The 57671-nt window shown below is 43.9% G+C and carries 59 protein-coding genes (2 of these 59 only partly in view); 27 read left to right on the top strand and 32 right to left on the bottom strand.

What is annotated here, in order from left to right; genetic code table 11:
* Window positions 1–599, top strand: partial view of an SLC13 family permease gene (locus U5K77_02030; GenBank protein ID MDZ7744518.1) — the final stretch only. It extends 1162 nt beyond the left edge of the window; the window shows 599 of its 1761 coding nt (coding positions 1163–1761); the start codon falls outside the window, past its left edge; the stop codon is at window positions 597–599.
* Here the strand turns inward: U5K77_02030 and cysQ are convergent.
* From cysQ to U5K77_02000, 6 genes are all read right to left on the bottom strand, one after another.
* Window positions 596–1366, bottom strand: coding sequence for a 3'(2'),5'-bisphosphate nucleotidase CysQ (gene cysQ / locus U5K77_02025; protein MDZ7744517.1), 771 nt, complete (start codon window positions 1364–1366; stop codon window positions 596–598). The two genes, U5K77_02030 and cysQ, sit on opposite strands and share 4 nt — an antisense overlap.
* A 149-nt stretch (window positions 1367–1515) precedes the next feature.
* Window positions 1516–1776 carry a type II toxin-antitoxin system RelE/ParE family toxin gene (locus U5K77_02020; protein MDZ7744516.1) on the bottom strand — a complete coding sequence of 87 codons (261 nt, stop codon included), beginning with the start codon at window positions 1774–1776 and terminating at the stop codon, window positions 1516–1518.
* Window positions 1763–1993, bottom strand: a complete 231-nt coding sequence (locus U5K77_02015; protein MDZ7744515.1) for a ribbon-helix-helix protein, CopG family — start codon at window positions 1991–1993, stop codon at window positions 1763–1765. The genes U5K77_02020 and U5K77_02015 overlap by 14 nt, the downstream gene beginning before the upstream one ends.
* Before the next feature lie 189 nt (window positions 1994–2182).
* Window positions 2183–2449: a type II toxin-antitoxin system mRNA interferase toxin, RelE/StbE family gene (locus tag U5K77_02010; GenBank protein MDZ7744514.1), complete on the bottom strand. Its 267-nt coding sequence runs from the start codon at window positions 2447–2449 to the stop codon at window positions 2183–2185.
* The gene (locus U5K77_02005) at window positions 2446–2736 is read right to left on the bottom strand and encodes a hypothetical protein (GenBank protein MDZ7744513.1); all 291 of its coding nucleotides are present in this window, start codon (window positions 2734–2736) and stop codon (window positions 2446–2448) included. The genes U5K77_02010 and U5K77_02005 overlap by 4 nt, the downstream gene beginning before the upstream one ends.
* Window positions 2737–3140: 404 nt before the next feature.
* Window positions 3141–4868, bottom strand: a complete 1728-nt coding sequence (locus U5K77_02000) for a bifunctional sulfate adenylyltransferase/adenylylsulfate kinase (protein ID MDZ7744512.1) — start codon at window positions 4866–4868, stop codon at window positions 3141–3143.
* 87 nt (window positions 4869–4955) lie between these two features.
* Here U5K77_02000 and U5K77_01995 point away from each other — a divergent pair, with 87 nt between their 5' ends.
* The gene (locus U5K77_01995; protein ID MDZ7744511.1) at window positions 4956–5897 is read left to right on the top strand and encodes a glycosyltransferase family 2 protein; all 942 of its coding nucleotides are present in this window, start codon (window positions 4956–4958) and stop codon (window positions 5895–5897) included.
* Between the two features lie 17 nt (window positions 5898–5914).
* On the top strand, window positions 5915–6883 hold the full coding sequence (locus U5K77_01990) for a lysylphosphatidylglycerol synthase transmembrane domain-containing protein (GenBank protein ID MDZ7744510.1): 969 nt from the start codon (window positions 5915–5917) through the stop codon (window positions 6881–6883).
* A gap of 3 nt (window positions 6884–6886) precedes the next feature.
* On the opposite strand, the gene U5K77_01985 is transcribed toward U5K77_01990, so the two are convergent.
* Window positions 6887–7642, bottom strand: a complete 756-nt coding sequence (locus tag U5K77_01985) for a hypothetical protein (protein MDZ7744509.1) — start codon at window positions 7640–7642, stop codon at window positions 6887–6889.
* The gene (locus tag U5K77_01980; GenBank protein ID MDZ7744508.1) at window positions 7626–8663 is read right to left on the bottom strand and encodes a sulfotransferase; all 1038 of its coding nucleotides are present in this window, start codon (window positions 8661–8663) and stop codon (window positions 7626–7628) included. The genes U5K77_01985 and U5K77_01980 overlap by 17 nt, the downstream gene beginning before the upstream one ends.
* Window positions 8664–8884: 221 nt before the next feature.
* On the opposite strand from U5K77_01980, the gene U5K77_01975 reads away from it, so the two are divergent.
* On the top strand, window positions 8885–10123 hold the full coding sequence (locus tag U5K77_01975; GenBank protein ID MDZ7744507.1) for a polysaccharide pyruvyl transferase family protein: 1239 nt from the start codon (window positions 8885–8887) through the stop codon (window positions 10121–10123).
* 32 nt (window positions 10124–10155) lie between these two features.
* On the opposite strand, the gene U5K77_01970 is transcribed toward U5K77_01975, so the two are convergent.
* From U5K77_01970 to U5K77_01960, 3 genes are all read right to left on the bottom strand, one after another.
* On the bottom strand, window positions 10156–11241 hold the full coding sequence (locus tag U5K77_01970; protein MDZ7744506.1) for a nitroreductase family protein: 1086 nt from the start codon (window positions 11239–11241) through the stop codon (window positions 10156–10158).
* Between the two features lie 146 nt (window positions 11242–11387).
* Window positions 11388–12527 (bottom strand): glycosyltransferase, encoded by a 1140-nt coding sequence (locus tag U5K77_01965; protein MDZ7744505.1) that lies wholly within the window; start codon window positions 12525–12527, stop codon window positions 11388–11390.
* Window positions 12528–12648: 121 nt separating this feature from the next.
* On the bottom strand, window positions 12649–14133 hold the full coding sequence (locus tag U5K77_01960; protein MDZ7744504.1) for a hypothetical protein: 1485 nt from the start codon (window positions 14131–14133) through the stop codon (window positions 12649–12651).
* Between the two features lie 426 nt (window positions 14134–14559).
* Between U5K77_01960 and U5K77_01955 the strand changes: the two genes are divergently transcribed.
* From U5K77_01955 to U5K77_01940, 4 genes are all read left to right on the top strand, one after another.
* Complete coding sequence (locus tag U5K77_01955) at window positions 14560–15075, top strand: hypothetical protein (GenBank protein MDZ7744503.1); 516 nt, start codon at window positions 14560–14562, stop codon at window positions 15073–15075.
* 5 nt (window positions 15076–15080) lie between these two features.
* Entirely contained in the window at window positions 15081–17171 is a 2091-nt protein-coding gene (locus U5K77_01950; protein MDZ7744502.1) for a hypothetical protein, read from the top strand.
* A gap of 178 nt (window positions 17172–17349) precedes the next feature.
* The gene (locus tag U5K77_01945) at window positions 17350–18519 is read left to right on the top strand and encodes a glycosyltransferase family 1 protein (GenBank protein ID MDZ7744501.1); all 1170 of its coding nucleotides are present in this window, start codon (window positions 17350–17352) and stop codon (window positions 18517–18519) included.
* A complete protein-coding gene (locus U5K77_01940; GenBank protein ID MDZ7744500.1) occupies window positions 18516–19844 on the top strand; it encodes a glycosyltransferase family 1 protein in 1329 nt (442 codons plus the stop codon). The genes U5K77_01945 and U5K77_01940 overlap by 4 nt, the downstream gene beginning before the upstream one ends.
* Here the strand turns inward: U5K77_01940 and U5K77_01935 are convergent.
* The 3 genes from U5K77_01935 to U5K77_01925 are packed head-to-tail and all read right to left on the bottom strand — an operon-like array spanning window position 19841 to window position 22748.
* Complete coding sequence (locus U5K77_01935) at window positions 19841–20734, bottom strand: FkbM family methyltransferase (GenBank protein MDZ7744499.1); 894 nt, start codon at window positions 20732–20734, stop codon at window positions 19841–19843. The two genes, U5K77_01940 and U5K77_01935, sit on opposite strands and share 4 nt — an antisense overlap.
* A 2-nt stretch (window positions 20735–20736) precedes the next feature.
* On the bottom strand, window positions 20737–21942 hold the full coding sequence (locus tag U5K77_01930; protein ID MDZ7744498.1) for an ABC transporter ATP-binding protein: 1206 nt from the start codon (window positions 21940–21942) through the stop codon (window positions 20737–20739).
* Between the two features lie 2 nt (window positions 21943–21944).
* Entirely contained in the window at window positions 21945–22748 is an 804-nt protein-coding gene (locus tag U5K77_01925) for an ABC transporter permease (protein MDZ7744497.1), read from the bottom strand.
* Between the two features lie 92 nt (window positions 22749–22840).
* On the opposite strand from U5K77_01925, the gene U5K77_01920 reads away from it, so the two are divergent.
* Entirely contained in the window at window positions 22841–23767 is a 927-nt protein-coding gene (locus tag U5K77_01920) for an NAD(P)-dependent oxidoreductase (protein ID MDZ7744496.1), read from the top strand.
* Here U5K77_01920 and U5K77_01915 read toward each other — a convergent pair whose 3' ends face one another.
* Window positions 23768–24772: a GDP-mannose 4,6-dehydratase gene (locus U5K77_01915; GenBank protein MDZ7744495.1), complete on the bottom strand. Its 1005-nt coding sequence runs from the start codon at window positions 24770–24772 to the stop codon at window positions 23768–23770.
* 69 nt (window positions 24773–24841) lie between these two features.
* Window positions 24842–26341: an O-antigen ligase family protein gene (locus U5K77_01910; protein ID MDZ7744494.1), complete on the bottom strand. Its 1500-nt coding sequence runs from the start codon at window positions 26339–26341 to the stop codon at window positions 24842–24844.
* A gap of 134 nt (window positions 26342–26475) precedes the next feature.
* Here U5K77_01910 and U5K77_01905 point away from each other — a divergent pair, with 134 nt between their 5' ends.
* From U5K77_01905 to U5K77_01880, 6 genes are all read left to right on the top strand, one after another.
* Window positions 26476–26763 carry a hypothetical protein gene (locus tag U5K77_01905; protein ID MDZ7744493.1) on the top strand — a complete coding sequence of 96 codons (288 nt, stop codon included), beginning with the start codon at window positions 26476–26478 and terminating at the stop codon, window positions 26761–26763.
* Window positions 26753–27013 carry a type II toxin-antitoxin system mRNA interferase toxin, RelE/StbE family gene (locus U5K77_01900; GenBank protein ID MDZ7744492.1) on the top strand — a complete coding sequence of 87 codons (261 nt, stop codon included), beginning with the start codon at window positions 26753–26755 and terminating at the stop codon, window positions 27011–27013. Before U5K77_01905 ends, U5K77_01900 begins: the two co-directional genes overlap by 11 nt.
* 54 nt (window positions 27014–27067) lie before the next feature.
* Window positions 27068–27307: an AbrB/MazE/SpoVT family DNA-binding domain-containing protein gene (locus tag U5K77_01895; protein ID MDZ7744491.1), complete on the top strand. Its 240-nt coding sequence runs from the start codon at window positions 27068–27070 to the stop codon at window positions 27305–27307.
* Entirely contained in the window at window positions 27289–27630 is a 342-nt protein-coding gene (locus U5K77_01890) for a type II toxin-antitoxin system PemK/MazF family toxin (protein ID MDZ7744490.1), read from the top strand. The genes U5K77_01895 and U5K77_01890 overlap by 19 nt, the downstream gene beginning before the upstream one ends.
* Window positions 27623–28720: a glycosyltransferase family 1 protein gene (locus tag U5K77_01885; GenBank protein MDZ7744489.1), complete on the top strand. Its 1098-nt coding sequence runs from the start codon at window positions 27623–27625 to the stop codon at window positions 28718–28720. The genes U5K77_01890 and U5K77_01885 overlap by 8 nt, the downstream gene beginning before the upstream one ends.
* 225 nt (window positions 28721–28945) lie before the next feature.
* Entirely contained in the window at window positions 28946–30037 is a 1092-nt protein-coding gene (locus U5K77_01880) for a Fic family protein (protein ID MDZ7744488.1), read from the top strand.
* 119 nt (window positions 30038–30156) lie between these two features.
* On the opposite strand, the gene U5K77_01875 is transcribed toward U5K77_01880, so the two are convergent.
* The gene (locus tag U5K77_01875; GenBank protein MDZ7744487.1) at window positions 30157–30423 is read right to left on the bottom strand and encodes a hypothetical protein; all 267 of its coding nucleotides are present in this window, start codon (window positions 30421–30423) and stop codon (window positions 30157–30159) included.
* 158 nt (window positions 30424–30581) lie between these two features.
* Between U5K77_01875 and U5K77_01870 the strand changes: the two genes are divergently transcribed.
* The 3 genes from U5K77_01870 (at window position 30582) to U5K77_01860 (ending at window position 34676) form a co-directional block, all read left to right on the top strand.
* Entirely contained in the window at window positions 30582–31196 is a 615-nt protein-coding gene (locus U5K77_01870) for a hypothetical protein (protein MDZ7744486.1), read from the top strand.
* A gap of 67 nt (window positions 31197–31263) precedes the next feature.
* Window positions 31264–33933: an SGNH/GDSL hydrolase family protein gene (locus U5K77_01865; protein ID MDZ7744485.1), complete on the top strand. Its 2670-nt coding sequence runs from the start codon at window positions 31264–31266 to the stop codon at window positions 33931–33933.
* A gap of 146 nt (window positions 33934–34079) precedes the next feature.
* On the top strand, window positions 34080–34676 hold the full coding sequence (locus U5K77_01860; protein ID MDZ7744484.1) for a hypothetical protein: 597 nt from the start codon (window positions 34080–34082) through the stop codon (window positions 34674–34676).
* A gap of 433 nt (window positions 34677–35109) precedes the next feature.
* Here the strand turns inward: U5K77_01860 and U5K77_01855 are convergent, their stop codons facing one another.
* Genes U5K77_01855 through rnpA form a run of 3 tightly spaced genes read right to left on the bottom strand, consistent with a single transcriptional unit; the run spans window position 35110 to window position 36979 of the window.
* Entirely contained in the window at window positions 35110–35631 is a 522-nt protein-coding gene (locus tag U5K77_01855) for a R3H domain-containing nucleic acid-binding protein (protein MDZ7744483.1), read from the bottom strand.
* Window positions 35628–36584, bottom strand: a complete 957-nt coding sequence (locus tag U5K77_01850; protein ID MDZ7744482.1) for a YidC/Oxa1 family membrane protein insertase — start codon at window positions 36582–36584, stop codon at window positions 35628–35630. Before U5K77_01850 ends, U5K77_01855 begins: the two co-directional genes overlap by 4 nt.
* Before the next feature lie 50 nt (window positions 36585–36634).
* Window positions 36635–36979, bottom strand: a complete 345-nt coding sequence (gene rnpA, locus U5K77_01845) for a ribonuclease P protein component (GenBank protein ID MDZ7744481.1) — start codon at window positions 36977–36979, stop codon at window positions 36635–36637.
* 130 nt (window positions 36980–37109) lie between these two features.
* Here rnpA and rpmH point away from each other — a divergent pair, with 130 nt between their 5' ends.
* The 5 genes from rpmH (at window position 37110) to U5K77_01820 (ending at window position 41844) form a co-directional block, all read left to right on the top strand.
* The gene (gene rpmH, locus U5K77_01840) at window positions 37110–37247 is read left to right on the top strand and encodes a 50S ribosomal protein L34 (protein MDZ7744480.1); all 138 of its coding nucleotides are present in this window, start codon (window positions 37110–37112) and stop codon (window positions 37245–37247) included.
* 269 nt (window positions 37248–37516) lie between these two features.
* Entirely contained in the window at window positions 37517–38884 is a 1368-nt protein-coding gene (dnaA, locus tag U5K77_01835) for a chromosomal replication initiator protein DnaA (protein MDZ7744479.1), read from the top strand.
* 360 nt (window positions 38885–39244) lie between these two features.
* Complete coding sequence (dnaN, locus tag U5K77_01830) at window positions 39245–40336, top strand: DNA polymerase III subunit beta (protein ID MDZ7744478.1); 1092 nt, start codon at window positions 39245–39247, stop codon at window positions 40334–40336.
* A 52-nt stretch (window positions 40337–40388) separates the two neighbouring features.
* Complete coding sequence (locus tag U5K77_01825) at window positions 40389–40769, top strand: four helix bundle protein (protein ID MDZ7744477.1); 381 nt, start codon at window positions 40389–40391, stop codon at window positions 40767–40769.
* Window positions 40762–41844, top strand: a complete 1083-nt coding sequence (locus tag U5K77_01820) for a DNA replication/repair protein RecF (protein ID MDZ7744476.1) — start codon at window positions 40762–40764, stop codon at window positions 41842–41844. Before U5K77_01825 ends, U5K77_01820 begins: the two co-directional genes overlap by 8 nt.
* Here the strand turns inward: U5K77_01820 and U5K77_01815 are convergent.
* From U5K77_01815 to U5K77_01790, 6 genes are read right to left on the bottom strand one after another with little or no spacing between them, the layout of a single operon-like run.
* Window positions 41825–42538 carry a copper resistance protein CopC gene (locus tag U5K77_01815; GenBank protein MDZ7744475.1) on the bottom strand — a complete coding sequence of 238 codons (714 nt, stop codon included), beginning with the start codon at window positions 42536–42538 and terminating at the stop codon, window positions 41825–41827. The genes U5K77_01820 and U5K77_01815 overlap by 20 nt on opposite strands.
* Before the next feature lie 2 nt (window positions 42539–42540).
* Window positions 42541–43761 (bottom strand): CHAP domain-containing protein, encoded by a 1221-nt coding sequence (locus U5K77_01810; GenBank protein ID MDZ7744474.1) that lies wholly within the window; start codon window positions 43759–43761, stop codon window positions 42541–42543.
* Window positions 43758–46583: a D-alanyl-D-alanine carboxypeptidase family protein gene (locus U5K77_01805; GenBank protein MDZ7744473.1), complete on the bottom strand. Its 2826-nt coding sequence runs from the start codon at window positions 46581–46583 to the stop codon at window positions 43758–43760. The genes U5K77_01810 and U5K77_01805 overlap by 4 nt, the downstream gene beginning before the upstream one ends.
* Window positions 46584–46595: 12 nt before the next feature.
* Window positions 46596–46820, bottom strand: a complete 225-nt coding sequence (locus U5K77_01800; GenBank protein ID MDZ7744472.1) for a four helix bundle protein — start codon at window positions 46818–46820, stop codon at window positions 46596–46598.
* A 27-nt stretch (window positions 46821–46847) separates the two neighbouring features.
* Window positions 46848–48764 (bottom strand): DUF87 domain-containing protein, encoded by a 1917-nt coding sequence (locus U5K77_01795; protein ID MDZ7744471.1) that lies wholly within the window; start codon window positions 48762–48764, stop codon window positions 46848–46850.
* Window positions 48764–49630 carry a hypothetical protein gene (locus tag U5K77_01790; GenBank protein MDZ7744470.1) on the bottom strand — a complete coding sequence of 289 codons (867 nt, stop codon included), beginning with the start codon at window positions 49628–49630 and terminating at the stop codon, window positions 48764–48766. Before U5K77_01790 ends, U5K77_01795 begins: the two co-directional genes overlap by 1 nt.
* A 147-nt stretch (window positions 49631–49777) precedes the next feature.
* Here U5K77_01790 and U5K77_01785 point away from each other — a divergent pair, with 147 nt between their 5' ends.
* The gene (locus tag U5K77_01785; protein MDZ7744469.1) at window positions 49778–50128 is read left to right on the top strand and encodes a four helix bundle protein; all 351 of its coding nucleotides are present in this window, start codon (window positions 49778–49780) and stop codon (window positions 50126–50128) included.
* 52 nt (window positions 50129–50180) lie between these two features.
* Here the strand turns inward: U5K77_01785 and U5K77_01780 are convergent, their stop codons facing one another.
* The 6 genes from U5K77_01780 to U5K77_01755 all read right to left on the bottom strand — a co-directional run bounded on the left by U5K77_01780 (window position 50181) and on the right by U5K77_01755 (window position 56294).
* Window positions 50181–51302, bottom strand: coding sequence for a PrgI family protein (locus U5K77_01780; protein MDZ7744468.1), 1122 nt, complete (start codon window positions 51300–51302; stop codon window positions 50181–50183).
* 46 nt (window positions 51303–51348) lie between these two features.
* Complete coding sequence (locus U5K77_01775; protein ID MDZ7744467.1) at window positions 51349–51738, bottom strand: PIN domain-containing protein; 390 nt, start codon at window positions 51736–51738, stop codon at window positions 51349–51351.
* Window positions 51725–51991: a hypothetical protein gene (locus tag U5K77_01770; protein ID MDZ7744466.1), complete on the bottom strand. Its 267-nt coding sequence runs from the start codon at window positions 51989–51991 to the stop codon at window positions 51725–51727. The genes U5K77_01775 and U5K77_01770 overlap by 14 nt, the downstream gene beginning before the upstream one ends.
* 197 nt (window positions 51992–52188) lie before the next feature.
* Window positions 52189–52425, bottom strand: a complete 237-nt coding sequence (locus U5K77_01765) for a hypothetical protein (protein MDZ7744465.1) — start codon at window positions 52423–52425, stop codon at window positions 52189–52191.
* A complete protein-coding gene (locus U5K77_01760; GenBank protein ID MDZ7744464.1) occupies window positions 52415–55189 on the bottom strand; it encodes a hypothetical protein in 2775 nt (924 codons plus the stop codon). The genes U5K77_01765 and U5K77_01760 overlap by 11 nt, the downstream gene beginning before the upstream one ends.
* Before the next feature lie 64 nt (window positions 55190–55253).
* Window positions 55254–56294, bottom strand: coding sequence for a hypothetical protein (locus U5K77_01755; GenBank protein MDZ7744463.1), 1041 nt, complete (start codon window positions 56292–56294; stop codon window positions 55254–55256).
* A 154-nt stretch (window positions 56295–56448) separates the two neighbouring features.
* Here U5K77_01755 and U5K77_01750 point away from each other — a divergent pair, with 154 nt between their 5' ends.
* The 3 genes in view from U5K77_01750 to U5K77_01740 are tightly spaced (each overlapping or abutting the next) and all read left to right on the top strand, a layout consistent with a single transcriptional unit that may run on beyond the window.
* Window positions 56449–57138 (top strand): pilin, encoded by a 690-nt coding sequence (locus U5K77_01750; GenBank protein ID MDZ7744462.1) that lies wholly within the window; start codon window positions 56449–56451, stop codon window positions 57136–57138.
* The gene (locus tag U5K77_01745) at window positions 57131–57646 is read left to right on the top strand and encodes a hypothetical protein (GenBank protein ID MDZ7744461.1); all 516 of its coding nucleotides are present in this window, start codon (window positions 57131–57133) and stop codon (window positions 57644–57646) included. Before U5K77_01750 ends, U5K77_01745 begins: the two co-directional genes overlap by 8 nt.
* On the top strand, window positions 57643–57671 hold the start of the coding sequence (locus U5K77_01740; GenBank protein MDZ7744460.1) for a pilin. It continues 265 nt past the right edge of the window; only the first 29 of its 294 coding nucleotides appear in the window; the start codon lies at window positions 57643–57645; its stop codon lies off the right edge, out of view. Before U5K77_01745 ends, U5K77_01740 begins: the two co-directional genes overlap by 4 nt.

Here is a 57671-nt window from a genome sequence, read left to right as displayed (position 1 = left end):
GCAACGACAAAGGTAGCTTCCTAATAACCGTCACCGTCGGGCTAATTATCGGCCTGATTGCTCTTGGCGTGCCGCTATCCATCGCCGTGCTCAGTGGTGCTTTATCTACTATCCTACTGCGACTCAATAGCACCACCCAGGCGCGCAACGCCATAGATTTTGATCTGCTGGTTATGATTGCCGCCGCCATCGGTGTAGCCAAAGGTGTTGATGCCTCGGGGCTGGCTACTGCACTCAGCCAAACAATTATTGATTACATGGGTGTGTTTGGCACAATTGGTCTATTGCTCGGTGTTATTATTGCCACCTCAATTTTGACCGAGCTTATTACTAATGCGGCTGCTGCGTTGTTAGTGTTCCCTATCGCCATAGCTACGGCTGTGCAGAGTTCGGCTGACCCGCGTATGTTCGCCATTGCCATTGCTATTGCTGCCTCACTTTCATTCATAAGTCCGCTCGGTTATCAAACCAACACCATGGTCTACAGTGCCGGAGCCTATAAATTCAGCGATTTTATGCGTCTGGGTATCTGGCTCAATATCATCACTACCATTAGTTTGACCGTGTTGTTGAGCTTTGGTTTTGGGCTAAGCTTTTAGCCTAAGTATCTTTGCCAATCAATACAGTTTTTAGTACTAACCACAAAAAATGGGTTTTTCATATCTTTTGCTGGGTCATACGTCAAATCCTCGCCAGCCAGGTTTTGCACTCTCCCGCCTGCCGCCCGTACAACTGCATCGGCTGCAGCCGTATCCCATAGGTAGGTCGGAGCTAAGCGCGGATATAGCATGGCTGTACCGTCCGCTACGAGGCATAGTTTGAAGGATGATCCCATACTCACAATCTTGTGCTCGCCAATATTCTCAAGTAGCGCATCGACTCGTTCGTCACGGTGCGAACGGCTAGCGACGATTGTTGGCATCGCCTCATCATGGTGCGCGGTAATTTTGGTTTCTTGACCGGCCTCATATTTGAAAGCACCAGCCTCGGAGCCAACGTAAGTCACACCTTTGTCCGGTGCGTATACCACGCCAAGTATCGGCTTTTTATTATGAATAAGCCCGATATTAACGGTAAATTCGCCGTTTTTCTTAATGAATTCCTTGGTACCATCCAACGGATCTACTAACCAGAAGGTGTCTGCACCTTCGCGTTGCTCGTTTTCTTCAGAAATAATCGGGAGTTTAGATATTTTTTCTAGCTCCCGCACAATGATGTCGTTGGCCGCTTTATCGGCAATGGTGAGCGGTGAATCATCTTCTTTTGTTTCTACACCGTGCTCATCAGAGTGATAAACCTCCATAATGGCGTCCCCGGCTTGCTGCGCGATCCCTATAACTTGCTCTAGTAATTTATCCATCATCATCTATTACCTATTACCTATCATCTATTATCTATTACCTATTACCTATTACCTATCATCTATTACCCCTCTAGTCTCTAGTCTCACGTCTCATGTCTCTAGTCTCCAGTCTCATGTCTCATGCGTCTACAATTTTAGTTAATAGGTGCTATTCATTTATATACTTTCTTGCGATCTCTGACTTTAGTTACTTGCACAATCTTTATGCCGTCATCAATGACATACAGTATCCGGTAGTTGCCTGACCTAGCTCGGTATTCCTCTCTGCCAGACAGCTTTTTAGACCAATCTGGTCGGGGGTTTTCGCCAAGTGATTCAATACGGCTCATGATTTTGCGAACGTCGTTCTTAGGAATTTTAGGCAAATCCTTTTTGATAACAACTGGCAGGATCAGAACGTTATATGAGGCCATCTCTCTTAAGCTCACTCAGCGCTTGGTCATAGGTCAAAGGCTTGTCTTTTTTGGCAAGGCGGTTTCTGATGCTGGTGATATCCGACAAATCTTCACTCAGCTGATCACGCAGAGCTTCGTTCATTAGGGCAGAAACCGATTGGCCAGTTTCCACGGCGCGTAACTTTATGCCTTTATACAGGCTCGGATCCAGATAAAGAGTAGTTTTTTTAGTCATGATGCCATTTTACCGTCATGACGGCATGCTGTCAAAATATACGGAAGTAGAATATTAACTATCATCTATTAACTATCATCTATCACCCCTCACCTCTCTAGTCTCAAGTCTCAAGTCTCTAGTCTCTAGTCTCACGTCTCTAGTCTCACCGCCCCCATCTACTACCTCCTAGATACGAAATACTATATTCTATTTATACAATTGTGAGTGAGCCCCTATCATATCGAACATTATTTTCTTATTGTTTATTTCTATGTAAAGCGCTCTGTAATCGGCGGTTATATTTATACTATGTACGCCCCTGAGATTACCTGATAGTATGTGGTGCTTCAAAATAGGATTAAACGGATCTTCATAAAGCAACCTAATGCGCTCTTTTGTCCGTTGTTGGATTTTAAATGGTAACTTTTTGTACTGTTTCTTGAACTTTTTGGAATAACGAATATCTTCGATCATGCATCCAGCCAGTCGAATCCTTCTTCTAGTGTAGTGAACTTGTCAGATATATTCTTTCCTTGTCTGGCTTCTTGCGCCGCTTCAACTAGTTTACGCTCAACTTCTGGCTTAAGTTTAGGAGATGTAGATAAAGTGACCGATCTACTTCTAACAAAGTCGTTAAGGCCGGCCTTAACGACAGTAGTTAGCGGTATGCCCATTTCTTTGGCAATACTTTGAGCCTCTAGCTTTAGCGATTTGCTTAACTTAATGTTTAAGATGGTGTTCTTACTATCATCGGTTTTCATATACCAAAGTATATATAACGGAAGGATTTATGTCAATTGTAGCATTCGCTAGTAGCCCGTAATCAGTCGTCAGTGAACAGGTTGTGGACAGACAACTGACAACAGACCACAGCCCACTGACAACTTCCACCCCCTATCATCTATTAATTCTCACCTATTATCTATCACCCCTCACGTCTCTAGTCTCAAGTCTCACCACCCCGCCTACCACCTACCAACTACCATCTTCCACCTTCCATCACCTATCAACTATCAATTCTCACCTATTATCTATCACCTATTAATTATCATCTATTAACTATCAATTCTCTAGTCTCTAGTCTCTAGTCTCACCCCTCCCAACTCCTATTTCCTATTTCCTATTTCCTATTTCCTATTTCCTATTTCCTATTTCCTATTAATCATTATGCTTCGTCGTGCAACAGACCTTCTTTTTCCAGATGCAATAGCACTTCTTGCGCCAAAGCTTCCGGTGTTGTATCTACCGTATCTAGCACCAAATCCGCGTCGGTCGGTTCTTCGTACGGGTCTGATATCCCGGTGAACTCCTTGATTTTCCCGGCACGCGCCGCAGCGTAGAGTCCTTTGCGGTCACGCTCCTCGCACACTTCCAGCGAGGTCGCAACATGCACCAAAATGAACTTGGCATTGGTTTCTTCTACCATCTGGCGCACCTGTTTTCTGGTTTTGTCATATGGTGCAATCGGGGCACATATAGCTACGCCGCCGTGTTTGGCAATCTCAGAAGCCACATATCCAATTCTTAGCACATTTAGATCCCGATGCTCTTTGCTAAATCCAAGTTCAGATGACAAGTGCTTGCGCACCACATCCCCGTCTAGTAACGACACGGTTTTATCACCCTGTTCTAGCAGTTTAATACGCAAGGCGTTTGCTACGGTTGACTTGCCAGAACCAGAAAGCCCTGTGAAAAACACTGTAAAACCTCGCTGATGCAGCGGCTTGGTGGTTCGCCGTAATTCTTGCTCAACCTCCGGATAGGTGAACCATTCAGGCAACTCCCGGCCAGTAGCCAGCCGCTCACGCTGTTCTGTGCCAGAGATACTGGCAAACTCCGTACCTTCCGGCACTTCATCAATAGCCATGTACATATCTTTGCTCGGTACATACACCATCATCTGGAACGGCACAATCTCTATGCCGAGTTCGTCCTTATATTCCTCGACAAGTTTTTGCGCGTCGTACGGACCGTAAAAGTCCTCGCCTTTAGAGTTCTTGCCCGGTCCGGCGTGGTCACGGCCAACGATAAAGTGGGTTACACCGTAATTTTTGCGGATTATAGCGTGCCAAACTGCCTCGCGCGGGCCACCCATGCGCATTGCCAGCGGCAGTAGAGAAATCATGGCGGTTGACGCCGGATAGCGTTCTTGGAGCTTCTTATAAATACGCACTCGGGTGTAATGATCTATATCACCCGGCTTTGTCATACCGACAACTGGATGAATCAATAGGTTGGCCTCGGTCTGTTTGGCAGCCCGCAGCGTTAACTCAACATGAGCACGGTGCATCGGGTTACGCGTCTGAAAAGCCACCACTTTGGTCCAGCCCATTTTTTCAAAATATGTCCGTAGCTCTTTTGGCGAGTTGCGTAGCTCTTTAAAATCATAATAACTCGGTAGCTCTAGACCTGTCAGCGTACCGCCTACATACATATCGTGTGCTTCATTGTGCATGTGATGTACGGCTGGATGCGCTGTATCATTAGCCCCATACACTTGCTCGGCCTCTTTGGCTTTATCAGGCTGCCACACGTCACCAACCTCTAGTATCGCCAAGATAACGCCTTCTTGATCGCGCAGCGCGACCTTTTCACCCTTTTTGAGGCTTTTGCCAAACTCTTCGCTAACATCCAGTGTTATCGGTATCGGCCACAGCGTACTGTCACTGAGACGCATGTCACTACAAACACTCTCGTAATCTGCCTGGTTCATAAAACCGGTTAACGGAGAGAATGCGCCGTTAATAATCATCTCTGTGTCGCAAATCTGACGCGGTGTTAGATCCCAGCTTTTATAATCTTGGGCTTTGTTCTTTAATTCTGCTGCCTTTTTATCACCTGCAATAAGGTCTATAAGTTTGCCGCCATGCGGCGTGTTTAGCTGTCCGGACATCAACTCCCTTTCTTTTTGATCAACATACCTATATTACGGGTAATACTTCTCTGGTACAATACACTGGAAGCAAAACGGAGAAAAACGGTGAAAGTTTACATTCAGATACCTTGCCTTAATGAGGAACAGACCTTGCCATTGGTCCTCAAAACCATCCCCAAAAAAATCAAGGGCGTTGATAGCGTAGAAGTGTTAATTATTGATGATGGCAGTACTGATAAAACTGTCGAGGTTGCCAAACGTCACGGCGTAAAGCACTTTGTACTGCACAGCAAAAACATGGGTTTGGCTCGCTCGTTTCACGATGGCGTAAACTACGCCCTCGCCCACGGCGCAGATATAGTTGTTAACACCGATGGCGACAACCAGTACCCGCAAGAGGTTATTGGTGATCTAGTGCAGCCGATAATTAATGGCGAGTCAGAGATTGTTATTGGCGACCGCCAAACTAGTAAAATAGAGCACTTTTCCGGGTTTAAAAAGCTGATGCAGCGCATTGGTAGCGCCGTAGTTAACAAAGCTGCGCGCACCAACTTGCCAGATGCAGCTAGCGGCTTCCGTGCTTACTCAAAAGAATCTTTAATGCGTCTAAACATCGTGACTGAGTTTAGTTACTGCATGGAGACCATTATCCAGGCTGGCAACAAGCGCATACCAATAACCAGCATTAAGATTAAGACCAACCCCAAGACTCGTGAATCTAGGTTATTCAAAAACATCTGGCAGCATATGTTTAAGTCCGGCAGTGCCATTGTGCGCAGCTATATTATGTACCGCCCTCATTTGCTGTTTATTTCGCTTGGCACTTTCTTCCTAGTGCTTGGTATTATTCCTTTTGCGCGCTATTTGGTGCTCTACGCCGGTGGTGATAGGGGCGAGCACATTCAGTCGTTGCTGCTTGGCGCTGTACTGATATTTGTTTCGGTACTAGCCTACGCACTCGCCGTAATTGCAGACCTTATTAAAACCAACCGAACGCTGCTCGAAGATACTTTGGAACGATTAAAAACTATCCAGATAGATGATTAGACAAATCCATTCACGCAATGAGTAAAAAATATAAACGCATATTAAGCATCACCACTGTATCCGTATTGTTAGCGGTTTTCTTTTGGTACATAAACACTAACTGGGATAATTTCCAGCAAATTTCTCTAACAAATCCATGGCTATTGCTGCCTGTAATACTATTTATTGCACTAAATATCTACACTATGGGCTACCTAATCGAGCTGGCGATTGAGCCACACGGAGTTAAGCTAAGCAAAAAAGAAATTTTTGGCTTATCAGCATTAACAAGATTCAGCAAGCAGGTAACGCCTGGCTATATCGGGCTAACTGTACGCGCCTTCTATTTAAAAAAGAGTTACGGGGTCTCTTATGCTAAGTTCTCGTCCAGTCTAGTATTAAGTAACATTTTACAGTTCGTCATGTCAGGTCTGCTGGCAATTTTAATATTCACATCGCTACATAGCCAGCCGGGCGCTTACTCTTTGCCGATGTTGTTGATAATTATTGCTGTATCTTTGTTCTTAACAACACTCTACGCGCCGTTATCAAAGCTTATTGGTGGCCTTATACGACTACACAATAAACACTCCTATAAGGTGCTGGAGAGACTTCATGCGGCAGCAGAAGAGTACGACAAAGTAAGGAAACACCCCAAATTTATTTATCGCTCAGCTTTCTGGGCTTTAATCACTCTAGTTACCACTGGTGTTAACCTATTCCTCCTTTATAGAGTCCTGGGATTTGAAATAGGTATAGCTCAGTCGCTGTTTATCGCCGCCTTATCAAGCTGGACTATGATATTTTCAATTACGCCCGCTGGCATAGGCGTGAAAGAAAGTCTTATGGCACTAGGCGCCACATTAATGCAAGTGCCCGTACCAATAACTCTAACTGTTGCAATTCTTAACCGTCTTTTAACTTTCTTGCTAGTAAGTGCTTTATCTGGATATTTCGCTCCTGCACTCCTCAACACATCACTTACAAAAATTAGTCGTTTTAAATAGCCGTTATTCCAATATGTTGCGAAGTGCTGTAAGTTTTTTAAGCGGACCAGTTTTTATGTGACTAGAGTAAGCAACCCTGCCAATCTTGTTAAAACTATAGACGCCTAGACTCCATGCACGTACTTTTTTATTTGGCCACCCTTTTGGCAACTCGTAACCCCACTCCTTCATGAACGGACTAAAAATCTTTATCGCATAGCCCCTACATTCATAGTCATAATATTCTTTAAAATTACCTTCTTTCTTTGTCTTATTGACCACCGGCAAATCTCTTAGTGGTTTAATGTTAAGTTTTTCAAGCACTTCCATGAAATCTTTGTTGATATCTTCAAACCTAATAACGTGATCTACATGTCTTTTATTGATATTAATATTACTGGTGTAGGTGCGCGGGTAGTATTTCTCCAAAAATTGGCAAAAACTTCCTCCTGAAGCAACCAGCTTAAATATTTCTACTTTTCTTTTGGTCACCCAGCCACCTCGGTCAAGTTCTTTTTTATTATTTGTATAGTTGCCTTTATGATTGAATAAAAATTTACTATACACGCTCGTTGCTTCATCGAGCGGATTCCTTAGCCCAGCAAAAACAAAGTATTTTTTCTGCTCAGGTGAAGCAACCTTAAGAAACTCGTGGTAATTTGCATGTTTGTGCAGCACTTCTTCCCCAGAATAATTTTCTCGCAATTCTTTGCTTATAGCTGTTGACCCTGTATGCGGGGTTTCAAGAAAGACATACTTATGTTTATCGCTGATTATCATTTTTGTTCGCTCTGCCTACTTTATTTATAATACTTCTCCACTTGACGAAACGTAAACCGTTCCAGACACCCCACCTTCGCATGTGGTACATGACAGAGCGAACATAATCTTGTGCCATTAAAAACTTCCTATGATTTTTACTTAACGAAGGCTCTTTATTGTTACTGGTTTTTCTTGAATACCCTAGTTGTATTATTGTCGGACTAGCAATCATTTCCATACGTTTAACTATATCTGAACTTACTTCTGTTCTGAATTTTTCAGTATTATTTTTTACAATTGTTTGTGCAGCATTGGTCTTGCTCCCCGCAGTATTATGGTTCTCTAGGGGGTCTTCGAAATATAAAAGACTATTAGAAAACCTAATATTCAAGAAAGTGCATACCTTTTCTACTTCTTTTTCCGGATGATTTACTAATTTTTCGTACTGCACCTCTATATAGTCCGCTCCTATAGCCTGACCTTGTCGTCTCGCTGACTCTACGCTTCTACGCCACCGATCAGCCGATAAATACATATTTGCTCCCCATGCTTTATGCGCCGATAAGGCACGCTCCCGGGGGTCACGAATAATATGGACAAACTTTGCCTCTGGAAAAGCTTTTTTTAAGAGGCAGATGTGCAATAAATTGTTTGGGGTTTTATCGCCCCAAATAGTCGCATCTTTTTTAGATTGATCCTTGCTTGTCTGGCGTATGGTATTTTCAATGACTTCTTGTACATTTTTTGCTTTTAATATACTGTCGATATGCAGCTCATCAAATTCTTTAGTTTCTCTCTTAACTTCATGGTAAAAAATGCCCTCTGTAAGAATATACTTAAGCTTATTTTTATCACGTTTATTAAGCGGAAAACGGTTTTTGGAGAAATTCTCTACCAAATAAGGAATAAAATGGGACTCAGAGCTAGGTATGCATATCTCTGGACTGTTATTAAGAATATTCATGAGAAGCTTTGTCCCGCTCCGTGACATCCCGATAACAAATAGGGGACCATTGAATTTAGGTTTGGCATTTTTCACTAAAAAAAGCTCCTCTTATTTGCAATATCAGACTACGATAGACATTATACAGACAAATCGCTCATCTCTATTATACTAGAACAGACTTGCTACAAAAGAAATGCGCTACTTGAATTACAGTGGCACCTTAATGATTATAAAGCCCGTTACAGGTTACTATTAGGCAAGTCATTAGTGTAGACTATAGTCTGACTGAGTATTTTAATTAAGGGTTTACCGGAATGGAAAATAAGAAGTTTAGTTTTTTATTGACAGGCACCTATTCCTCATACAATAAAGGTGATGCTGCGATGCAACTCGCCACGGCTGGAGCATTAAAAAAGCGATGGCCAAATTGTGAGATTACTATAAGCGCTCCTTTCCCAGAATATGACAAGAATTTATATAGAAACTACAATATAGTCAGATCTCGTCGTCGAAAAATAATAAGCTCTAGTTTTTTATTGTTGCCATTGTCGATTTATTGGGCGCTCTCAAAAGTCGGAATAAATCTGAATTTCTTACTTCTGACCAAAGAATTAAAAGCTATAAAAGAAGCCGATATACTGATTGATCTTAGCGGAGATACCATTACGGAAGATTACGGGCCTCATGTAACCTACTCTCACCTTTTACCAATTATGTCTGCTCATCTACTCGGAACACCGGTCTATATCTGCGCCCAATCTATGGGGCCGTTTAAGTTAACTAGATGGTTGGTAAAGTTAACTTTGCGAGGATGTGCTGGTATTACGGCACGTGAAAGAGTTACTTATGAATATCTAGAAAGCTTGGGACTACCGAAAAACAAATTGTATCTAGAGTCAGACATGGCCTTTCTACTAGAGCCAATACCAAAAATAAAAATAAATAAAGTACTTCAGAAAGAAAAAGTCGATTTATCTAAACCTCTGTTAGGGATTACTGTTAGCGGTATAATTCAAAAAAGATTTAATAAAGTAAATAAAGAATACTTTGATATTAGTTTTGCAAATATTCTTGACGATGTAATAGATAATTTTGGAGTTAACGTTTTATTTGTTAGTCACGTGACGGGGCCTACAGACGAAAAGGATGACCGAATCGTGGCGAATAGCATTCTTGCTAACATGAAAAATAGAAAAAATGCGTTTGCACTCAATGACGACTATGGGCCACAGGAAGTAAAGGGCATAATATCCTTCTGTAAGGTTTTTTTAGGTTCTCGTATGCATTCAAACATAGCAGCATTATCAACCAACGTTCCAACCATCGCGTTGAGCTATAGCCACAAGACTTTGGGTATAATGAGTACTTTGGGTATGCAGGAATATATAATCGATGCAAAATATATTGATAGATTCACAGTTAATGAAAAGTTGAATGACATCTTAGAAAACCACGACTCGATGACAAAAACACTAAAATCGAAAAATGAAAAGATAAAGAAAAGCTCTTTGGAAAATGTAAACAAAATAAACAATATTCTAAAAAACAACTAGCGGAAAGCCTGTTTATCGCAGTTTCTTCGGCTTCAATTATCTATCTTATTGTATGACCTAAGAATATCTAGAGGTTTCTTTTGGGAGAAAGCTATCATGCCTTCTGGCTCTGCATACCCTACCCCCATTAGAAATATCGGTCTTTCGTAAACCTTAAGCCCTAAAAGTTTTTGCATTTTACGTTCCATAAACTCGTATGCCGGCCAGTGTATAGCCAATGAATTGAGACCCAGTGTTTCTAGGGCAAACATGAATGACATCGCTGCAAGTGAGGCGTCAATATAAATTGCATGTCTATCACTGGCCTCAAAATAGCTGTCCAGTCTTCCGACCAATACTATAATCATCGGTATGTTGTGGGCGTAACCAGCTGTACCGAAAGGGATTCCTGCAATCTTACGTACTAACTCAGGATCGTCATAAATCCTAAACTCATAAGGTATGCGGTTGCATGCTGTAGGAGCTTGTCTTCCAACGATAACCGCCTTGTCAACTAGTTCTCTGGGTACCTTTTTCTTTTTAAACCAACGTACTGACCTACGTTGCAAAGAAAGCTTAAGAAACTCTTCGTAGCCTATTTCTGACTTTTTAATTTCTTTATAATTGTACGGTTTGTTGTTTTGTGTTTTTACTTTGCTTTTCCTTTGCATCCCCTCGAACACGTCATGTGCCTTGCGAACTTGCTTATCACCATCTACCTGTATAACGTTAAAATATTCGTCTAAAACATCGTGAGCCCACTGAGCTTCGCTTTCATCAACTACAATACCCTTTGCTATATCTTGTGCAACAGCTTTATATGATACAACCGTTTCATAAATATAGTCTTTAGCAAAAACTTTTCTTCGGGGCCTCATGAGTAAGCCTTTTTCGATACGATGAATGTTCCTGCGCAACTCAACCCTGCTCGGCCTAGACTTCTTTATATTATTAAAATACGCTTTAGCACCCTTAAGGACAGCATACTGCTCCCTGTTATAAGTAAAAAATGATATCTGGTGATATAGCGTACTTGCCACTCTATTTATTGAAGCAACAGAAAAGAGTGTCCGTTTAAACATTTTATGTGCTGGTCGCACTAGAGGTATTGAGGCTATTAGCTTTATAATTTTTTTCATAGATAAGTGTTAATACTACTTAAACAACACAGTAAGTTATTGTAATACAATTGGAGCAATAAGTCTGCTTTTCACTCTCGGTTAAAAGCACAATATTATTTGCCGTTAGATGCAAAGTTTTACAAGTTCGTGGGTAAGCCATCTTCCTACATTAGTTTTTTGTATAATTTTCGTGTTTCTTTGGCAATTTCATCCCAAGAGAGTTGTTTAGCCAAATCAAGAGAGTCTTTATCCAGCTTTTTTCTTAATTCTGAGTCATTGAGTACACTGACAATCTTTTTTGAAAGATCTTTTTTGCTATTTGGTTCAACGACTGCTGCTTCATCTTTAACCAGTTCACTTAAACCGCCGTTATCAGTTACAAGCATTGCCTTGCCGAATGGTAAAGCCAATGAGCCTGCTCCGCTTTGCGCGTCAAAATGTTTATAGGGCAAGACAACTAGATCAGTGGCAGCAAAGTACATCTCGATATCTTCCTCAGGGATAAAACGTAGATCGGTTTTTACGGTATCTTGTAAATTATTTTTATCGATTATTCTCTGATATTTACTCCATCCTTCCCACGGTTTCCCTGCTATAAGCAAAAGGACTTCAGGGACTTGCTTTTTCACTTCAGCAAGCGCACTCAACAGTACGTCCAATCCTTTGTAGTCGCGGATTATACCAAAAAATAACAGAACTTTTTTGTTATCTGCAATACCAAGTTGTTTCCTTGCCTGTTTTTTGGTTGTGTCCCTTATTGGAACGTCCGGCATCAGTACACCATGGGAGATAACTGTTACTTTACTAGCTGGTATTTTGAAACTTTTGGTTAGCTCTTTTTTATTCTGTTTGGTATGAACTATAAACTTATCACCGAGTGCAAAAATAATCTTATTGGCCAGGTTTTTTATAAATCCTTGTTCGTGAGGTTTTACGTTATGTATGGTGATGATGATTTTTTTTCGTCTTATAAACTTAGCTATAAACAAAATGGTGGCATACACCGGTGCTAATACGTAGCTCCACCACTGGGCGTGAACGACGTCACCTTTTATTGTGAGCCCTGCCCAAACCCAACCGAACGGGTTATACCATGTCAATGTGTTCCTAACTTTGACGCCCTCTAGATAAATAGGTTTTAGGCTGTCGTCTTTTGTGCCACCAGGATACAAAAATTCAGGATACATCCGTTTAAATCCAACGGCCTCAACTTCTGTGTGTTTGTGTAAACCTCCGAGCAATCCCGCGGTATATTTACTCACCCCTTTTGTAGGCGGAAGACTACTTAAAACCGTTATCTTCATTCAACTAGTATATCAGTGTTTACTGTTTTCATTGCGCATCATAAAATCAGGACAGACAATTCCCCAACATGACCTCATCGTAGCTGCGACAACCATCGCAACTGCATCCATTTATTAATGGCTACAGTCTACGAAATGGAGTTCTTTCAAATACAATATTGTGCAAAGCTTTTTTTGTTTTATTATTCACCTGTATTACTAGGCTATTGTTCCAATAATGCTGCTGGTTAAATACAATTAACGTACTTATCAACCCTCCACCTTGCGAAAAGCTCAAAATAATAACAGTCAATAGGACTGTTGATACTGCTCTGTATTTTCTGAGTGCCCTTAAAAACGACTCAGCCACAAACACGAGTAGAATTGGCAATACTGGCAAAAAATATCTCGCATTGACCGCCACAACTCCTGCATTTTTATTGTAAGATGAATAATTGGTAAGAAAGAGTACTGCTAAATAAGTAAGTACAACAATTAGTAATAGTATATTCGCTTTAAACTGCAGGTGGTCTCTTAGATAATAAATAACCATACCTATTCCGGTAAAGGCAAAAGAATAATACAAAAAATGCATGACGATCGTTGGAGTTTGGGCATTTATCACTCGGCTGCTCCCAGTAATCATTATTGGAGCCCAGTTTTTCAACCCATATTCAAATGGACTTTTGGGTTTGAAATCGGCCGGACGATTTTTTTGTAGTGTGATTCTGCTCTTGATCAAATCATTAGCCGAACATCTACGTTCATCAATTATCTGTTTGCAGGCGGGCTTTGGATTGCCATATCTAACGGTATTGTATATCGGCCTCTCCAAAAAAAGACCAAAAGAGATTACGAGCAATAATACACCAACTATCTTCCCGGCGCTTGATAGTTGCTTAAACGAACTTCTCAACAATGAGGGTAATTTTTTACCGTAGCTCGAAAATAGACGCCACAGAGTATATGCCAAAATAGGGATAAATATTGCTAAAAATGTATATTTTATAACACTAAAAAACATACCGGTAGCGAGTAGGCCAATAAGCGAGTTAATCTCTATCCTCTTTGTGTTAATAACCTTTATTGAGAAAAGTAGGCACAGGGCTGTAGCGAAAAATATAAGGTTGTCGTAATTAATGGTCCCCGCTAATGGTGCTGTTGCAGGTGTTAAAACGACAAATAGTAGCCCGACATTTATAGATATAGGACTTATAGATAGCCTGAGAAGCGCTTTCCTCCACAAAAATAACGCCCATGTAAAAAACCCGACCATAATCAAGCGCAATGCAATTACCTGGGCAGCTTGGTTGTTCGTAATTGCTGCAATTAACCGGACCGGCCAACTCATAAGGTAGTAGAATAAATAACTTGGATCTCTAATACCATTACCAATAATATCCCAATGCTCTGGCTGACTATCTATAAAGGGATTTATTAGCTCTTTTTGGAACATTATAGCGTCGATATGTCTTACTTCGTCAAACATCCCAGGAATGATTGAAAGTGCGTACCATACGCCCTGGAATACCGCAATAAATAAAATAAAATAAAATAACTCTTTTTTGCCAAGGATGTCTATTGCTTTGTTTGTGATAACATCAAGTGTTTTTTTCGTTTTCCTCATACGATAACGATAATATCATGAAAGATGTCTAAGCAGATTCAAAAACACATACGATATGTGGTGTTTTATCTAAGCGGTAGACCATCAAACATGAAAGCGCTGCAATTGGTAGCCCGAAATATATACGTAGCTCGCATAAAAAACTCCCAGCAAAAGTAAAAGCATAATAACCAAGCCGAAAGAAGCCAAGAATACTGGCAATATGATAGGTAACGCCTCAACCCAAGACCAAAAATTATCCTGAAATCTAGTTCTTAAAAGTTTTCTATCTCTCATTTGCCACTTATCATAACATGCAGATAGATGCCGTTGTCAGGATTTCTTGATTATTATGTGCTATAATTACAATCCGCTAATTCTTAATTTTAGCTATTGCTTTTTGGAGAATAATATGATATCATACAGATACGTAAAGTAAAACAAAAAATGAAATATTCTACAAAATCGCGCACTAATAAACGCATCGGCTTAATTTTACTAGCCCTGTTGCTTGTTATTCTTTCTGCCGCTTATATATACGCTACTTCATCCAATAATAGCGTCGAACAACCAGGCATTGACGAAACTGATTTACAGGAAGCTGAAAAGCACAAGGAAGAACTAGCAAATCAGCCCAGTGAAGAAAACAACACTACTTCAAATAGTAGTAGCCAGGTAACCCCACAAATTACTTCTTGGGGTCAATCTGGTGAGTACTTCGAGCTTGCGGCACGTGTTCCGAGCATATTTGAAGACGGTGGCACCTGCGAACTCACTCTGAAAAGCGGATCCAAAGAAGTTAAAGCAACGAGTACAGCAACACGCAACGTTTCCGATGTCTCCTGTGGTTTTATAAAAGTACCTCTGTCAAAACTAACACCCGGTAAATGGACAGCAATTGTAGAATACTCGTCAGAAGTAGCTTCAGGTTTGTCAGACACTAAAGAGGTTACGGTAAAATAAAAATTATGAAAACCTTACACAAATACTTATCGATAACACTTTTGACAGTCCTCGTCTTGTCTGGCATATTTACCACCCTGCAAACTACACCAACAAGCGCCTTATCCGGCAGCCAATTCAATCCTGAAAGAATCATGGACGACACGGTGTTTTTCAGAGCCGGCGACTTGACTGTTTCACAAATTCAGACGTTTTTAAATAGTAAAGTACCAGTTTGTGATACAGATGGTGAGAAGTCTCGATCTTATTATTACAACCCAGACACAGGAGAAGTAAACAACCGTGATGGTGAATGGAATGGAGACCAGTGGGTTACGACATCTCGTGCTATCTACGGACAGCGGGTTTATGATGACCTTGGCCCGACCTACGGGTCTCGTGCACCGTACACTTGCCTCAAAGATTACAGGATAAACACACCGTCAAAGCCTGCCGAGTCAGGATTGTGTAAAGCGATCAGCTCCAAAAGCGATCAGCCTGCTGCTCAAATAATCCATGATGTCTCCAAAGCTTGCGGAGTTAGCACCAGAGTGTTGCTTGTACTGCTACAAAAGGAGCAAAGCTTGATTAAAGACACATGGCCATGGGGCATCCAGTATACAAAGGCAACCGGCTATGGTTGCCCAGATACCAAACTGTCCAGCAAGGTTGATAGCAATCAAAACGGTTGCTATGACCAGTATGAAGGATTTTTCAACCAGGTATACTATGCAGGCCGAGTTTACAAACACTATGATAAGGTTGACGGGCCGAATTATCGCGTCGGATTTGTTAACTACGTCCAATACAATCCCAATACTGGTTGTGGTGGCACCGATTTACTTCTGCGCTCACAAGCAACCGCCGGGCTTTATAACTACACGCCTTATCAACCCAACAAAGCCGCACTGGATAATCTTTATGGTACCGGAAATGGTTGTAGCGCTTACGGTAACCGGAACTTCTGGCGCATGTATAATGACTGGTTCGGGTCTACGCACTCCAACATTGATTATGGATGGTCACTCGAGACAAGTGAGGTATACATAAATTCTCAGCGAACAACAAAATTTACAAAAAAAGATATCTCTCTCCTTCCTGGTGAAACCGCCTATATACGAGTCAAAGTTCACAACATAGGCAATAAGAGCTGGACACAATCAAAGACTCATCTAGGAACCTGGAACAAACAAGATAGAAGCAGCATTTTCGCAGATGAAAGCTGGCTTAGCTCTACGCGCGCATCTAAGCTTGCCGAAACCGAAGTCGTACCAGGCACTTTTGGTACTTACGAATTTTCTATAACTGCACCCCAAGAACTCGGGACATACAAAGAATCGTTCAACATGGTTGTTGAGGGCAAGAAGTGGATGAAAGCAAATGGACTTACTTTTACAGTCCATGTTACTAGTGAGCTTAATCCGGCTAATACAAAAAACATTCTGGAGCCTGGCGAACAAATTAACTTTGGCGAACATCTACTTTCTTCTGATAGATATAACGTACTACGTCTTGAGAAGAAGAGCTTAAGACTAATGAGTAGTTTTGAAGAAATCTGGCAAAAGAGCCCCCATAACCAACTAAAAAGGTTGGTTATGCAGGGGGATGGCAATTTAGTGTTGTACAACACCAGCGGAAACCCTGTTTGGCACACTGGAACATATGGCAATGCAGGAGCTTGGTTCGCCGTACAGCATGATGGGAATATGGTTGTGTATAGCGAAGATAATGTGCCCTTATGGGCAAGTAATACTGTACAAAGGCCGCACATGCTTAAACATGTTACCCCTACCCTGCCTGCTTATAAACTTTTCCCCGGCCAAAAATTAGAAACCGCTGACCGTAAACGAAAACTAGTAATACAAAGTGACGGGAACTTGGTGTTATATGACCAAGGCAAGGCGCTATGGGCAACGTACACTGTTGGAGAAAACATTAAATATCTCGCCATGCAGAGCGACGGTAATTTGGTGCTCTACAACACTGATGGAGACCCTGTTTGGTACACAAATACAAACGGCATGGGGTCTTCGAGGTTGGTCTTACAGGAAGATAACAATTTAGTTTTGTACCGGAAAAGTACCGGACGACCAACCTGGCACACCGGTACATATTAACAATGGCTTACACAATCTGGTTGTCTTTAGATACTCAGGGGCAATGCTAGTCTGTGCCGAATTATGAGAATTAGCTATAAAATACTGGCGGTAAAGTAATCAGTCCGGGCTACGTGGACTATGAATAAATAGTAGTTGATGCGTGTACCTCTAATAATTTGATAGAATGTTATGGTACATGATCAAAAAAAGAATATATTTTGAAGGGCTTGGCCTCGTTGAGGGGCATTTTAGCGGTATTGGTCAATATATTCTCGGCACGTTGCGCGGTATAGACGCCATACTAGAGCGAGAGAAGCTTGCTGGTAACCCTGTGCCAGACGTTCGGGTTATTATCCCTTACAATACCCTAGACAAATTCCAGTCATATAAGTTTAAACACATACGTGCCAAACGGTTGCCTATAACATTCAGAACCATGGCTCGGCTATGGCATCACAACCTTATGCCGCCTTTAGACCTTTGGTGCGGCCGTGGCTACTACATATTCACGCGTTTTGTGACGATGCCATTAGTTTTTAGTAAATCTTCGGTAGTTATATATGACCTGTCTTATGAGCATTACCGCCAATACTCCGATGAGCGCAATGCTAACTTCCTCTCCAAAGGTGTTAAGAAGTCTATAAAGCAGGTAGAGAAAGTTTTTGCCATATCAGAAAACGGCAAACAAGAAATTGCTAGTTTTTATAACCTACCTAAAAATGATGTTATCGTGGCTACTCCTGCGGCCGACCAACGCTACTTTTACCGCCGCTCGGAGCAAGAGATAAACAAGGTAAAGCAAAAATACGGTATAAAGAAAAACTATATTCTAGCCCTATCAAACCTAGAGCCGCGCAAAAATTTAGATCTTTTGGTTGATGCCTACTGCAAACTTCCAGAAAAATACCGTAAAGATATCAGTTTGTTGCTTGTTGGTGTGAGTGGCTGGAAGACCGACGCATTGTTTGCCAAAATTGTTGAGCTAGTTAAAGATGGCTACGATATTGTACGACCATCTGAATATGTATCGGACAAAGACAAGCCGGCGATTATTTCTGGAGCTAAAATGCTGGTATATCCGAGCCACTACGAGGGCTTTGGTATGCCACCGCTTGAAGCACTGGCATGCGGAGTACCGGTTATCTCTGCGGATAATTCATCCTTGCCTGAGGTTGTAGGTGATGCTGGTGTTTTGTTAAATTGCACTGATTTAGACGGCTTTGTAAAACACATAAAACACCACCTGGACAACATTGAAGCAGTCTCAGCTAAAACAATAACCGCCGGCCCGGAACAAGCCAGCAACTTCGCCTGGGAAAAGAGTGCCCAACAATACTGGGATTTGATTATGGAGAAAACCAAATGAAGATAGGTATCGACGCCACTGTGCTGCAAGGCCCGCACCGGATGCGCGGCATTGGCTATACGCTTATCAACTTTATAAACCACCTGCCAAAAGAAGCAAAAACTAAGCACCATTTTGTACTGTACTTATATGAACAAGACAAAGATCAAGCGCTCAATTTACTAGAATTAAAAGGCGTAAACCATAGCATTGTTTCGATACCTAACCCACTAGCTAATCCAAGAAGAAACAAGCTAAAACACATCGCCAAACAATTGGGTAGGTTTGTACCGGCTATAATCAAAGCACCCTTTAAAGTTGCCCTACATCAGTTTAGAATTTACAAAGATTATTACCTCGGAGACACGCGTCTAGGTTCATTGCGTGATATTGATAAATTTATCCAGTTTAACCAAGAGCAACATTTGCCACGCCACGCCAAAGGTAAAGTCGCGCTGGTTTTATATGACATGATCCCCTACGTCATGGAGGCAGATTACTTACTGTCTTACTCTACTGCACGTAATAAAGGATGCACCAGAAGAAGCGCGCTTAATCATGCCCTGCACCGCCGGCAATACAAAAGCCGCCTAAAGTTTAATTGCAAACGAGCTGACTATTTATTAGCTATTTCAAAGCATACTAAAAAAGATTTTGTGACCCGCCTATCGGTGCCGGCCAAAAAAATACAAGTTTGTTTGCTAGGGGTAGACGGCAGCAAAACCAAGAAGACAGATAAAGACCCACAGTTACACAGATACACCTATACAAGCTGGGGAACCATACCCCGTAAATTAGACCTGAATGATAAGAAGTTCTTGTTGTTTTTGGGCGGAGCTGACCCCAGAAGAAAACTTGTTGACCTTGTAGCTGCTTTTAATAATTTGCGTGCACAAGGCCATGATATAAAACTTGTACTTGCCGGCGACACTTCCAAAGGCCCTTTTGACATACCGGTTCCAGCTTTGCAGGATTACTTCAGAAACACCTCATATTTAGACGATGTTTACTTCCTTGGGTTCGTAGAAGATTACCAACGTGAATGGCTTTATAAACATGCAGTCGCATTTGTATATCCTAGCGTGTATGAGGGGTTTGGTTTGCCGGTACTTGAAGCCATGCGCCACGGTACGCCAGTCATTACTTATCGCAACACTTCTATTTTAGAGGTAGCTGAAGATGCGGCAATCTATGCAGACGATTTTATGGGTATTACTCGCACAGTTAGAGACTTGGTATCTAACAGCACAGACTCAAGTAAGTTCTCTTTGACTGGAAAGAAACAAGCAAAGAAATTTGGCTGGAATAAGACGGCTGATAGTATTATCCGTGCTATAAAAAACTAGTCTTTGTTAAAATTATTTTTTATTGGCAGTAATTTTTTTACTGTTCTTTTCGCCAGCCGTTTCGACAAGGCGATTACGCTGCGCAACTCTTTTTCTTGTTGATTGATTGTTTCTTGTAGTTGTTTGTTTGCGTGCATTTGATTATCTAGAGTTGCCTGCACTTTCTGTAATTGCGCCGAAAGTTTATCGATTTGTTGCGACCACCCATATGACAGAACTGAAGATGATACAAGAATATCTGGATAGGTTTTTCTGAATAGTTCTATACGGAATTCTGCTTCGTGTGATACAAAATATTCATTTAATCCATCAAATAATACATAAGAGTACCTGTTTTGCTTTAGTAAACTCCGCCAGTCTTTCACTATATGATTGGCTTCAATGCAGAGTACTTCTGGCCTAAATTTATTCCAGTTATTACCAGCAAGTACCTCATACTCAAGACCTTCTACGTCCACCTTTAAAAATGAAATCTTTTTGACACCGTGCTTTTTAAATACATTGCCTAGCGTATCAACTTCTACTTCATAGTCACGATATTTTTTTGTGCCCTCTATTTTGCCTTGCTTGTGCTCTTTTTTAATACTATCCGAAAAGGTAGAGAACCCATCCATGGCATAGCTTCGCAGCTGTAATTTGCCTGGCTTATCAGATATACCAATCTGTAAATTGATGTCTCTAGGTCTTTTTTGTTTCAAAAGTTTATGTTGTTTAGGCTGGGGTTCAATATTAATACCCGTCCAACCCTTGTCGTAAAACAATTTAGTAACCGAATCTTTTACTGGATGATGAGCTCCGACATCAACATAAAACCCATCTTTCTCATCAGGAAAAAATGCTGACAAAATAAGGTCTTCACGGTTTTGACCATAGTAGATTATTGGTTTCATGTTTACTGCACATCCTTTACATGTACTTTAAAACCCGGGTCTATTATATAGGGTATCTTTCTGTTTCTCTTAACTGTGAACTGTACTGCATCGTCCCACCAATCCCCGACTGTAATCTCGTTTGAATAAAGTACCGCTGGATCAATAAGGTAGTCACCGTCGCTTAGTATGTTCGACATTTCCCAGATTATATCCACCGTTTCGCCAGCCTTAAGGGGGTTAACTTTTTTATGTTCAATCTTTGTGTTTGTGCCAGTAATGTACTGGTTAGCCGTATTTTTCAGTCTAATCCCGGCTATGTAGCTCTTCATGTCTTCATTGGCTTGTAAAGTTTGCGTCATGGTAATTTTTTGTTCAGTGATATCCACTGCGACGGATTTTGTAATAATGCCGCCCTCACCCCATCTTTTTGGATTGTCTTCACCAGAATTATCCTCGCGTACGCTAGTTTGCGTCTCAGTGAATTGTCTTGTGTAGGCTTGTGCTACAGTTTCCGCGCTACCTTCTTCTATTAAGACACTGTCTTCTACTAGTACCGCTCTATCACAATATTGACGAATGGCTTCCATATCGTGACTCACAAATATAACGGTACTTTTCACTTTTTTCAGGTGATTAAAATACTCAAAGCACTTACGCTGGAAATCGGCGTCGCCGACTGCTAATACTTCGTCAATTAGCAGAATGTCGGCTTGGGCGCGGATGGCCATAGAAAACGCCAGGCGCACTTGCATGCCGGATGAGTAGTTTTTGAGCTTTTTGTCCATGAACTGTTCTAGCTCGGCAAACTCCACTACTTCATCATAAAATTTGTCTACCTCATCTTCGCTAAAGCCCAATAGCGCACCATTAAGATAGACGTTTTCTTTGCCGGTTAGTTCTGGATTAAACCCTACACCGAGCTCAATAAACGGCACCAACTTACCCTCTACCTGAATATTGCCCTCTGATGGCTGATAAATACCCGCCAACATCTTAAGCAACGTACTCTTGCCACTGCCATTACGCCCGACAATGCCAAAAAACTCGCCTTTTTTGATCTCGAAACTAATATCTTTTAGGGCGTGCTGGATTTTAGCCTCTTCGTCCTCTTTGCGCTGTAATAATCCGGTAAACAGACTCTTGAGTGTGCCAGAACGATTGCTAGCAAACCGAAAGTCCTTAGAGACATTTTGCACCTTGATAACGGCGTCTTTCTTGGTGGCCATACCTACACCTCCTCCGCAAAGTATTTAGATCGCTTGCGGAAATACGTCACAGAAAAAATACATATGACCAAAATAACCGACAATGGTATCAGGCGCACCAGATGCGTACCGTACAACTGACTTAGGGTGGTTGTTTCTGGCGTAATTAACAGGTATCGAGCATCTTGGATTATCTGTGCCACCGGGCTAAGCAACAACAGTTTGGCGGCAATATCCGGGATTAAGCTTAGCGGATAAATGATCGGGGTGGCGTAAAACCCAGCTTGCAACACGACCTCCCAGATGTAGGTAATGTCACGGAACTTCACGAACAGCGCGCTGAGTAAAAAGGCTAGCGCCAGCGCAAACACGAACAACTCGGCCAACACAATTGGCAACAGCAAAGCCTCGATCCTTAAATCTACTCCGGTAAACCACATAAAGGCCGCTAAGACTATCATGTTAATGCCTAGGTTGATCAGCGCCGATAACGAGCCGGACATAATAATTACGTATTTAGGAAAGTTGAGTTTGCGGATCAAGTCGCCCTTGCCGACGATAGCACTGACACTGTTGCTGGTGACCTCCACAAAATAGTTCCACAGCACAATGCCAAACAACAGGTAAACCGGGAAGTTTGGAACAGCTTCGCCAAACCGCAAAAACCGCGCGAACACAATGTACAAAATGACAAATAACGCCAGCGGCCGCAGAAGTGACCAAAGATACCCCAAAAAGGAGCCTTGATAACGCAATTTAAAATCCGTTTTTACCAGCTGCTTGAGCAAAATCAAGGAATATCGATAGCGTTGTTGAAGTCTTTTCACGTTGCGTCTATTTTATAGGTTTTACCTCTGTACCACAAGGACGATAGATTTTATTGCGGCAGGGAGCAGTTGTCGTGTTAGGCTACTTATGTATGCTTAAAATACTTGTCACCGGAGTAAATGGTTTTGTCGGCAAACACCTAGTGCGCGAGCTAAAAGCGCGTGAACTTGAGGTGCTCGGGCTTGGTACAGAAGACGTGCCCTCACCTGAAATTGCCGATCAACTGGACGACTATTTTAGCTGCGATCTGACCGATAAAATCCAGGTGGACGCCCTGCCTCTAGAAAATGTTGATACGATTATAAACTTGGCCGGCCTAGCCAATGTTGGCGCCTCTTTTGGTGCAGAAGAGTTATATAAAAAAGTAAACGTAGAGGTGCTAACTACCTTAGGCGAACGGCTGCTCGATAGCAAAGAAAAAGCCCGGCTGATAGCAGTTAGTACCGGTGCAGTTTATGACCCAAAACAGCAGACCCCGCTAACTGAAGAATCCAAACTTATAACCGAAGGCTCGCCGTACGCACTCAGCAAGATCATGATGGAAGAGGCCGCCCAAGAACTCCAAAAACAGGGGCTGGACTGTATTATCGTACGGCCGTTTAATCACGTTGGCCCTGGCCAAGCACCTGGTTTCTTGCTGCCAGACTTATACCAAAAACTGCTTGATGCAAAAGAGACTGGTAAGCCAGTAACTGTTGGCAATTTGACCACCAAGCGTGACTATACCGATGTGCGCGATGTAGTGCGCGCCTACAGCGACCTGGCCACAGCCGAAACCCTGCAAGACAACTTATTTAACGTCTGCAGCGGCACCAGCCGCACCGGCCAAAGTGTGCTAGATGCGTTGGTGAGCGAGATGGGGCTAAAAGATAAGGTTACAATTGATGTTGATCAGTCACTAATCCGGCCAAACGATCCGGCCGATTTATACGGCAGTTTTGAACGCCTAAGTGACGAAACCGGCTGGGAGCCGGAAATCCCATTTGAACAAACCATCAAAGACATAGTTAACCAGTAATCAGATTTTGTTGTCAGATTGATCAAGCTTCTCTAACTCTAGATCGTGTTTGACCATCAGTTTGACGAGACCTGGAAAGTCGACTTTGCGCTTCCAGCCAAGCTGCTTTTCTGCCTTGGACGGATCACCAAGCAATACGTCAACCTCTGCCGGGCGCATAAACGCCGGGTTTTGTTTGACGTATGGTTTCCAGTCATCAATGCCAATTTCTTTAAACGCTAGGGTCAAAAACTCCTCAATAGAATGCGTTTCACCGGTTGCCAGCACATAATCATCAGGTTTGTCTTGCTGCAACATACGCCACATGCCTTCTGTGTAGTCGCCGGCGTAACCCCAGTCACGCTTAGGCCATAGATCACCAAGCTCTATATGGTCTTGTTTGCCGAGCTTGATACGTGCCACGGCGTTGGTAATTTTGCGGGTCACAAACTCTAGCCCGCGGTGTTCGCCCTCATGATTGAATAAGATTCCGCACGATACGAACATACCGTAACTTTCGCGGTAATTGCGAGCTATCCAGTGACCGTATAGCTTAGCCACGCCGTAAGGGCTGCGCGGATGGAAGATAGCATCCTCGTTATAGCCTTTGTCTGGACGGTTGTATTCTAGGCCGCCAAACATTTCTGAGGTTGATGCCTGATAAAACTTAACGGTTTTTTCGCCGCCGCTAAGACGTATTGCCTCCAGCATGTTGAGCACGCCCTTACCAGTAACCTCTGCAGTTAAAATAGGATCCTTGAACGAATAACCGACATGACTGATGGCAGCCAAGTTATACACCTCATCAGGCTTGGAAGTTTCCATGGCGCGGACTAGTGAGGATAAATCGGTTAGATCAGCTTCTATTAGGGTGACGTAAGGCAAAAGCTGCTCTGTAGCCTCGCGGCGCGGGTTGCGTTGCCCGCGGATAACACCGAACACTTCATAGTTTTTATCGTGCAGCAGTTGGGCTAAATGTGCGCCGTCCTGACCAGTAATACCGGTAATAAGTGCTCGTTTTTTCATGTTGCTGTTTGTCCCTCCTTAACCGTTTGTATAAAACCAAAAATAATCGTCTTTGTAGCTTTTAGTATATCAGTTCTGTCGCTTTGGCTTGTGCTCATTGGCTGCCATCTGCGCCCCGATCAGCAAGCCAGCCGCCAGCCACCACTGCGCAGCAACTGCTTCATTGGTCCATAAATGCATAATCATGCTCATCAAGAAGTAGCCCCAAAACGATGCAAACAAAGCTGCGCCAAGTTTGCTCTCAACCCGTAGTTGCCGCACTACAAACAACAGCGCCGCCCCAAAGACCGCCAGTCCGGCAATGCCGACCTCGTGCAATATCTGTATGTAGTAGTTTTCTGTCAAAAAGCTGCCGGACTCATTCTGGATCGAGACAATACCCGCAGTGCCCGGACCGTAGCCTTGTGGTTTTTGGCCGGCCTGCCGTAACCCCTCTAGTGGCGCATGAATATGCAGTGCGTTGGAGTCCATTTCGGCAGTTGTGCTGTCATCGGCATGAAAGATAATGTTTTGCACCACGTAGGTATCCCTTAGCATGAGTATTCCAAACGCCAGCACGAATATCGCCGCTGTCACAAACGGCCACAACCGCTTAAACCACTGTTTCATAAACCGGCGTTCTGCCACTAAACTGACGATGACCAAGCTGACAAATGCCCCGATCCAAGCCGACCGTGAAAAAGTCAAAAACAACGCGAGACCGTGCAGCATGAAGAGGCCACTGAGGAGCAGCGTGGCGCTGCTCATAGTTGATAGATGATAGTTAATAGATGAGACTGGAGACTTGAGCTTTGAGACTTGAGCTTTGTACTTTTTACTTTTTACTTTTAAACTCTGCAAAAGCAGCGTCCAGAGGAGAGTAAGAGGTAGGATTAAGTACGCCCCGTAGGAGTTGGGGTCGCGCACGGTGCTCATAATCCGCGGCAAGTCCGGTTTGCTATCAATAAAGAATGCCGGCCAAACGCCGCGATCCAAGCTGTAGCCAAAATACGTCATGATGTTAGCGGGCGCAAAATACTGCAACACTCCTAACCCGGCGGTTATGGTGCTGACGATCAGCACCAGCTTGGTGATTTTATTGATAGTGAAACTTTTTGGCGTCAGCAACCAAGCACTCAGGCCGATTATCAAATACCACAGGAGGCGATTGTTATAAACCGTGGCCAACGCCGCAACTTCCGGTGTGGTGTCCTGGTTTATGGCGTAGGTAATAATATGCAGTGCAACGTACGCCACCGACAACCCGGCAGCCCATATAAATACTCGTTGTTTGTACGCGCCGGTCCATAAAACTAAGCCCAGACTAACCACTACCAGGGCAAGCGTTATTACATCTTTGGCAATTTTCCAGGCTTCCAGACCGCCGGTAAATGTGCTCAACCACTGGCTCAAAAAGATATGAAACGGCATGTACACCAGCAGCGCGTAGCTCCCCCAGAGTGGTATGTGTTTCCAGACACTTTGCGCCTGGCTACCTGTTGCCGAGCCAAGCTCGACATGCCGTAGCCCTTTTTGGTCATTACTGCGTTGTTGGCTGCGGTGCTCCCGAACTGTACTTTTTCGTACCATTTAGTCTGCTCCTCGCCAACGCCTTGTACTGCTCCAAAACGACAAAGTTCTGGTTATTTTTAATTTCACACTATAATTGTACCTTAAAACGTTTGGGTGTTTACAAAGTGTATATAATGTGTATACTTTTAGATATGAAAACAGCTGTAATTAACTTCAAAGTAGACCCCAAGCTTAAAGCTCTGGCTCAAAAACGCGCCAAAAAACTTGGCGTGCCCCTGAGTAGCGTCCTCCACACCCAACTGTACAGCTTTGCCCAAGGCAACGCTGTTACCCTGCCTGCTGAACCTATTACGCCACAACTTGAAAAACTGCTCGATGAATCGTTTGAGGATATCGCAAAAGGCAAACTATCCCCTGCGTTTGAAGTGCATGACACTAAAAACATGAAGCGATGGCTGGAAGCAGCCAATGACGATTAGATACACTAGGCGTTTCAAGAAACAGTTTCAGGCACTCAAGAAAAACGAGCAAAAACGTTTCTGGGAGCGACTTGAACTATTTATCCAAAATCCTGATCATGCGCAACTACGCCGTCATGTTTTGAAGGGTAAATATACTGGTTTATACAGCATTAATATAGGCGGTGACATTAGAGCTGTCTATATAGAAATGGATGATGAACTGATACTCTTTAAGCTGATAGGAACGCACAGCAAACTCTACAGATGATTCCACAAACAAAAGGTTGACAAGTAATGCGTATGTAATTACAATGTAATTACTATGCGTACAAAAATTGTTAGAATCGGCAACTCCAAAGGCATTAGAATCCCTAAAGCGATTCTAGAACAGACTAATTTGGGTGATAAGGTTCTGCTAGAAGTTAGCAATAACACCATTGTTATAAAATCAGATATCGGCTTTGAGGGTATGTCGGCTCGCGAAATGGCACTGCTGAGCGAAGCAACTCTCAGTGACTGGAATAACCCGGAAGAGGATGAGGCATGGGCACATTTGCAGTAGGAGACGTTCTGCTTGTTCGTTTCCCTTTCTCGGGCTTGCAAAGCTCAAAGGTTAGGCCAGTCTTAGTTGCTGCACTTTCTGATTTTGATAATGTCATTGTCTGCCAAATTACCAGCAAGCCACCGATAACTGGCGCGTCTGTACAGATTGACGGCAAAACTGATAATAGCGGCTTAAACCGCATCAGCTTTGTGCGACCAGATAAGATTTTTACAGCCGACCCTGGGCTTATTACTAGAAAAATTGGCCGTATCGGTGGATCTACTAAACGAAAGGTCTGCAAAAATATTGTAGACGTATTTGGACCGCTAAAAAATGAGTAAGCATATTGTTATAGATGGACGAATTCGACGTAGCAGCACCGGCCGCTACATAGATAGATTGGTTGAACATCTGCAAAATATAGATAAAACCAACCGTTATACATTCCTCTTGCAGCAAGACGATCCGTGGCAGCCAAAATCTTCCAACTTCAGCGTTGCTAAGACAAAGTACGGACAGTTCTCGCTTAACCCGTTACATGAACTGGGGTTTGCCCGGCAGCTCTATAAGCTCAAGGCCGATTTAGTGCATTTTACGACTAACGCCCAGCCAATTTTTTATTGGCGCCCATCCGTCACCACCACCATGGATTTAACCATGCTGCGTTTTACTCGCCCCGGCAAAACACCGTTGCCGATATTCTGGCTCAAAATGGCGGCCTATCGGTTCTTGTTTTGGCTGGGCAATAAACGCTCCAAACACATTATTACTATCAGCAAGTTCGTTAAAAAGGATCTTCAAACTCACTACCCATTTACTGATGGCAAAGTGACGGTCACGCACTGCGCCAGCGAGCCACCGCTAGATACCGAGACGATGATACCTGAAGGTATTAAACGTCCGTTTATTTTTTATGTCGGCACGGCGTTCCCTCACAAAAACCTTGATAAGCTGGTTGATGCGTTTATGATGCTGCAAGAACGCCGTCCGGATTTGATGCTGGTTCTAGCCGGCAAACAAGAGCAATACTACGATAAACTGGCGGATCATATCGGCGAAAATAACATCTCAAACGTCGTGCTTACTGGCTTTATACCTGATGAAGAGCTCAAATGGTTGTATCAAAACGCCGAAGCGTATGTGTTCCCGTCTTTAAGCGAGGGGTTTGGCCTGCCAGGGTTAGAGGCGATGGTGCACGGCTGCCCGGTGGTTTCTAGCAATGCGACCAGTTTGCCGGAAGTTTATGGTGACGCTGCGCATTACTTTGACCCCAACGAACCGGCAGACATGGCCGAAAAAATTGCTGAGGTTATTGAAGATACTGGGCTGCGTAAATCTCTCATAAGCAAGGGCTACGCTCAGGTTAAAAAGTATTCGTGGAAGAGAATGGCCGAACAAACCTTAGCCGTTTATAAATCGGTTATAAAATAAGGCGACTTAACCTAGAAAAAGTAGCTATTTGCCCTGTTTTTTCGGAACGAACGTCGAAGCTTTCTTAAATAGCTTCTTACTCATAATTCTGTTATTCGACATTGGGCAAAAATAAATTGTTTTGGAGCTGGGCTCAAAAGAGAAAAACACAGATTAAAATAATGATGGTTAACAATTATGCATGATTATTGCGTAACGCTTAATTATTTGATAAAATTAGGCATCATGTCAGACAAAATAATCTATGGGAACCCCCCTCACTTACCAATAACGCTTAAACCCGAACGGTATTACAGAGAACTGGAACAAGCATCTTATGCGCTAGGAAAACTTCAGATTGCCCACAAAAAAATTGCAAACTCAGATCATTTAATTAAGCCGCTCTTGACAAGAGAGGCGTCTCTTAGCTCAAAAATTGAAGGCACCATAACAGACTCAAAAGACGTGTTTGTTCTTGATGCTACTGGTAAATCGCCTAAGGAAGATACACCAGTAGTAGCAAACTATAGAAAAGCCCTAAAACTAGCTTCTGAGTTCAATAAAACCGAAGGTCTTAGTAACACTAAGATTAGGCAGATACATCATGTATTACTTGAAGGCACACACCACAAAGGTGAATTAGGAAAGTATAGAGAAAAAGATGCCTGGATTGGCAATAACGAAACAACTCCCATTGAAGAAGCTCTGTATGTTACTCCACATTTTTCACAGATAGACAGTAGGATGGAAAACCTACTAAGTTATATCAATGGTGAAGATGAGTCGCCTCTCGTAAAAACAGCGATTTTTCACTATATGTTCGAAGCAATACACCCTTTTGAAGACGGCAATGGCCGTATTGGACGTATGTTAATTCCAGCGCTGCTAAATTATCAAGGGGTATTATCGGAACCAGTTTTATATACCAGCCAGTACTTTGAAAAAAATAAGGAGCTTTATAAAAACAAACTGCGAGAAACGGACAAGACAAGAGATTTAAATGCTTGGACTTGCTTCTTTCTTGAATCAATTGTTAAACAAAGTGAGATTTCGGTTTCACTTGTTGATGCAATGCTTGATTTAAATGGTGAATTACAAAACAGCTATGGAAGTAGCCAGTCACCAAATATCCGGAGAATTGTAGATTATATTTTTGAGAATCCTGTGTTTACGGCAAGTGAAGTCACAGCCAACCTATCAATCAACAGGAACACTACTAAGACTTTAATTGAAGCCTTACTTAAAGATAAAGTTATAGAAATATATACTGAGTTTAAAGGCCGAAAAGGCGCAACTGTATATATTTATACGGATTTACTCCGACTTATAATGTCTTAAAAAATTATTCGGTAGTTTACTCTCCTACTAACGTAGATTAAATGGGAGTATCTAGTTACTTGCTAAAACGGTATTGTCGCCGAAAATAATCGAGTTCTTGCAGTTAGGGTCTCGTACGTCTAACGATCTTTGAGTGATTTGCGGATAAACCAAAAGCCGGCAAACAAGAAGGTTGCTCCGGCAACCACCACAGATACGTCCATGTAACGATCTCTGAGACTCTGGTGTTCTGTAAATGATTCGGTTTCTTCCTCGGACAAACCACCGACTTGGCTATAATCAACTCCATCATGAGCCACAACCTCCGGCGCATGAACCGCAGTCCAGGATGCCGTTAGAGCAATTAATGCCACTAATAAACCTGTTGTTGACAATAGTTTTTTCATAGCCCTTATTATACCCCACTCAAAACACAACCATCGACAAAATACTTTGCTTAACTGAGTCTACTAGTTTTTGAGCGTAAAAATAAACGCGCCACTCGACTGGCGCGTTTAGCTTTTGGTTGGTATTTTGTGTTTATTAAGCTGCTACAATACTACTCATGACAAAAAGCACGAGCAAAACTCAAAAGGAACAAGAATCAAAACCAAACATGAAACGCACCCTGCTCATAGCAGTCCCGCTGGTTATTTTGCTGCTGCTTATTGGCAACTTTGTATTCAACCAAATCCAGATCTCCGAAGAACGAGCTAAATTCGACCACGCAAAGGAACAACTAGCAGAACTGAGCTCCACAATCAGCTCAATTTATAATATTGATATTATGACGCCGTCTAGTTATTGCCATTATGATTCGCATAAAGAAGGTAGGGGACCCCTTAATTGTTCGGTTTCTTTTGAGCTTAAGACTGGTGTAAACGATTATTTAGACGCGAATAGGATGGTCAATCAGCTAGATAAATTTATTGATGAACAGGATGATACTATAGTCCGCACCAGTGAATTATATTATTTGGCAGCTGATGACGCGTTTCAACCTCTCAATAGCCATCAAAACAAAGCTAGTGTTGGCTTCACATTTAAAAATAATCCAGAAATTAGAGTAGCAATGAGGTTTACCCATGCAACACAAAATTATCAAGATGAAGAAGAAACACTCACCACTACTTTAACCTACACCCAAAGAGCCCTTACGGAGCATTTTCCGGTACGATAATTTTTAGTTCTTGTAATAAAATAATGTATTTGAGACACTTTACACTATAAATAAATGTGGGGTGTTTATGAAACGTGTAGGTACAGCCTTATTAGTGGTACTATTTTTTACAAGTATATTGCTTAGCGGAACTCAACGGCCGGCCGAGGCCAACAGCGAGCTAACCTGGACAGACGGATCAGATCTAGAGATTGATGTTTCTGATGATTATGCAGATGTTGAAAGCTTAATTGACAGGAGTCAAGACTGTTTCCCGACAACATTCAAGGTAAAAATCTACTCGCACCGGCGCGACATACCCCAGGAAGCAACCTCTAGCCCAGAAGAAAAATCTGTGTGCGCCGTACAGACTCCTTTTGGGCTTATCTCAAAAAGTGGTTACGTTAAGTTCAGCGGTAGTGAGTACGCTCAAAAGATAGACATAGTCGGTGCCAGTAGAGTAAAGCCGATACCCGGGCAGTCGACAGTATATGCTGGCGGTGGACTGAACCGATATGACGGCAACAGCCCGTATAAAGCGTACTTCATAGATGACCTGCCCTATATTGGCGAGCACATCATTCACGGTGAGGCAACCTACCGTGTAAACTTTGAGCCGGATTATCTTACTGATGAGGAAGGTGAAATTATTGGCGTATCCAACCATGCGTTTTCTAAAAACGGTGAATGGATGATTGCTCGTGTTAAGCGGGTTATTATGCGCGTGCATATACCTACCATGTCAATGCAGACCATAGCTAAGGCTTCAACAAATAACGGCACTAACTATAAGCTTGCTATTAGCAATGATGGGCAGTTTGCATTCAGCCAATACGTTAGTAGAAATGATGGCGGTACGCCTTTTGTGTACGATCTTGCTAGCTGTGAACCAAGCGATGCACTAGAAATTGATGTTGATACGTCACCCGGCTGCGGCGTCCGTAATTTACGCCTGACTCTACGTGACAAGATCCCAGACTTTAATTTTCTGACCTTTATACACTTCAGTCACGACGGCCAAAAAATAATGGCTCTCTCGCGGATAGAAGATAGTCTTCAGAAGTACACCGAAATATACCGATCAGACTACGTTAAACCAGATAAGGAATATATAGCTCTGGGTGATTCGTTCTCTAGTGGCGAGGGAGCAGGCAGTTATGAAGACTACAGCAATAATGATGAAAACACCTGCCGGATAAGTCAGCGCAGCTATCCGTATATTCTGGCTGAGCAACTCGGGATACACGAGGGTCCGGAAAGAACACCCCAAACTGACGGGATATTTAATAGCGTGGCTTGTAGTGGCGCAAAACTAGACAATGTAAATGGGTTCTTACCTCAAATTAACTTAATGCAAGACCCTGGTTTCGATAACCATATTATGACCAATTTCCTCCCTGGATATCGACCTCAAATTAATTTCCCGGCAGCTTACTCTCCCGCCGCTAGTACCATAACTATTGGCGGAAACGATATTGGTTTTGGCAACAAGCTTTCGCGGTGTATTGGTTCGCCAACTACCTGTTTTAGCTCCTATGAGAGCCGCGTGGAGGTGTTTACAGAGATTGACCGCCAGTTTAATCAAATGTATATGACGCTTTTCCGTCTTAAACAAACCTCGCCGGATACCAGATATTATGTGGTGGGCTATCCACAGATTGCGGCGGCAACCGACAATGATCAGTGCGCACTGAACGTGGAGCTCAACCAGCAAGAGCGCGAGTTTGCACGCGGTATTGTTAGCTATTTGAACAAAACCATCAGAGTTGCTGCTACCCAAACCGGGTTATTGTATGTCGACGTGGAGGATGCCTTCCATGGCAGACAGCTTTGTGACGGACCGTCTAGCGAGCTGGCCGTACACGGTGTAACCGCCGGACGTGACAAATTGCAGGTTTTGAGCAATGCCAGCTATCACCCGACAGATATCGGCCAAAGATTGCTCGCCCAACGGATACTTGAAGAAACCGATAGCCTCACTAAAGAAATGCCCGAACCGTTTTTATTTGCTGCGCGTCCGAGCATGACAGATGATGAGTTCTTGCAATATTTAATAGATGCACCGGTTATTGGAGCGCAGATTCGCAGCAATGGTTATGTTGATGACTTGTTTGACGACATTATTTACTTCGGAGAAACACACCTGACCCGTATCACATCTCTTATGCCAAATACGGCGTATGGACTGCAGCTCTTTTCCGATCCAGTACACCTTGGTGACTTCACAACTGACAGCAAAGGCAACCTGGACATTGAGTTCACACTCCCGGAGGATATTGAACCCGGGTTTCATACCTTTCATCTAAACGGGCCGACACTTGGCGGCGAAGATATTTCGCGTTATAAGACAGTATATATCGCCCACTCAGAAGATGATTTTGACGGCGACGGTGTCCCCAATGATCAAGACTCCTGCTTGGTGTTTGAACCAAGCGGCGTAGATTACGACCAAGACGGTATAGACGATGCCTGCGACGGCTTTATTGACGAACCACCAGAGGAACCAGTTGAAGATGATCCCCCTGAGGAAAGCCCAGAAGTGCACCCCGCTATAAAAGCTATTCGCTCAATCAAGCACAAATTACGTCGTGCGTTTGAGCTGGTACTCGGTAATTTAACAGACAACCTTGGCGAACATCCGGCTCGCGCCAATCGCAAAGGCAAGCCAACAGATGAATCGCAACACCCAGCGCAAAGTCGACGATCTATTAACAAGCCACATACAACACCAAAATTTTTCTGGCATCCTCGCTTTTAAGCCCGTTTGACATGCAAGCCAACTACACACCTCCCCCTATCGACCACCCACTCTCCACACCAAAAACCACGCCCCCTAATCCCCACAAACTAATTAACATTACATATTACTAAAATGCACATATGTGCAAAAAGGTATAAAATTTTATGAAGCAAACCAACAAAGATACCACCAGCGCGATTGTAGACGGGCTGCTACGATTTGTGGCAGCCGGCGGGATGATTAGTATTGCTTTTCTGTCGCCACTAGCCTTACCAGCTGTCGACAAACCAACTAGAAAGATGCTCGAAAAGCTCGATGAACGCGAACGCGAACGTGAACTACGTAGAGTAGTTTACTATATGAAGCAACGAGGTTTAATACGCCTAACTGCCGAAGATTATGAACATGGTCTCCAAATTACAAGACGCGGCAGAAAACGGTTGCAAAAAGCTAATTATGATAATGTTTCTATCCCTACTCCTGATACGTGGGACAAGTGTTGGCGCCTCGTACTTTTTGATATACCCGTTGACAAAAATCGCGCCCGAAGAAGCCTAACGATAAAGCTCCGCGAGCTCGGGTTTAAACAGCTACAAAAAAGCATCTGGATACACCCCTTTCCGTGCCGGCACGAAATCGAAGTGGTCGCGACTACGCTTGGTGTGCGTAGATATATTACATATCTGGAGGTATCGCACATTGACGCGGAGAAAAAACTCCGTTCGCGGTTTAAACACCTTCTTTCCACTGCCAAAAAGTAACTTAAATCCATTTGTCCGGCCAACTAGTTTATAGTACAAACCTTCTGACAATTTTGCACATATGCGTCAAATTGTCAGAAGGTTTTGGTTGTGAAGTGTGGAATTTTTGTGAACTTATAAAGTTTTGGTGGCTTAATTACTTAATCTGTGGCGCGCAAAATGAGCGAACCATAAACGCGCCACTCGACTGGCGCGTTTAGCCTTGATAGCTACCATTGGCTAAAACTAGGGTGTCTTGGAAGTTGGAAACATTTTTAAGTTTTTGGGTGATACTTAGTCTGTATGGGACTTCTGCACGACTAGTTTTTGGCGAATTAACTATTTGTTTGGTGCGCGTCGCAGTCCTTTATTTGCAGGATTTATACGGATAGCCGTTGGTTGGCTATACAGCAGAGTAACGCTGCTACAAATAAAGAAGGTGTATTTACGGTGGTTACTCTTCTTCGGTTTCTTCGGTGTCTTCGGTGGGTTCGGTTTTGTCTACAGACGGCTTTAGGACAACGTGGCGATCGCGTCCCTCTCCTTCTGAGGTAGTTACTAGACCTTCCTCATCAGCAAACTTGTGAATGGTTCGACGATCAGCCGGGCTCATTGGTTTGAGGTGCATTGGCTCACCACTGTCCTTAACTTTTTTAACCCACTCTGCCGCAGTTTCGGCAAGCCGATTGGCGCGAACCTTTTTATAGTCAGCTACATCTATATTGACCCGCGTGTATTGATAACCGTTGTTTTTTAGAGCGCTCGATACCAAAAATTGCAAAGCCCGCATCGTGTCACCGCGTTGTCCGATAAGAAACCCGTTGAGGTGCGTGCTCGGCACGTTAAGCTCGATTACTTCACTATCCTCTGTGGTGGCGTAAACATCTGTATTTAACCCAAAAAATGACAATATATCCTCTAGGTATTTTTTGGCGTATAAAATAGCCTCGTCAATTGATTGCTTGTCTTCGCTCATCGTTTCCTCCTTTTTTTAGATTTGGAGGTCTTTTTGGTCTTTTGGTTTTTGGTTTTTGGTTTTTGGATAACTTCGCCTTCTATGACTTGTTTCTTGGCGTTTTGTTTATCGTTCTTCTTGTCGTCTTTATGGGCTAGCTCTTCCAGCTCATCCTTATCCTGGCCTAAGATACGAGATTGCTGGAGATAGGCAACTATACCGCTAGTGAACCAATAAAGCGCCAGTGCTGAAGCCAGCCCAATAGTAACAACGAATATCATAACGGGTATAAAGTAGCGCATCATACGCCCGGTAGCAGCCTGTACTTCGGATTGGTCGGCTTGTTTACCAGTAGCACTGGCTTCACGCATAATCTGCCGCAAACCGCGTGAATTTTTATCATCGGGCATGAGTTGCTTGCTCTGATAATACTGTGTGGCGGCACTACCGATTACTAGTAGTAGAGCTGGGATATACAGACCGCCGGATCCTAGAGCACTCCGCGACAAATCAACCAGTCCAAAAAGCGTGGCGTCAAATTGCCCGATATCGGCAGCCAGTTGTTGCATCCACCCTAGGTTTGCAATCCAGCTATAGGAGTGCACAATTAGCGCCTGCGGATCCTCAATAACTCGGATCAAACCCTGGTAGAGCCCTATGAATATAACCAGCTGGACTGCCAGAACACCGAGACTACTAAACGGACTAACTTCACGTTCCTTGTACAGCTGCATGAGCATCATGGACTCTTTTTGTCGATCGCCCTTGGTAGCCTGTTTAATTTTCTTAATCTCTGGTTGAAGTTTACGCATTGCTTTAGCGTGATGAAGCTGTTTTCTAATGAGCGGCCACATCAGCATGCGCACAACAACCGTGAATATAATCAGTGCGAGCCCAAAGTTATGCCCTGGCAAAATTGCATAGATAAAAACGAGCAAGTTAAATATGGGCAGTACAATAAGATTTTCAAACATTGTCTATATCATAGCATGTGTTCGTCCCTGTTGCAGCTTGGATTTTTGTATTAAATAATTTTGGCTTGTTTGAGTTGGGCGTAGATAAGTTTATTAAGCTCTTCGCTCGGCATGGTCGCAATATTTTCGTGAAATACGGTTATCACAATGTCATGCGGCTGCAAAAACCGATCCTCCAGCCGTCGAGCTGATTCATATATTCGCCGACGTATACGATTACGCACCACGGCTGACTTATGCACCTTGCGGCTGACAACCACTGCTAATCTATATGATGAACGCTTTGGGTTATACACATACTTCAAAGAACAGAGCGGACCGCGAACTGTTTTACCATTCCGATAGACATACCGGAGACTGCCATATCCGTGAAAACGATGATTTTTGCTTATCATTTACCTGTATTATACCGGTTCTCGTAAAGCTGCTTGCAGAGTTTTATGCCTCTGCCCCACCTGCCAAACCCAACTGATCGATATACCAAGAGGTTGACCTCTGTTTTTAATTATTGTACTATGGCACTATATGCCAAAACGAACGTTCCAACCAAAGACACGAAAGCGTGCTCGCGTGCACGGTTTTATTAAGCGTATGCACACCAAGACCGGTCGTGCCGTACTAAAGCGCCGCCGCAACAAAGGCCGCGCCAAACTGTCCGCTTAGACGGTACTGTGCAGGGTGCCTATTAAACGACCGGTTGCGGTCGTTTTTTAGTGATTTTCACAATGTTTTTTCCCGAAAAGCTATAGTTTATCCACTTTTCCTCAGTAATTATCCACAGTTTAACAGGGGTCGTTTTTGCCTGTGTATAAAACTGCCCCTGTTTTTGGATTTTTCTATACAAATTTATTGTTAAAAATTCTCTCTGTGGAAAACTGCCTTATTTCTGTTATCATTGGTGCTGTTGAGGTAACTAAAAACACGGAGGGATTATGCAAGATCGCCTATGGCAAGCTGTACTCGGCGAAATAGAGCTGTCTGTATCACGTGCGAGTTTTGTTACCTGGTTTAAGAACACCCGACTCCTTCGCCAAGAGAAAGATTTATTTATAGTTGGCGTACCAAATGTATTTATCAAACAACAACTTGAACAGAAATATAATCAACTGGTAACGGATACTTTGAAAAAGAACGGTGTTTCACCGTCGCAGATCGAGTATAAAATCCATTCCAGCATAACGCCTTCTAAAAAACCCACTTATGATGAACCGGTGCTTCTAAAGAATCGAGCCGAGAAACCTCAATCAAAACAAGCCACCAAATCAACTCTCACGCACACTTACCGCCAAGGTTTAAATGATCGCTATACGTTTGAAAATTTTATTGTCGGTTCGGCAAACGAGTTGGCGTATGCCGCCTGTCAGGCGATTGCTCAAAAACCAGGGTCAAAGTATAACCCGTTGTTTTTATATGGTGGCGTTGGTATTGGCAAAACGCATTTAATCCAAGCTGTCGGCAACGAAGTGCGAGCCAACAACCCTAACGCTCACGTGGTGTATGTTTCAACAGAACAGTTCGTGCAGGAATTTCTAGACGCCATTAGATATAAGAAGAACACTGATTTTGCCGGTTATTACCGCGGCGCAGATGTGCTTATCATCGACGATGTGCAGTTTATAGCTGGCAAAGAAAAGACTCAGGAAGAGTTCTTTCACACTTTTAACGCGCTCCATCAAGCTAACAAACAGATTATTATTAGCTCTGACAAGCCGCCAAAAGACATACCTACCCTGGAAGAGCGACTCCGTTCACGATTTGCGTGGGGTATGAGCATTGATATGCAAACGCCGGATTTTGAAACTCGTTGCGCGATCATTCAAACTAAGGCGGACACGCATGGGGTTGAATTGCCTGCTCCCGTCGTAGAATTTTTAGCGAACAATTTTCAGACCAACATTAGGGAGCTGGAAGGCGCCTTAAACCAATTGCTGGCATTCTGTGAAATGCGCAGTTTAGAACCAGATTTACATATTGCCAATGCGGTTCTCGGCGGCAATAAATCTCGCCCAAAACATTTGAGTGCAAAACAGATCATTGAGCGTACTGCTAAACATTTCCAATTACCTATGGACGACATACTGGGGCCAAAACGAGATAAAGATATCGTCGTGCCAAGACAGGTTGCTATGTATATGTTAAGAAGCGAGTTGCATTTGAGTTTCCCTAAAATTGCCCGAGAACTTGGCCGGAAAGACCACACAACCGCCATTCATTCCGTGGAGAAGATTGAAAAAGAAGCCAACTACGATTCTAATATTAAGACAGCTATAACTCAGATAAAGGAGCGCCTTTATGCGTAGGCTGGTAGTTGGTAGATGGCAGTTGGTAGTTAGTAGTTGGTATATGGTAGATGGGGTGAAGGAATTGGTAGTTAGTAGGTTGCAGTCTTATAGTTCGCGTACAGAAAACCTGGGGGTAAGTTGTGCACAAATACTTGTACAACCTGTGGGTAGTTTGGTGCAGTTGTTCACAGGCGCTTGTAGGTTAGTTATCCTGGTACAAAACACCCGACTTGCGCACATTTTATACCCAATCTATACGCAGGGTTTTCCTACGGTTTTTACGTATTTACACCACTGTAAAATATGAGTTTTACACGGTTTACACAGGCCTTACTATAACTAAAACTATTTATATAAATCAGTAATAAGGAGTCTAAAATGAAGCTACAAGTCACCCAGGAAAACTTAACAAAAGCACTACAAACCGTGGCTCGAGTTGCTAATACGCGTGGGACACTCCCTGTACTTGCCAATGTGCTTATAAAAACAGTTGATAACCGTTTGAGTATTGCGGCAACAAACCTGGATATTGCAATCACCCACTACATCGGGTCAAAGGTTAGCGAAGAAGGGTCGATTACTGTACCAGCTAGGCTTATGCAGGATTTTGTAGGTAGTTTACCGAGCGGCGTTATCGATTTAGAACTTGAAGAAAACCGCTTACACATCACAACCGATAAATACAATTCAACTATCAACGGTATATCAGCCGAGGATTTTCCGGTAATGCCAGCGATTAAGCAAGCTAACAAATGGACTATACCCGGAAAAACCCTAAAAACCGCCTTACAACAAGTCATCGTAGCGGCTTCTAACGACGAAGCCCGCCCAGTTTTAACCGGTGTGTATCTACACACACACGAAGGTAATTTATATATGGTTGCAACCGATAGTTACCGTTTAGCTGAAAAGAAGCTACACAAAACAAAAGAAAACATAAATCTACTTATACCGGCTAACGCTATGCAAGATTTGCTACGGATTGTGTCTGACGGCGAAGATGATGTCGAGGTGTCGCATGATGACCAGCAGGTGTTGTTTAAGGTGGGTGATGTTGAGTTAGTGACCAGGTTGATTGACGGTAAATATCCTGATTATCGCAAACTTATACCGCGAGATTTTGCCACCAGTGCTACCTTAAAACGCAGCGAACTGACCAATGTAACCAAAGTATCAAGCTTATTTGCCAGGGAAAGCGCCGGTAGTGTAACAATTAATCTAAGCGAAAAGGATCAACAACTCAGTATTCGTTCCATCGCTTCTCAGTTGGGTGAAAACACTTCTAACGCATCGGCTGAAGTTAAGGGCGATGGTGTTATTACGCTAAATTCGCGCTACTTGCTTGATGCACTTAATGTGTTATCTGGTGAAACGGTGCGGTTTGGGTTTAACGATAAGCTCGAGCCATCACTGCTCTACGATATTGCCACTGATGATTATTTGCATGTGATTATGCCACTGAAAAGCTAAAGCTTTTAAGTCACTAGTTACCAGTCATTTTAGTCTCCAGTACAATATAGTTATGCGTATAAGGAATTTTGAGGATGTGATTGCCTGGCAAAAAGGCGAAGAGCTATACATAGGGCTTAGTAAGGAGTTGAAGTATGAGAGAGATCTATCGTTTAAGGATCAGATTATGAGAGCTTGCTTATCTATCACTAACAATATTGCCGAAGGGTTTGACAGGAGTTCGGACAAGGAGCTTAGGCAGTTTTTAGTAATTGCACGTGGCTCATGTGCGGAAGTCCGCTCCATGCTTCATATTGCGCTAGCAGCAAATAAAATTCATCAAAATGAGTACAAACAATTCACAGGTATCTCAATAGAGATCTCAAAATTACTGACAGGGTTTATTGGTAAGCTAGCGACAAGCGACAAGCGACGGGAGACTAAGCGTGATTGAAGCGCTTAACTTGCAGGACTTTAGGTCATATCATAACGATAGTTTTGAGTTTGAGCCTGGGGTTAACATTGTGGTTGGCCCAAACGCTAGCGGTAAAACAAATTTGCTGGAGGCGCTATTGGTAGCGTGTCTGGGTAGTTCATACAGGGCTCGGGATAGTGAGTTGGTTCGCCACAAAGCTCCGTGGTCGCGCCTCGACGCATTTACTAGCCACGGGACGCGCACGGTTAAATTAGAAACAATAGAGGGTGCCGATCGGGTTCAGAAAAGTTTTGTTTTGGCGGATAAGACATACAAGCGTTTGTCGCTGAATAAAACCGTACCGGTTGTATTGTTTGAGCCGGATGATTTACGGCTGCTTACCGGATCACCTGAACGCCGGCGCGAGTTTATGGACGATATGTTGGAGCAGATGGTGGTCGGTTTCGGGCAGCTTCGCCGCCAATATAAGCGGACGTTGGCGCAACGTAATGCGTTATTAAAGTCTGGCGATAGCCATGTTAACACTCAGATTTTTGCCTGGAATATCAGGCTGGCAGAACTAGGTGGTGCAATCGCTAAAGAACGACTGGCACTGGTGAACCGAATTAATCAAGAACTCCAGACTATCTACCGACAACTGTCAGACAGTAAGATTACGGTGGGTGTTAAGTATAAAACAGCTTGTAGCGGGCATCAGTATGAGTCACAGATGTTGAGCAAACTGGAAGCCACGCAGGACTTGGATATACAGCGTGGCTTTACCGGGTACGGCCCTCACCGTGACGATATGCACATTACGTTGGACAATCATCCGGCGGATGAGGTTGGGTCGCGCGGCGAGATACGGACGCTACTACTTGGGTTGAAGATTGTTGAAGTGCGGTTGGTCGAGGAAGTGCGCGATGAGAAACCGATACTACTACTTGACGATGTGTTTAGTGAGCTGGATGGCGCCCGGCGCATGGCGTTAACCGAGTTTTTGGCTGGTTATCAAACGTTTATAACTACCACGGATGCTGATATCGTTGTGCAGCATTTTCTAGACCAGTGCCACGTTATTCCGACAAACAAAACTAAAGAGTCGGTTCAATAATACGGTAGTAAATATCATAATCGTCTGGGTTGATGTCAACAGAACGCAAGTAATCCATAGCCATTTCTTTATATGTAGCGATAGCGGCATCTTGGTTAGACCTGTCGGCGTTAGAAAGGATAATTTTTATGTCCAAGCCAAGCGAATATACACCGTCGTTGTTGGTTCTCTGTATAGGATTAATTTCATACCGTAATGTTGAGTGTGGTACATAGTTAAGCACTGGGTCATCTTCACTCCCTCGATCAGTTTCTTGTAGCTCCAAAGCTTTCTGTGCTTCAGATAGTCGATCGTACGGAATATAGTCAACAAAAAATGTATAACTTAAGTCCGATATAACATCACCATCAGCTGAAATAATATCATTAAATGTAACAGTGTATTCTTGTCCGGAGTTGAGTGTGCCCAGCCTAACCAGCAGTGAATCACCAGCTCGCTCAACATCATGTATATATGCTAGCTCATCAAGATCCTTAATAAGCGTTCTGTTATAGGAAGAATCATCTGAAAGCGGTTTATTAAAGTCAAGCTTTATTACAGAAGTGCTGGTTGCGACGGTTTGTGTAAGTGATGGAGTAGTCGAGAAGACTTGGAAACGTTGGTTATCCAAGTATATTTTTATTCCAAATATTAACAGTAGCGCGGACAGCACTAAGATTGCCAGGATAATATGTTTTTTATTTACGTTATACATAATTACTGAATCCTTATAAAGCCACTAATTGAAGGTAGTGACCGTTCGTTTGTTAGTTCTAGTATTGTATCGGACTCATTACCGCCAATTGTCGTAATTATTTCAGTACCCGCATTGTAAGAGATGACTATATTAACATGCGATTCAAAAGGCAGCACCCCTTCCTTGTAGACAACAATATCACCTGGTTGCGGTGTGAAAGTGCTGTCGTCTGACTCGTAATACATACCTCGGTCTCTTGCATAGGCTTGCATAGTTGAAACTTGAGGAAGTGGACCGCCTTCGAAAGGAGCTCCAGCTTTATCGAATACCCAGCTTACAAAATATGCACACCAAGCAGCCTCTATACCTTCTGTATATTTAAAGTAGGAATTATCTGCTTCGTTTGCACCCAAAGCAAGCTCTTCTTGGGCTATCTCAACAACCCTAATACCGAGATTTTGGTCGCAGTTGTCTGTACCGGTGCCAGCTAGTGCCGCATAGCTTACGTAGGCGCCGTAAAAATTATTTGCTGGATATTCAATTGGTCCAAAGTCTTCCTTGACTTGTCCCCAGGTGGTAGTGTTAATTTCTGGATCTCGCTGGGGGTCTGCCTTATTCATGACATATGGTGATCCCTCAAATGGCTGTCGCTCCCGATCAAACCCCAAAGCTTCAGCCTGGTCAGCATAACCACTGCTCCTGCCGTTATAACTGAAGAACGTATCTTTTATAGTGTCAGATGAAGCCCCTGAGTATGTTAAATTTCGGTTATGTTCAAGGTTTGATGGTAACTTAGAGCGGACAAATTGAGCTGCCAGTTTTGTTTGACGAACAAACTCAGCCTCATTAACCGGGCCTGGTGGATATGGCCCGCCGTTTTTATTGACGAATTGGTAAACACCTTGACCATTACTAGGGTTTTCTCGACCTAGCCCAGACTCCTTCAGGTGTATAACCGCCAACATCTCCCAAGGGACATCCGCCTCTTGTCCAGCCTCTTCGTATACGAGACGGTTGCGCTCAATTTGTTCCAACTGAGTTTCGTTAAATATGTCACCTTTTCCGGCAACAAGGAGTGTGCATGAGTCCGCAATACTGTCGGTAGCATCAACGTTGTAGAAAAGTATATTGGATTCTAGTATTCTTCTTTGCTCATCAGAAATCGCCAACACACTTTGTGACATGAAACTTGAGACAAGTACAACGGCTGCAACCAGTATAATGAAATGTTTTTTTATCATGACGACCAATGCCAGCATTCATCTGGAACATTTGCTTCGATGCCAAAGTCGGAAGAGTTATCTCTCAGCCAGCTAAATATTGGATATTGTGCAGCATTAGCTCGGCACTGTTCTAGATTTAAACCACGGTCATCCATAACGATATCGACTGCAAAACCAAGCTGATGGTTAGAGTGTCCTGGTTGAGCGGCCAAGTTCCCGCGGCCTGCCAGATATCGATCGTAAAGCACTTGCTGGCGTTCCATGCTTCTGAAGGAATTGACGGCTTGGAGATCTATACCGTCTGTTCGGGCAGCTTGGAATAAGTTTAGCCAATTCCCTGATACCGTTGAGTTTATTCTTATGAATTCTTCACCCGGCCATTCAGAGGTAAAACCGGGTATGGAGCACAGCCGGATAGTATAAGCGTCCCCGTTATTGTAACCGGTTGCAGTTCCGAGGTCATCTGTGCCTGATGCGCAGGGTTGGTCAGAAGTATCTCCCACAATAGCTTCGTCGGGAGCTGGTCGCGAGGTGGATTGTTCGGATTCAGCGTTTGCGACATCGAAACCGATTGTTCGGCAACTGGTATGATCGCCTTCATAACAATTCATAGTCTCCGCAATTTGGGTGTCTAGTATATAAAACCTTATACGCTTCCAAACTTCGTCCTGGTCGTCGCAGCCATCAAGTGAATGTACTGACCTAACCTCATCATCTATCCTTTTTAAGGAGTAATCGTCTTGCAGCTCAAGAGCAAAACAGCGCTCAATTTTATCTTTTACGTCGCTATCATCAAGTCTATCGGCGACGATAGAAGCGTTTTCAAACGGGTTATCAAACCGTTCATCATCCAGTTCATCAATACTAAAACCGTATGCTGGATAACCGCCCCAATCAAACGTGCGATTGTCCTGCGCGTAAACTGCCGAATTAAATGGTTGGAGTAAGTTTTGCGTTATGCCAAAGGGGGCTGTCAGTAGCGAGTGTGCGAATTTATGGCCACTATTACCAGAAGCAAAAACCAATGTATTACGAGCGACATTAGAGAACAAGGATTTGTGTTCATAAGGGCTAAATAATCTTGCGAATAGGCTTTGGTTTTGGAAGCGCTCAGTTTCCAATTCATTGCTATAACGCTGAACAGCAGCAAACTCCTCGTCGCTTAATTGTGTGCCACCAAAGTTAAGCATGTTCTCATTGGCAAATATGCGGGCGCCATACCCTGCGCAGGCACCTACAATATCACCGCCAACAGGGGTGTTGCCAGCGACTTCTGTGTCTTCCTCGTCAAGCTCTTCTACAGTTTCACTAAAGCAAGCAGCAGTCTGTTCACCGGCTAATATATTGACTAGTACGTGCATACCTCCTCCGATAAGCGCAGTCTGGATAGCGCCTCTTGCGACACAGGTTGCTCCACCGCTAACCGCGCATAAAGCTATATCTATACCGCCGCCAATAATTTGCCCGACAGTGCTGGAGATATGTTGGCATCCAGCACTGATAGGACCTTGGACTCCTTCTATACTGCTCCAAACACCACCCATGATATTTTCGAAAAAGTTTTTTGAACGTACCGGGTGGGCTTCAGGTGGTATATCTCTACCAGTAGGGGCGCGTCCAGCCAGATGTTGCATTGGAGCTGAGGCAAAAGCGGAGGTTGGCTCCCCGTCTTCGTTGTCAGCAACAAGCTCTTGATATACAATGCCGAGCTCCTCGTGGTCAACGTTACCCGACTGTAATTGACCCATGATAGTTAAGTATCGGCCAGCACCACGTATTAACGGAAGAATCACGTTTGTTTTATGGGCTACACCTTCAGGATCGGCAAGTTCAATCGCAATACATCCAAGCGCAATGCCAGAGGCCGTTTTTATTGCTCTTGCTGTGTTTCGTCTTGAGGTAGTATTTTGTCTTCCGGTACCCTCATTTGGGTCTGGATCTCCGGGCGCACGGTCGACGTCGGCGTCGTCTGCAGTAGTCCTAACGTCTGCTGGTTGTGTACCTGTTTTATTTGCCTGCCTAGCCTCTCTAACTCGGGTTCTTTTTGCCTGCCAATCCTGTAACGTGCGCCTCGGGTTTAGTATGTTTCCCATGTTCATGCCGTAAGCTCTTGTTGCAAACCGCGATCCAACAGGGCCAATACGCTTTGTGCTTACCAAATTAACTCGCCTAACAACTCTACGCCAGTTCTGTTTAGCTGCAGACTTGCCTGTACCGGGTGGATCTACTGGTATTCTTTCGTTGTTTGGGGCAATAACGGCATGAAGACGCCCGCCTGACCCGACAACTTTTCTATAACCTGCTCTTTCAAATTTTGCATCGATACCGCGCATGGATTGGCGTCCGATTGCACCCAACCGTCTCATTTCAGGTTGGTCAGACCATTGTGACCACTTATATAAATTGCCCGCTCGGCTAGTCAAAATAGAATTTCCGGGTAAAAAATTGAGATTAAGTAGTTGGCCAAAATGCATGACGCCAAAAGGACCACTCATTATACCGAATAGACCCATGCCACCGAATACTGCTAAACCAGCAATTCCAGCCCCGACACCTTTTTTCTTGGTCCAAAACTTACGTTTTTTCTTTGCATTAGCTTTGTAACCGCCGCCAATTTGACCGTCAGGAGTGCCAATCCGGTCACTCTCCGCTTTGTCGGCCTCGGTAGTTTTCTGTGTGCCGGCTATACCTTCACGTTCGGCAATGTCTTTGGCGGCGCCGCTGTGTGCCTCGCGATCCATAGTCTGTTCTTGCTCGGGGTTAATGCCAGTAGCCTCACGCAAAAAATCTGGCGTGATTTCCTCTTTTGATCCGGATTTTTCTTTATCTTCTACTGCCATGATAGATATGTGTTATGAGTTTTGAGAATGGAGTTTATTTTTAAGTCCGCCTATAATCTTTGCCGCCTCTTTCGCTAACGTGAAGCGTGATCCTAGTTGCTCCTCTGATGTATATTGTATGTCATCGGCCAGTATAAGCATAGACTGCACTTTTGAAGCTGACCCTTTGGCAGTGAGCAAAAAGCGCCTAAAAGATCGGTCGATTTGTTTGGCGTAACCTTCTGCTGCTTTGCTCATAGTTCAACACTCATAGCTCATAACTTGTTATACGCCTGGTGTTAGGCGATTTTGAAGGTCAATTGTACCTTGGGGCTGATTAAGCTCACCGCCCTGTTCGGCGGCTTGTACTTGTTGCGGATTGGTCGTGATTAAACCGGTTTCGGTTGGGCTAGCGGCAATCTGGATATGGACATGGTTTTGCCCGGCAAAAAACAGACCTTGGCCGACCGGGAACTGACTGAGGCGTTTCTTTTCTTCGCTGGTAAGTTTGAACACGTCACTTAGTACATCTACAGCCGATGGAGACTGCTTGAGTAGTATCTGCATACTGGCGTTGGCCACAATAGCCCGACCCATGCGCGATCCCATAAAGTCCTCTACGTCCTGAGTTATCGTGGTGATACCAAGGTTATATTTGCGAGCGCGTTTTGCCAGGCTAAACAAGAAGTTAGCAGAATCTTCATATTTCATGAGCTGCCAGGCCTCATCAACTACTAGCATGCGCCTTTTTTGGTCGGATTTGGTTTTGTTCCAGATGTAGTTTAGGACAATATACATAGCCACGGGGCGCAGCTCGTCCTCTAGGTCACGGATGTTGAACACTACAAACTGGTTGTTGATATCTACGTTGGATTGTTGGCTGAATATGCCGGCGAATGTACCGGTAGTGTATTTACGGAGGCGTTGAGCAAGTTGCGGGCCGCTGCCACCCATGTGTAGCAATGTGTCATATAGGTCGTTTATGGTAGGGGGCTGTGATTTATGGGTGAGTGGGTCGTTGGTAATACCGGCCTTGGCATAGGTTTCAATTAACGCGGCGTCTAGGTCGGCTTCTTCTGATGGTGCGAGGGCGGGCATAGTTGTTGCGGTGCCCTCAAGCATCTGCGTCTGCGCTCCACCCATCATTAATCTTAATAGCCCATGAAGTGTTATGAGGTTGCTGCGTAAAGCGTTATCCGCCTCGTCGGTGTCTATGACTTGTGGTAAATCAAATGGGTTAAGTCGAGTGCCAGAGTTAAGACTAAGCCGGACATAAGCTCCACCAACGGCTTCTGCCATGCGCTGGTACTCGTTTTCCGGGTCAATAATAAATACTTCAGTACCAAACATCATGCTACGCAGCGCCTCTAATTTAACAGTGAACGATTTGCCGGCACCGGATTTTGCAAACACCACCGAGTTGCCGTTTTCTAGAGAGAAACGGTCAAAAATAACTAGCCCGGAATTGTGCATATTTATGCCATACAAGATGCCCTCATCCTGTGTAAGGTCTGCGCTGGTAAATGGAAAGCTGGTACTTAACGCGCCGGTGCTGAAGTTTCGCCTGATTTGTAATTGATCGCTGAACTGCGGCAATGTACTGTTAAGACCTTGTTCTTGTTGGCTGCTGGCAGGTTTTGAGTAAATTAATTGTTGACCGAGAACTGACTCGACCTTATGGGTGACAAATTCAAGCTCGTCCATGCTGCCACCGTAAACTGTGAAATAAAATCCGAAACGGAAAAAACGCTCTTCGCCTACCTGTAATTTGTCGCGCATTTCTTCGGCATCTTGGATGGCGGCCTGCCTGCCGGGGTCGCGGACACGCCCTTTCTCGGCATCGATCTGGATGCCAGCCTCCATCTGGGAAACTTTTTTGCGCAAGTTTTCTAGTATTACCTGGCTCTCGACCGGATAGATAAATATACTCAAATCCATCACCTCATCGAGGTTGACCATACTGGATATCCAGCCGGTAAATACTTGGCGTGGGTATCCGTAAACGTAAAACGTACGGGCAAAACGAGTGCCGATTTGGAAGTGAGTACCCTTAAACTCCAGTGAAGCAGGAGCAATAAAATCGCGCAGTGCCGTTATGCCCTTTTGGAAAGCGGCAGTAACCTCCTGCTGCTCACGGGCACGTTGTGCTTGCGCTAGGGCGACCGGATCAGTTTGAGTATCGGATTTCTTCTTGCCGAGCATTATTGATCAAGCTCCCTTTCTAAACTAGGGTTTACTGCCTGACCTTCACCGCGTGTAACAATAGGAGCAGTTAGATCGTTGAAGTTTTTCAGCTGCTGTCTGGTGGCAGTATCTGGATTGTATGAATCGTAATACAGCTCAATAAGTTCCTGAGTATCTAGTGGCAGACCTTGAACGCCAGATTGTTGTAAACCGCCGAGCACTGCCTGAACACGGTTGCGTAGTTCATCTTTGGCCTTGTTGAGATCTTGTTCATTGACAACCACATGCTGCTCATTTTTATTAAACATGCTGGTAATTCCGGTGAATAAATTCTTGCTCTGAGTAAGTGCTTTTTGAACATCAACTGACGGGAAATACGGGATGATAATATAAAACTTCTTATCCATAATATTAGTCTGCATACTTAAATCACCGATAAAATTAATGTAATCCTCCATCATGAGCGCTAATAGCATATTGTCGTGCTCGGTGCGAATTTTATCAAGCCGTTCAATATACGGCCGCAAATCAACTTTTTGTGACCTTACAAAAATCTGTACCGGAAAGTACAAAGAGTTTAAAAAGCCTTGATAACTGTACTCAACGGCTTCGCGCTCCTCGTTGCTCATCAAGTCAAAGTTTATTGACTTTGCCATCACAACTGATCGGAAGCTGCCGTCATTCATGATCACCAGCCCATCGCGGATTTCGGCAATTTCCATGGAGTTTTGCGTGCTGTTTGGATTGGTTTTAGCGGGAGCTGGTTGCTGTTGGGGTGCGTTAACTTGGCCGGAGGCAGGTTGTCCGGCTGGAGTATAGCCCTGTTGTTGGTTGGCAGCAGGCTGGTTTTGTTGTGGTTGTTGGTTTGGTGAATTAGGATTCATGAAATAAACGTTTCCCACCCTCAGAAAGAGGAGATTATAAGCTTAAGTATAGAGGAAAATCGCGAGAGAACAAAGCCTCCAAGTACGGAGTACACAGTACCTAGTACCTAGTACATGTTAGTAACTAAATGATGGTAGAATGAATTAGTGGGTATTGAATCATTTAAAGACATAATTGCGTGGCAAAAAGCTCGCGAATTAACGACAGATGTTTACGGTTCTTTTAGTACATGCAAGGATTACGGGTTCAGGGATCAGATTCAACGCGCAGCTGTATCGATTATGAACAACATTGCCGAAGGTTATGCAAAACAAAGCAACAAATCTCTCAGAAACTATCTGTATATTGCCAAAGGATCAGCGTTTGAAGTTGAGTCGATGCTTATTGTTGCTAAAGATTTAGGTTATCTTAACGACAAAAATCAAAAGAAACTGCTTTCTGAGGTTATTGAAGTCAGTAAGCTTCTGTCAGGGTTTATACGTAAATTACCATCGTAGAAGTTGAGTGGCTTTTACTTGGTACTGAGGACTATGTACTAAGTACTTCAGCTTAATGTAGCGATACTACCACTTCCTCCGGGTCATCGTCGTTGTGCTTGTTGGCCTGGCGGGCTATGGTTTCGACATTCAGATCGTCGTTATGGGCAAGTTCTAATAGGGCTGGATCGGGCTGTGTTTTTTGGGGGCTGGTTTGGGGATGTTCGTTAGTAGCTTGTTGTGGGGTGTTGGCTTGATTAGGAGCTTCTGGTTGCGGTTGTGTTGTTTGCGCAGGATTGGGGTTATTCTGATCGATGGGTTGGATAGTCTTGATATGACTGGAGCCAGGTTGTGGCTGCTGTTTTGATTTATGGATTTTCTCGAGCAAGGCTTGTTCCTCTTGGGTGGTTGGTTGTTGGTTTGAGGGTTTTTGGTCGTTGCTTCCTGGCGTGATTACGGTACCTTTACCGGTGTTGTAGCCTGGTTGCGGTTGTCCGGATGGTTGGTTCATAAACCAGTAATTAGCTGCCGGTTCCTGCGTCTGTTGGGGAGCCTGCTTCATCTGTTGCACTATTTGCTGCCGGTGCGCTTGACCGGAGGCGTTTATGAGTTTATCGAGAGACTGTGCGCGGGGGTTATACTGTTCATCCAGCATGTCATCGGATGCTCCAATATCGATATCGGCAACCGGTTGAGGCGTTGACGTGGCCTGGACGAGCCGATCTGATGCACCGTTTGCGGCGGATGGTTGGCCAGTTAGATTAACGTTGACGTTCTTGACTGCCCATCCACGGCTATCAATTGTATCTGCCAAAGCCCTTAGACGGCTTTTTACTTCGGTCTGGGAAAAGTCTTTGGTAAGCTGCTTTTCTGGTAATTTAGGGGCAGTAACAGATACTAGCTCTTGTATGCCGTCTTGGCTCCAGATTCGTAAGTGTGGTTTTAAGAAAAACCGCAAACGCGCCAATAACCAGACTTCCGCCGGTTGATCTTTGGTAAATGGAAACGCCAATAAACCAAAAAATATCATGATTGGCAGTAGCGGCAATACTAGCAGCCAACTAACAAATATAAGGCGAAATGCAATATAACCCGATACCACGACAATACATGCATAGATAAACTGTCTGAGTGTCAGCGGCCCCAGCAGTTTATCTTCTGCTTCGATATCTGATATTACTTTATATGTTGCCATTGTAAGTACAGAGTACACAGTACAGAGTGCTGAGTAAATACTTATGCTATTTGAGTAACTTTACTTCCAGGGTGGGCAAGGTAGCATAGGCATTGACGAGTTGCTTATCTAGGGTATAAAACACGCTACAACCACTTCTTACAGCCATGGCAATCTGCAGGGCGTCTTCAAAGTCATTGTCACGGCGGTTATCAAATGCCCAAGCTATGTCCTCAGGTTTCAGCTCTAGCCAAATATAGTCGCCTAAGAATTGTTCGAGTACTTCCAGACCAATTCTTTTTCGGGACACATAAGCAGCAATGTGGCATGTCAGGGTAGAGATATGCAAATTCCCCGCACCTGAAAGCAACAGTTTTTCCGCTTTTTTATGTTTTGGCCGGGATTCTAGAATCTCTATTAGGATATTGGCATCCAAAAACAGCTTACTTGGAGCCATATTTTTCATCCAGAAGCTCGTGATATATTTCTTTTGCGGGTTTGTCCGGATTGTGCTGAGAAGGCTTCTTTGGTGCCGCCAAAAAGGCTTCTAGGCCAGCCAGCTTTTTACGCGCGGGCTTTGGAGGGGTCGCTGGTTCTAGCTTGAAAGACAGTTTATTTCTGTAGCTTACGTAGATATGTTCGCCGGCGCTCACCCGTTTAGTTATTTCGCCAAGGTTGTCACGCAGCTCTTTAGCAGATATAGTTTTCATATGGTTCAAGTTTAACTCGAGTTAAACTTAAAGTCAAGTTAAACTTCCGTTCATATACATATTTAGGTGTTTAATCTACGAGTTGTTGCAAAAGGTTACTCGGATAGTTTTACTGTACTAAGCCCGTTGTCCGAGCAGTTTATACTCTGCTTAGATATCTGATATTACTTTATATGTTGCCATCTTTCCTTCTCCTTTTAAGAAAGCCTATCTTGCGGTGCTGTAGGTGGCCCAGCTCCGGGTTCGGCTGGCGGATTTGCTGAATTTCTTACTGCATCAGCTGTTGCCTGTCTTTCATATTCTCGCCTCATCTGATTAAAGTTATCGTCACTTCTGTAGGCCTCAATCATGTCCTTAACGGTTCCATACCCTTCAACTTCGTAGCCCATTACATTATCTGCAAAAACTTCAGCAAGTTGAGGGCTAGTAAGCACGGCGACGTGCCAATGTCAGTGATCCAGCGGCTGATGCCAATGCTTGAGCAGTCTCTCTGTCGCCCTGTTTTGTTGCTCCCTCAATGCGTTTCTGGAAAGCCGGGGCAAGATTCTTGATTGCAGTAGGTTTCATGCTTGCATGTGCTAGAGATCCTGGGCCTTGAGATTTAATGACATTTGCTGCGTGAGTTGCATCAGCATCCTCAGGTCGATACCCAGGGTCTTCATAATATGACTGCGCGACTTTCATAGTGTCCATAAAACCTGCACCACCCTGGTCGATTCTTCCGGCTCCCATGGCTGCACTACGACCTTGAGCAACGAGCTTAGCGAGCACGGCATCGTCACCGTTTGCAATTTTACCAGCTGCCTCCCAGGCATCAGTAGTTCCTTTGAATGCAGTACCACCGGAAATTGCTTGTACCCATGCAGCTTGCTTGAGTGCCGTATTACCATATTTCTGGCGCATAGCTTCAACACGTTCAACGTCTCTGTTTAGATTTGCAGCAGCGTTAGGTCCTTTGTAATCACCCGATGCAATAAGTGCTTTTCTTAGCTCCCTAGCATTGTTTGTTGATGACGCAGCTTTATTGAGCCCGTCGTTACCTTTCCACGGCTCATAACCTTCATCCTTAAGCATTGCTTCATGCTGTGCAATTGATGCATCTGAAGCGACTGTGCTTAGCTTTCTTTTCCACTTGCGTGGATTTACACCCGCCTTACCGGCATTAGAGGTATATCCTAGCAGGCTATTTGCCCCCCTAGATATTCTGTTAGCTCCCTTGAAGCGGCTGAAATTTTGTGTTTTGGCAAAGTTTTCGGCGGCCTTGGCGCCGCGTTGTTTTTTGAGTCTGCCTTCTACGCCTTGCCTTCTCTGATCTACGGCACTAGCTAAGCTTCCCATTGCACCCCCGGCTTGTTTGAACGCCAACGGTATAAGTGCAAACGGTATAACTACTGCAGCAATTTGAAATAGTGGGATAAGGGCGTTCTGGGCTTCGCCTGCGGCTCCTCCGGTAGTTTGGGCATCGTCTAGCATGTGGGCAAATACGAGCCCCATTGCTAACATTGCCATAATTACGGGATATATAAACAATAGTTTATAGAAATATCCCCACCAGGTACTCCATAACTTGTTAAGCCCCGGGAAAATCCAGGCTATGATTGCCAGCGGGGCGACAATGATAAGTGCCAAAATCATCATCTCTCGAGCCACCAGGAACATGAATACCATAAATATTATAAGCAGTGCTGAGCCGAGGAACGATAGTATTATTGACAGACCGCCAGCTACAGCAACGGCAGCAATAACCCCAACAGTTAATGCTCCACCAGTTGTAATGCTAACGATATTGGAAAGTTCAGTTGCTGCGTCTGGGAACGGGTATAATATGAGTCCAGCAATACCCTGGCCTATAGCATGTACAACAGCAATCATAAACCCAGTCAACTCCCATGACAGCGCAATCAGTATTGTTGCCGCTACCATTCTTGGCAAAGCACTTTTTACGGTGTAGGAGCTGACGAAGTCAAAACCAAGCGCAGTGCTAATAACCATGATGAGCATAGCTGGAATGAGCAATATATAAGCAAGATTACGGACGAGTGTCCACGATTGTTGTATACCCTCATGACGATAGCGCTCTTCAGGGACGTCAAGCAGCGTCTCAACTTGGCCAGATACCCAGTTAAGAGCACCTCCAGTCATATGGACTAAACCGCAAAGTATCCATGACAAATTACCAGCTGATTCACAGGAGTCTTGGTCTGGATCCGATGAACCTCCACCACCTATATGTGTAGAGGATTCTGATTCGTTCCCCGCTACTGACATGGGGAATGATTGGCTCCCGTTTGTTACGGTTACAGGCACATTGGAGTCTTTCATGAAGTCGTCAGGGTTGTGACCATCTATAATCCAGTTGCCGCGAGGGTTCTCACAGCTCTCAAGGGCATACTGATTGTCGTCGCAATACACAAATGAGTCGCGTGATGCGTCGTTTTCTGGGAAAACGATGGCAAGTGTCGTACCGTCATCGTTAGCCTCGTGTGTTACATTGTAATTCTCTAGGTTATTTAACGCGTTGGTTATCTCGAAAATTCTATCAGCGTTGCACGCCCATGCAACTGGCAATTCTGGGGTGTCGTCAGTTGCGTTTGTCAAACCTAGACCAGGATGGAGGTCTCCTCGCCCGTGTACAGTAAGCTGACACCCGTCTCTTACCGGATCCGGTATTCTTTCGTACGTTGATATAATTTGCGCCCAAGAGCCATCGAATGAATCTACTATATCTTGGTCTGAAAGGCTCCTCCATCTCTCGCTCAAGTCAGCAGAACTAGTTGTCAGTGCATTAACGTCTCGGATTGCAGTATATCTCGTATACCCTTTGGATCCGTAGCCATCAGTAGAATTATCTAGTACGTAGTGAGTTAAGTCTCTACTAGGGGAGCGATCACGGTGATGGTGTGAACGTATAAGTCTACCGCCAACCACATTGGCGATGGTGCTAGAGCTCGTCTCTACGCCAGTCCAGACTTGGTCACTGGAATTGTCTACTTCAACTTCAATTACCGCACGGTTAATAATATTAAAAGTGAGCCCATTACCAGTAAAGGCCAGCTGATTTCCAGTATCTCCGCGAGGCGCGATTCCAGAAGGGACTTGGGCTTGATCCAGTGGACGCACATCCATTGCATACACGAAAAGAGGTTGAAAAATAGCAGCAACGAAAAACATTGCTAAGAGTAGCCAGACTCGTTTCATACAATTAGCTTACCACAAGCACAACACTATGGAATCTGAAATTTTCCTCTTACTACAGAAGTATCTATGATTTTACTTCTTCAGCATCATGCCGTAGGTACACTGGCTTACCGGTCTCCGGGTCTATCCCTATTGTTAAGTCCATAGTCCAGGATCTTGGTCCAGTGTTTCCTATGGTTTCCAGCGGTCGGATCTTTTCAATATTAGTTGCTTGTATGTCTAAGCCGGAGAACGATAGCTCTATAGACTTGTCGCTATTTGTAGTAACGGTGGGTGGATTTTCGAATGTTGTGGCTGATGCTAGGAAGAGGTGAGTTCGGGGGGTGATGTATCCGAAATCGGGAACATTCCATACTTTGGAGTCATTGTCAATATTTTGGGCTACGATATGGTTGTGGAGGTAAATAGGGGCAAGTTCTTGTACCTCGGCTTCGTTAACGCCGTTTTGACTTAGTGACGATAGGTCAACATATTGATTTGGATGTTGGTGACGCCACGCATAGTCGGCTAGATCCGTGTTTCCGTATTCGCTATATTCAAACGATACTTTACGTAGATTATACCTATCAACCAAGTCATCTATCTCTGGGTTGTTGTATATCTCCATGTTTTCTTCAGTGAGATACTCAGAGCCGGGAAATTCTGCAACGGAAGGGGTGTATCCATTGAATCGCAAGTCTTCTGGACTCACGTCTTGGGATAAGTCTGCAGTAGCGTTATCTCCATTTGTCTCGCTGCGCTCGTCAGATAACAAGGACTTTCCTGCAAAAGCTCCCCCTGCGACAAGCGCTAAGGCTGCCCCTGCGCCAAGCATACGGTTCCAGCTTGTCGGTTTTTTGTTTTTTACCTTTTGTTCATTTGACTCTGGTATTGAACCTAGGTTAGATTCATAGTCTTTCCTTTCCTTGCCTTCCATCGTTTCAGCTTTTCGATTAGTTGTGTCGGAGTCATTAATATCGTTGGCCAGGAGCGTAGCTTCATTCGTAGCAATACCATTCCGTGTCTCAGGGATGTGATAATCAGTACCCGTGCCCTCGGTATTGGGCGCAGCATTAAACAATTCGCCTTGTTCTTCTGGTATGTTTTCTTTTGGTAGATTATTCATGGTTAGTTTCCTTTCGATCCTGTCATCCTTCATTAACAAAAAACTTACGCAAAGGATTTTGTGTATTATACCACATGAAAACGCTTGTGTCTACCCCATTGTATTTATGAGTAAGCCTTGTCTTTTGAGAGATGTGAGGATATAGTAATGACAAATGTTCAAGCAAAAATATAAACACATAAAATATGTAGCTTTGGCGGTTGTCTTTATGGCTGTTAGCGTCGGGGTACCACTTATAGACGTAGGTGATGTTAGTGCTGCTGATCCAGCGAAGTGTGCTTGGCGCAGCAGCTCAGGTGATAATTACACGGCGAGTTTATGTTCTGAAGCTGGGTACGATGGACTGGAAGACGGAAAATATTACAGGATTGATAGCCTTGAAATGGCAACTGAGATAGCTTTAGGTAATAGGCAGCCACAAGAAATAAGCGAAACAGCGTATATAGAATCTGTTATAGACTCCTGTAGCCCTGATGACCGACGGAGTGACCTCGAATGTCAGGGTGTTACCACCAGAGAAGAGCGCACACAACAACTAGCAAGACAGGACGGAAGTCTCAATACAAACTGTAGGGATGGTCTTGACCCGGACAGCTGTCCAATAATGGGTTATCTGTTGACGTTCATCAACGGTCTTTCTGCTTTGGTTGGTATCGTGATCGTGATTATGATTACAATCGGCGGTATACAGTACTCTATGGCACGTGATAATCCGCAAGCAGTTGCTGCGGCACGTCAGAGAATATTTAATGCTGTGCTGGCGCTGGTACTATTCTTTGCGATGTTTGCAATACTTCAATGGTTAGTGCCGGGTGGATTATTCCAAGGAGGTAGCGGTGGTTAATTCCTTCAAAGCGAATTATTTAGCCTGGGTGCTTGTTTTTATTATGTTTTTTGCGTTGGTCATCTTACCGGCTAATGTTGTAAATGCCGATAATAATGAATCTGGCACAGACTCATCAGCCGCATCTGGTGAGTGTGCGTCGGGTGGTGGGTTTTTTAGCTTCCCTACCTGGTATGAATATCTAGAGTATGAATATCTGGATGGCTCGCAAGAAGGCGAAATCGAAGGCTGCTCGCTAACATTGCCGACTGATAAAGATGGGAATACAGACGTTGGAGCCACTGCTGGACGTGTATTACTGGCGGTTTTTGAGATAATTTTGCGGATAGCCGGTTTGGTGGCGGTCGCGATGGTTATATTCGGCGGGTTTAAGTATATGCTGAGCCAAGGTGAGCCAGAAGCCACCAAAGGCGCCCGCACCACAATCATCAATGCGCTAATCGGACTTGGTATTGCCGTATCAGGCACTATAATTATAAATATTGTAGCAGGAGCAATATTGTCGTGAACATACCGGTAGCACTTACAAAATT

Source organism: Candidatus Saccharibacteria bacterium (genome assembly GCA_034521515.1).
Classification (GTDB): Bacteria; Patescibacteriota; Saccharimonadia; order Saccharimonadales; family JAXHMH01; genus JAXHMH01.
The sequence above is the reverse complement of the archived record's forward strand: the minus strand, read 5'-3'. Positions and strand labels throughout refer to the sequence as shown.

Coding starts and splice junctions, on each gene's coding strand:
- cysQ (MDZ7744517.1), bottom strand. CDS start 1,366: ATGATGATGGATAAATTACTAGAGCAAGTTATAGGGATCGCGCAGCAA.
- U5K77_02020 (MDZ7744516.1), bottom strand. CDS start 1,776: ATGGCCTCATATAACGTTCTGATCCTGCCAGTTGTTATCAAAAAGGAT.
- U5K77_02015 (MDZ7744515.1), bottom strand. CDS start 1,993: ATGACTAAAAAAACTACTCTTTATCTGGATCCGAGCCTGTATAAAGGC.
- U5K77_02010 (MDZ7744514.1), bottom strand. CDS start 2,449: ATGATCGAAGATATTCGTTATTCCAAAAAGTTCAAGAAACAGTACAAA.
- U5K77_02005 (MDZ7744513.1), bottom strand. CDS start 2,736: ATGAAAACCGATGATAGTAAGAACACCATCTTAAACATTAAGTTAAGC.
- U5K77_02000 (MDZ7744512.1), bottom strand. CDS start 4,868: ATGTCCGGACAGCTAAACACGCCGCATGGCGGCAAACTTATAGACCTT.
- U5K77_01990 (MDZ7744510.1), top strand. CDS start 5,915: ATGAGTAAAAAATATAAACGCATATTAAGCATCACCACTGTATCCGTA.
- U5K77_01985 (MDZ7744509.1), bottom strand. CDS start 7,642: ATGATAATCAGCGATAAACATAAGTATGTCTTTCTTGAAACCCCGCAT.
- U5K77_01975 (MDZ7744507.1), top strand. CDS start 8,885: ATGGAAAATAAGAAGTTTAGTTTTTTATTGACAGGCACCTATTCCTCA.
- U5K77_01970 (MDZ7744506.1), bottom strand. CDS start 11,241: ATGAAAAAAATTATAAAGCTAATAGCCTCAATACCTCTAGTGCGACCA.
- U5K77_01965 (MDZ7744505.1), bottom strand. CDS start 12,527: ATGAAGATAACGGTTTTAAGTAGTCTTCCGCCTACAAAAGGGGTGAGT.
- U5K77_01960 (MDZ7744504.1), bottom strand. CDS start 14,133: ATGAGGAAAACGAAAAAAACACTTGATGTTATCACAAACAAAGCAATA.
- U5K77_01955 (MDZ7744503.1), top strand. CDS start 14,560: ATGAAATATTCTACAAAATCGCGCACTAATAAACGCATCGGCTTAATT.
- U5K77_01950 (MDZ7744502.1), top strand. CDS start 15,081: ATGAAAACCTTACACAAATACTTATCGATAACACTTTTGACAGTCCTC.
- U5K77_01945 (MDZ7744501.1), top strand. CDS start 17,350: ATGATCAAAAAAAGAATATATTTTGAAGGGCTTGGCCTCGTTGAGGGG.
- U5K77_01940 (MDZ7744500.1), top strand. CDS start 18,516: ATGAAGATAGGTATCGACGCCACTGTGCTGCAAGGCCCGCACCGGATG.
- U5K77_01935 (MDZ7744499.1), bottom strand. CDS start 20,734: ATGAAACCAATAATCTACTATGGTCAAAACCGTGAAGACCTTATTTTG.
- U5K77_01930 (MDZ7744498.1), bottom strand. CDS start 21,942: ATGGCCACCAAGAAAGACGCCGTTATCAAGGTGCAAAATGTCTCTAAG.
- U5K77_01920 (MDZ7744496.1), top strand. CDS start 22,841: ATGCTTAAAATACTTGTCACCGGAGTAAATGGTTTTGTCGGCAAACAC.
- U5K77_01915 (MDZ7744495.1), bottom strand. CDS start 24,772: ATGAAAAAACGAGCACTTATTACCGGTATTACTGGTCAGGACGGCGCA.
- U5K77_01910 (MDZ7744494.1), bottom strand. CDS start 26,341: ATGGTACGAAAAAGTACAGTTCGGGAGCACCGCAGCCAACAACGCAGT.
- U5K77_01905 (MDZ7744493.1), top strand. CDS start 26,476: ATGAAAACAGCTGTAATTAACTTCAAAGTAGACCCCAAGCTTAAAGCT.
- U5K77_01900 (MDZ7744492.1), top strand. CDS start 26,753: ATGACGATTAGATACACTAGGCGTTTCAAGAAACAGTTTCAGGCACTC.
- U5K77_01895 (MDZ7744491.1), top strand. CDS start 27,068: ATGCGTACAAAAATTGTTAGAATCGGCAACTCCAAAGGCATTAGAATC.
- U5K77_01890 (MDZ7744490.1), top strand. CDS start 27,289: ATGGGCACATTTGCAGTAGGAGACGTTCTGCTTGTTCGTTTCCCTTTC.
- U5K77_01885 (MDZ7744489.1), top strand. CDS start 27,623: ATGAGTAAGCATATTGTTATAGATGGACGAATTCGACGTAGCAGCACC.
- U5K77_01880 (MDZ7744488.1), top strand. CDS start 28,946: ATGTCAGACAAAATAATCTATGGGAACCCCCCTCACTTACCAATAACG.
- U5K77_01875 (MDZ7744487.1), bottom strand. CDS start 30,423: ATGAAAAAACTATTGTCAACAACAGGTTTATTAGTGGCATTAATTGCT.
- U5K77_01870 (MDZ7744486.1), top strand. CDS start 30,582: ATGACAAAAAGCACGAGCAAAACTCAAAAGGAACAAGAATCAAAACCA.
- U5K77_01865 (MDZ7744485.1), top strand. CDS start 31,264: ATGAAACGTGTAGGTACAGCCTTATTAGTGGTACTATTTTTTACAAGT.
- U5K77_01860 (MDZ7744484.1), top strand. CDS start 34,080: ATGAAGCAAACCAACAAAGATACCACCAGCGCGATTGTAGACGGGCTG.
- U5K77_01855 (MDZ7744483.1), bottom strand. CDS start 35,631: ATGAGCGAAGACAAGCAATCAATTGACGAGGCTATTTTATACGCCAAA.
- U5K77_01850 (MDZ7744482.1), bottom strand. CDS start 36,584: ATGTTTGAAAATCTTATTGTACTGCCCATATTTAACTTGCTCGTTTTT.
- rnpA (MDZ7744481.1), bottom strand. CDS start 36,979: ATGATAAGCAAAAATCATCGTTTTCACGGATATGGCAGTCTCCGGTAT.
- rpmH (MDZ7744480.1), top strand. CDS start 37,110: ATGCCAAAACGAACGTTCCAACCAAAGACACGAAAGCGTGCTCGCGTG.
- dnaA (MDZ7744479.1), top strand. CDS start 37,517: ATGCAAGATCGCCTATGGCAAGCTGTACTCGGCGAAATAGAGCTGTCT.
- dnaN (MDZ7744478.1), top strand. CDS start 39,245: ATGAAGCTACAAGTCACCCAGGAAAACTTAACAAAAGCACTACAAACC.
- U5K77_01825 (MDZ7744477.1), top strand. CDS start 40,389: ATGCGTATAAGGAATTTTGAGGATGTGATTGCCTGGCAAAAAGGCGAA.
- U5K77_01815 (MDZ7744475.1), bottom strand. CDS start 42,538: ATGTATAACGTAAATAAAAAACATATTATCCTGGCAATCTTAGTGCTG.
- U5K77_01810 (MDZ7744474.1), bottom strand. CDS start 43,761: ATGATAAAAAAACATTTCATTATACTGGTTGCAGCCGTTGTACTTGTC.
- U5K77_01805 (MDZ7744473.1), bottom strand. CDS start 46,583: ATGGCAGTAGAAGATAAAGAAAAATCCGGATCAAAAGAGGAAATCACG.
- U5K77_01800 (MDZ7744472.1), bottom strand. CDS start 46,820: ATGAGCAAAGCAGCAGAAGGTTACGCCAAACAAATCGACCGATCTTTT.
- U5K77_01795 (MDZ7744471.1), bottom strand. CDS start 48,764: ATGCTCGGCAAGAAGAAATCCGATACTCAAACTGATCCGGTCGCCCTA.
- U5K77_01790 (MDZ7744470.1), bottom strand. CDS start 49,630: ATGAATCCTAATTCACCAAACCAACAACCACAACAAAACCAGCCTGCT.
- U5K77_01780 (MDZ7744468.1), bottom strand. CDS start 51,302: ATGGCAACATATAAAGTAATATCAGATATCGAAGCAGAAGATAAACTG.
- U5K77_01775 (MDZ7744467.1), bottom strand. CDS start 51,738: ATGGCTCCAAGTAAGCTGTTTTTGGATGCCAATATCCTAATAGAGATT.
- U5K77_01770 (MDZ7744466.1), bottom strand. CDS start 51,991: ATGAAAACTATATCTGCTAAAGAGCTGCGTGACAACCTTGGCGAAATA.
- U5K77_01760 (MDZ7744464.1), bottom strand. CDS start 55,189: ATGAAACGAGTCTGGCTACTCTTAGCAATGTTTTTCGTTGCTGCTATT.
- U5K77_01755 (MDZ7744463.1), bottom strand. CDS start 56,294: ATGAATAATCTACCAAAAGAAAACATACCAGAAGAACAAGGCGAATTG.
- U5K77_01750 (MDZ7744462.1), top strand. CDS start 56,449: ATGTTCAAGCAAAAATATAAACACATAAAATATGTAGCTTTGGCGGTT.